At 57.4% G+C, this 57342-nt stretch carries 49 protein-coding genes and 8 pseudogenes (1 of these 57 only partly in view); 23 read left to right on the forward strand and 34 right to left on the reverse strand.

The window, feature by feature from the left end; all coding sequences use genetic code 11:
* On the reverse strand, positions 1-410 hold a 410-nt coding region (locus ACYQ0R_RS15685; protein WP_459825836.1), incomplete at its 3' end, for a hypothetical protein.
* Positions 407-1288 carry an SDR family NAD(P)-dependent oxidoreductase gene (locus tag ACYQ0R_RS15690; RefSeq protein WP_459825838.1) on the reverse strand — a complete coding sequence of 294 codons (882 nt, stop codon included), beginning with the start codon at positions 1286-1288 and terminating at the stop codon, positions 407-409. The genes ACYQ0R_RS15690 and ACYQ0R_RS15685, both read right to left, overlap by 4 nt.
* Before the next feature lie 784 nt (positions 1289-2072).
* Here ACYQ0R_RS15690 and tnpC (ACYQ0R_RS15695) point away from each other — a divergent pair.
* The 4 genes from tnpC (ACYQ0R_RS15695) (at position 2073) to ACYQ0R_RS15710 (ending at position 5810) form a co-directional block, all read left to right on the forward strand.
* Positions 2073-3527, forward strand: coding sequence for an IS66 family transposase (tnpC, locus tag ACYQ0R_RS15695; RefSeq protein WP_459820405.1), 1455 nt, complete (start codon positions 2073-2075; stop codon positions 3525-3527).
* Positions 3528-3732: 205 nt separating this feature from the next.
* The gene (locus ACYQ0R_RS15700) at positions 3733-4206 is read left to right on the forward strand and encodes a helix-turn-helix domain-containing protein (RefSeq protein ID WP_459821791.1); all 474 of its coding nucleotides are present in this window, start codon (positions 3733-3735) and stop codon (positions 4204-4206) included.
* Position 4207: 1 nt separating this feature from the next.
* A complete protein-coding gene (locus tag ACYQ0R_RS15705) occupies positions 4208-4861 on the forward strand; it encodes an IS630 family transposase (protein WP_459825720.1) in 654 nt (217 codons plus the stop codon).
* Between the two features lie 109 nt (positions 4862-4970).
* Positions 4971-5810 carry a polysaccharide deacetylase family protein gene (locus ACYQ0R_RS15710; protein ID WP_459825840.1) on the forward strand — a complete coding sequence of 280 codons (840 nt, stop codon included), beginning with the start codon at positions 4971-4973 and terminating at the stop codon, positions 5808-5810.
* 1 nt (position 5811) lies between these two features.
* Here ACYQ0R_RS15710 and ACYQ0R_RS15715 read toward each other — a convergent pair.
* Positions 5812-6018: pseudogene (locus ACYQ0R_RS15715) on the reverse strand (IS701 family transposase); the annotation flags it as partial.
* Between the two features lie 60 nt (positions 6019-6078).
* Between ACYQ0R_RS15715 and ACYQ0R_RS15720 the strand changes: the two are divergent.
* A pseudogene (locus tag ACYQ0R_RS15720) lies at positions 6079-6411 on the forward strand (PadR family transcriptional regulator); the annotation flags it as partial.
* Positions 6412-6444: 33 nt separating this feature from the next.
* Here ACYQ0R_RS15720 and ACYQ0R_RS15725 read toward each other — a convergent pair.
* Positions 6445-7365: a helix-turn-helix transcriptional regulator gene (locus ACYQ0R_RS15725; protein ID WP_459825842.1), complete on the reverse strand. Its 921-nt coding sequence runs from the start codon at positions 7363-7365 to the stop codon at positions 6445-6447.
* Between the two features lie 138 nt (positions 7366-7503).
* Between ACYQ0R_RS15725 and ACYQ0R_RS15730 the strand changes: the two genes are divergently transcribed.
* Positions 7504-7827 (forward strand): DUF6788 family protein, encoded by a 324-nt coding sequence (locus ACYQ0R_RS15730; RefSeq protein WP_059059016.1) that lies wholly within the window; start codon positions 7504-7506, stop codon positions 7825-7827.
* Between the two features lie 560 nt (positions 7828-8387).
* Here the strand turns inward: ACYQ0R_RS15730 and ACYQ0R_RS15735 are convergent.
* From ACYQ0R_RS15735 to tnpC (ACYQ0R_RS15750), 4 genes and pseudogenes are all read right to left on the reverse strand, one after another.
* A complete protein-coding gene (locus tag ACYQ0R_RS15735) occupies positions 8388-9656 on the reverse strand; it encodes an orc1/cdc6 family replication initiation protein (RefSeq protein ID WP_459825845.1) in 1269 nt (422 codons plus the stop codon).
* Positions 9657-9829: 173 nt separating this feature from the next.
* Positions 9830-10864: pseudogene (locus ACYQ0R_RS15740) on the reverse strand (DNA polymerase domain-containing protein); the annotation flags it as partial.
* Positions 10865-11070: 206 nt separating this feature from the next.
* Positions 11071-12216, reverse strand: a complete 1146-nt coding sequence (locus tag ACYQ0R_RS15745; protein WP_459825847.1) for an ISH3 family transposase — start codon at positions 12214-12216, stop codon at positions 11071-11073.
* 360 nt (positions 12217-12576) lie between these two features.
* Entirely contained in the window at positions 12577-14031 is a 1455-nt protein-coding gene (tnpC, locus tag ACYQ0R_RS15750; RefSeq protein WP_459820641.1) for an IS66 family transposase, read from the reverse strand.
* Between the two features lie 253 nt (positions 14032-14284).
* Here tnpC (ACYQ0R_RS15750) and ACYQ0R_RS15755 point away from each other — a divergent pair, with 253 nt between their 5' ends.
* The 3 genes from ACYQ0R_RS15755 (at position 14285) to ACYQ0R_RS15765 (ending at position 16189) form a co-directional block, all read left to right on the forward strand.
* A complete protein-coding gene (locus ACYQ0R_RS15755) occupies positions 14285-14632 on the forward strand; it encodes a DUF7964 domain-containing protein (protein WP_459825849.1) in 348 nt (115 codons plus the stop codon).
* A gap of 41 nt (positions 14633-14673) precedes the next feature.
* Positions 14674-15093: a hypothetical protein gene (locus tag ACYQ0R_RS15760; protein WP_459825851.1), complete on the forward strand. Its 420-nt coding sequence runs from the start codon at positions 14674-14676 to the stop codon at positions 15091-15093.
* A gap of 100 nt (positions 15094-15193) precedes the next feature.
* A complete protein-coding gene (locus tag ACYQ0R_RS15765) occupies positions 15194-16189 on the forward strand; it encodes a tyrosine-type recombinase/integrase (RefSeq protein WP_459825853.1) in 996 nt (331 codons plus the stop codon).
* A 554-nt stretch (positions 16190-16743) separates the two neighbouring features.
* Here the strand turns inward: ACYQ0R_RS15765 and ACYQ0R_RS15770 are convergent.
* The 3 genes from ACYQ0R_RS15770 to ACYQ0R_RS15780 all read right to left on the reverse strand — a co-directional run bounded on the left by ACYQ0R_RS15770 (position 16744) and on the right by ACYQ0R_RS15780 (position 20878).
* Positions 16744-18147 carry an aspartate aminotransferase family protein gene (locus ACYQ0R_RS15770; RefSeq protein ID WP_459825855.1) on the reverse strand — a complete coding sequence of 468 codons (1404 nt, stop codon included), beginning with the start codon at positions 18145-18147 and terminating at the stop codon, positions 16744-16746.
* A 109-nt stretch (positions 18148-18256) separates the two neighbouring features.
* Positions 18257-19735, reverse strand: a complete 1479-nt coding sequence (tnpC, locus tag ACYQ0R_RS15775) for an IS66 family transposase (protein WP_459825920.1) — start codon at positions 19733-19735, stop codon at positions 18257-18259.
* A 327-nt stretch (positions 19736-20062) separates the two neighbouring features.
* Entirely contained in the window at positions 20063-20878 is an 816-nt protein-coding gene (locus ACYQ0R_RS15780) for an IS5 family transposase (RefSeq protein ID WP_459820819.1), read from the reverse strand.
* 187 nt (positions 20879-21065) lie between these two features.
* Here ACYQ0R_RS15780 and ACYQ0R_RS15785 point away from each other — a divergent pair, with 187 nt between their 5' ends.
* Genes ACYQ0R_RS15785 through ACYQ0R_RS15795 form a run of 3 tightly spaced genes read left to right on the forward strand, consistent with a single transcriptional unit; the run spans position 21066 to position 24689 of the window.
* Positions 21066-22124, forward strand: coding sequence for a helicase-related protein (locus ACYQ0R_RS15785; RefSeq protein WP_459825857.1), 1059 nt, complete (start codon positions 21066-21068; stop codon positions 22122-22124).
* Positions 22121-23833 carry a hypothetical protein gene (locus ACYQ0R_RS15790; protein ID WP_459825859.1) on the forward strand — a complete coding sequence of 571 codons (1713 nt, stop codon included), beginning with the start codon at positions 22121-22123 and terminating at the stop codon, positions 23831-23833. Before ACYQ0R_RS15785 ends, ACYQ0R_RS15790 begins: the two co-directional genes overlap by 4 nt.
* On the forward strand, positions 23823-24689 hold the full coding sequence (locus ACYQ0R_RS15795; RefSeq protein ID WP_459825861.1) for a phospholipase D-like domain-containing protein: 867 nt from the start codon (positions 23823-23825) through the stop codon (positions 24687-24689). The genes ACYQ0R_RS15790 and ACYQ0R_RS15795 overlap by 11 nt, the downstream gene beginning before the upstream one ends.
* Positions 24690-24740: 51 nt before the next feature.
* Here ACYQ0R_RS15795 and ACYQ0R_RS15800 read toward each other — a convergent pair whose 3' ends face one another.
* The 3 genes from ACYQ0R_RS15800 to ACYQ0R_RS15810 form a co-directional block, all read right to left on the reverse strand.
* Complete coding sequence (locus tag ACYQ0R_RS15800; RefSeq protein ID WP_134671660.1) at positions 24741-25982, reverse strand: ATP-binding protein; 1242 nt, start codon at positions 25980-25982, stop codon at positions 24741-24743.
* The gene (locus ACYQ0R_RS15805; RefSeq protein WP_459825863.1) at positions 25979-27046 is read right to left on the reverse strand and encodes a hypothetical protein; all 1068 of its coding nucleotides are present in this window, start codon (positions 27044-27046) and stop codon (positions 25979-25981) included. The genes ACYQ0R_RS15800 and ACYQ0R_RS15805 overlap by 4 nt, the downstream gene beginning before the upstream one ends.
* Before the next feature lie 369 nt (positions 27047-27415).
* Positions 27416-28054, reverse strand: coding sequence for a helix-turn-helix domain-containing protein (locus ACYQ0R_RS15810; protein ID WP_459825865.1), 639 nt, complete (start codon positions 28052-28054; stop codon positions 27416-27418).
* A gap of 494 nt (positions 28055-28548) precedes the next feature.
* On the opposite strand from ACYQ0R_RS15810, the gene ACYQ0R_RS15815 reads away from it, so the two are divergent.
* The 5 genes from ACYQ0R_RS15815 (at position 28549) to ACYQ0R_RS15835 (ending at position 32605) form a co-directional block, all read left to right on the forward strand.
* Positions 28549-29421, forward strand: a complete 873-nt coding sequence (locus tag ACYQ0R_RS15815; RefSeq protein ID WP_459825866.1) for a ParA family protein — start codon at positions 28549-28551, stop codon at positions 29419-29421.
* The gene (locus ACYQ0R_RS15820) at positions 29414-29899 is read left to right on the forward strand and encodes a DUF7970 domain-containing protein (protein WP_121513335.1); all 486 of its coding nucleotides are present in this window, start codon (positions 29414-29416) and stop codon (positions 29897-29899) included. The genes ACYQ0R_RS15815 and ACYQ0R_RS15820 overlap by 8 nt, the downstream gene beginning before the upstream one ends.
* A gap of 427 nt (positions 29900-30326) precedes the next feature.
* The gene (locus ACYQ0R_RS15825; protein WP_459825869.1) at positions 30327-30908 is read left to right on the forward strand and encodes a DUF7342 family protein; all 582 of its coding nucleotides are present in this window, start codon (positions 30327-30329) and stop codon (positions 30906-30908) included.
* A 3-nt stretch (positions 30909-30911) separates the two neighbouring features.
* A complete protein-coding gene (locus ACYQ0R_RS15830) occupies positions 30912-31370 on the forward strand; it encodes a hypothetical protein (RefSeq protein ID WP_209486854.1) in 459 nt (152 codons plus the stop codon).
* Positions 31367-32605, forward strand: coding sequence for a phage integrase SAM-like domain-containing protein (locus tag ACYQ0R_RS15835; protein WP_459825871.1), 1239 nt, complete (start codon positions 31367-31369; stop codon positions 32603-32605). The genes ACYQ0R_RS15830 and ACYQ0R_RS15835 overlap by 4 nt, the downstream gene beginning before the upstream one ends.
* 128 nt (positions 32606-32733) lie before the next feature.
* On the opposite strand, the gene ACYQ0R_RS15840 is transcribed toward ACYQ0R_RS15835, so the two are convergent.
* Together ACYQ0R_RS15840 and ACYQ0R_RS15845 are read right to left on the reverse strand one after the other, a co-directional pair.
* A complete protein-coding gene (locus ACYQ0R_RS15840; protein ID WP_459825873.1) occupies positions 32734-33621 on the reverse strand; it encodes an SDR family NAD(P)-dependent oxidoreductase in 888 nt (295 codons plus the stop codon).
* Positions 33618-34007, reverse strand: a complete 390-nt coding sequence (locus ACYQ0R_RS15845; RefSeq protein ID WP_459825875.1) for a hypothetical protein — start codon at positions 34005-34007, stop codon at positions 33618-33620. The genes ACYQ0R_RS15840 and ACYQ0R_RS15845 overlap by 4 nt, the downstream gene beginning before the upstream one ends.
* Positions 34008-34311: 304 nt before the next feature.
* Between ACYQ0R_RS15845 and ACYQ0R_RS15850 the strand changes: the two genes are divergently transcribed.
* Together ACYQ0R_RS15850 and ACYQ0R_RS15855 are read left to right on the forward strand one after the other, a co-directional pair.
* Entirely contained in the window at positions 34312-35232 is a 921-nt protein-coding gene (locus tag ACYQ0R_RS15850) for an ABC transporter ATP-binding protein (protein ID WP_459825877.1), read from the forward strand.
* Positions 35229-36092, forward strand: a complete 864-nt coding sequence (locus tag ACYQ0R_RS15855) for an ABC transporter permease subunit (RefSeq protein WP_459825879.1) — start codon at positions 35229-35231, stop codon at positions 36090-36092. Before ACYQ0R_RS15850 ends, ACYQ0R_RS15855 begins: the two co-directional genes overlap by 4 nt.
* Positions 36093-36130: 38 nt before the next feature.
* Here the strand turns inward: ACYQ0R_RS15855 and ACYQ0R_RS15860 are convergent.
* The 6 genes and pseudogenes from ACYQ0R_RS15860 to ACYQ0R_RS15885 form a co-directional block, all read right to left on the reverse strand.
* Positions 36131-36624 (reverse strand): annotated as a pseudogene (locus tag ACYQ0R_RS15860) (IS1595 family transposase); the annotation flags it as partial.
* Positions 36625-36676: 52 nt separating this feature from the next.
* Complete coding sequence (gene tnpC, locus ACYQ0R_RS15865) at positions 36677-38131, reverse strand: IS66 family transposase (protein ID WP_459820641.1); 1455 nt, start codon at positions 38129-38131, stop codon at positions 36677-36679.
* Positions 38132-38203: 72 nt separating this feature from the next.
* Positions 38204-38698: pseudogene (locus ACYQ0R_RS15870) on the reverse strand (transposase); the annotation flags it as partial.
* A gap of 67 nt (positions 38699-38765) precedes the next feature.
* Entirely contained in the window at positions 38766-40202 is a 1437-nt protein-coding gene (locus ACYQ0R_RS15875) for an amidase (RefSeq protein WP_459825881.1), read from the reverse strand.
* A 44-nt stretch (positions 40203-40246) separates the two neighbouring features.
* The gene (locus tag ACYQ0R_RS15880) at positions 40247-41566 is read right to left on the reverse strand and encodes an ArgE/DapE family deacylase (protein WP_459825883.1); all 1320 of its coding nucleotides are present in this window, start codon (positions 41564-41566) and stop codon (positions 40247-40249) included.
* A 99-nt stretch (positions 41567-41665) separates the two neighbouring features.
* The gene (locus tag ACYQ0R_RS15885) at positions 41666-42670 is read right to left on the reverse strand and encodes an LLM class flavin-dependent oxidoreductase (RefSeq protein ID WP_459825885.1); all 1005 of its coding nucleotides are present in this window, start codon (positions 42668-42670) and stop codon (positions 41666-41668) included.
* A 122-nt stretch (positions 42671-42792) separates the two neighbouring features.
* Between ACYQ0R_RS15885 and ACYQ0R_RS15890 the strand changes: the two genes are divergently transcribed.
* Complete coding sequence (locus ACYQ0R_RS15890) at positions 42793-44610, forward strand: M20/M25/M40 family metallo-hydrolase (RefSeq protein WP_459825887.1); 1818 nt, start codon at positions 42793-42795, stop codon at positions 44608-44610.
* Positions 44611-44631: 21 nt separating this feature from the next.
* Here ACYQ0R_RS15890 and ACYQ0R_RS15895 read toward each other — a convergent pair whose 3' ends face one another.
* Positions 44632-45471, reverse strand: coding sequence for a polysaccharide deacetylase family protein (locus ACYQ0R_RS15895; protein ID WP_459825889.1), 840 nt, complete (start codon positions 45469-45471; stop codon positions 44632-44634).
* 92 nt (positions 45472-45563) lie between these two features.
* Here ACYQ0R_RS15895 and ACYQ0R_RS15900 point away from each other — a divergent pair.
* Positions 45564-45689: pseudogene (locus ACYQ0R_RS15900) on the forward strand (IS6 family transposase); the annotation flags it as partial.
* Positions 45690-45719: 30 nt separating this feature from the next.
* Here ACYQ0R_RS15900 and ACYQ0R_RS15905 read toward each other — a convergent pair.
* The 7 genes and pseudogenes from ACYQ0R_RS15905 to ACYQ0R_RS15935 form a co-directional block, all read right to left on the reverse strand.
* Positions 45720-46130: pseudogene (locus tag ACYQ0R_RS15905) on the reverse strand (transposase); the annotation flags it as partial.
* 6 nt (positions 46131-46136) lie between these two features.
* Positions 46137-47249, reverse strand: a complete 1113-nt coding sequence (locus tag ACYQ0R_RS15910; RefSeq protein WP_459822340.1) for an IS630 family transposase — start codon at positions 47247-47249, stop codon at positions 46137-46139.
* A 45-nt stretch (positions 47250-47294) separates the two neighbouring features.
* A pseudogene (locus ACYQ0R_RS15915) lies at positions 47295-47597 on the reverse strand (IS5/IS1182 family transposase); the annotation flags it as partial.
* Between the two features lie 40 nt (positions 47598-47637).
* The gene (locus tag ACYQ0R_RS15920; RefSeq protein WP_459825891.1) at positions 47638-48795 is read right to left on the reverse strand and encodes a hypothetical protein; all 1158 of its coding nucleotides are present in this window, start codon (positions 48793-48795) and stop codon (positions 47638-47640) included.
* A gap of 325 nt (positions 48796-49120) precedes the next feature.
* Positions 49121-49945: a homing endonuclease associated repeat-containing protein gene (locus ACYQ0R_RS15925; protein WP_459825893.1), complete on the reverse strand. Its 825-nt coding sequence runs from the start codon at positions 49943-49945 to the stop codon at positions 49121-49123.
* A gap of 441 nt (positions 49946-50386) precedes the next feature.
* On the reverse strand, positions 50387-51532 hold the full coding sequence (locus ACYQ0R_RS15930) for an ISH3 family transposase (protein WP_459820755.1): 1146 nt from the start codon (positions 51530-51532) through the stop codon (positions 50387-50389).
* Between the two features lie 70 nt (positions 51533-51602).
* On the reverse strand, positions 51603-51827 hold the full coding sequence (locus ACYQ0R_RS15935; RefSeq protein WP_459825922.1) for a type II toxin-antitoxin system RelE family toxin: 225 nt from the start codon (positions 51825-51827) through the stop codon (positions 51603-51605).
* Between the two features lie 22 nt (positions 51828-51849).
* Here ACYQ0R_RS15935 and tnpC (ACYQ0R_RS15940) point away from each other — a divergent pair, with 22 nt between their 5' ends.
* Positions 51850-53304, forward strand: a complete 1455-nt coding sequence (gene tnpC / locus ACYQ0R_RS15940; protein WP_459820641.1) for an IS66 family transposase — start codon at positions 51850-51852, stop codon at positions 53302-53304.
* A gap of 182 nt (positions 53305-53486) precedes the next feature.
* Here the strand turns inward: tnpC (ACYQ0R_RS15940) and ACYQ0R_RS15945 are convergent, their stop codons facing one another.
* A complete protein-coding gene (locus tag ACYQ0R_RS15945; protein ID WP_459825895.1) occupies positions 53487-54257 on the reverse strand; it encodes an SDR family NAD(P)-dependent oxidoreductase in 771 nt (256 codons plus the stop codon).
* 209 nt (positions 54258-54466) lie between these two features.
* On the opposite strand from ACYQ0R_RS15945, the gene ACYQ0R_RS15950 reads away from it, so the two are divergent.
* A complete protein-coding gene (locus ACYQ0R_RS15950; protein WP_459825897.1) occupies positions 54467-54937 on the forward strand; it encodes a DUF7529 family protein in 471 nt (156 codons plus the stop codon).
* A 45-nt stretch (positions 54938-54982) separates the two neighbouring features.
* Here the strand turns inward: ACYQ0R_RS15950 and ACYQ0R_RS15955 are convergent, their stop codons facing one another.
* The 3 genes in view from ACYQ0R_RS15955 to ACYQ0R_RS15965 are tightly spaced (each overlapping or abutting the next) and all read right to left on the reverse strand, a layout consistent with a single transcriptional unit that may run on beyond the window.
* Positions 54983-55348: a hypothetical protein gene (locus tag ACYQ0R_RS15955; RefSeq protein WP_459825899.1), complete on the reverse strand. Its 366-nt coding sequence runs from the start codon at positions 55346-55348 to the stop codon at positions 54983-54985.
* Complete coding sequence (locus ACYQ0R_RS15960; RefSeq protein ID WP_459825901.1) at positions 55345-56385, reverse strand: ABC transporter ATP-binding protein; 1041 nt, start codon at positions 56383-56385, stop codon at positions 55345-55347. The genes ACYQ0R_RS15955 and ACYQ0R_RS15960 overlap by 4 nt, the downstream gene beginning before the upstream one ends.
* A protein-coding gene (locus ACYQ0R_RS15965; protein ID WP_459825903.1) for an ABC transporter ATP-binding protein crosses the window boundary here: on the reverse strand, positions 56382-57342 show its 3' portion. The gene runs 161 nt beyond the window's last position; the window shows 961 of its 1122 coding nt (coding positions 162-1122); its start codon lies beyond the right edge, outside the window; it ends in the stop codon at positions 56382-56384. The genes ACYQ0R_RS15960 and ACYQ0R_RS15965 overlap by 4 nt, the downstream gene beginning before the upstream one ends.

Here is a 57342-nt window from a genome sequence, read left to right on the forward strand (position 1 = left end):
GTTCCGGCTTGATTAGACGGAAACCACGAGGAGACAACGATCGGAAGACCGTAAGTCACGGTGCTGCCGCCGAGGCTCAGCAGCGCCATGAGAAGCACCAGTGGTACAAGAGAGTCAACATATCCGCGTGCGATGGCCGAGAAACCGACTATGAGGATTCCCACGCCCATCGCCTGGTCAGCCCCGACGTACTCGACCAGCGGGGCGACGATCGGCCAAGTCACGAAGATCGTGAGCGCGACGGTTCCGAGCAACACACCAGTGTGAAACTCGGAAAGTTCTAACGTCGCGACAATGGCAGGAATGACTGCCGCGAGAGCGTTCCACGCGAAGGTGAAGGAAAAATAAAGCAGCGCACCTAGTATCGTAATCCGCCACGCCGAGGACGGGAATAGTCGGCCCACGCTCACCACGTCGTCCGGCCACCGTCGATGGGAATGACCTGACCGGTGACGAACCGGGCGCCGTCGCTCGCCAGAAACGCCACCACCGCCGCCACGTCAGATGGCTCGCCCAGCCACGGCGTCAGCGTCCGATCGCTTATTTCTTCCAGACTGATTCGCTCACTTCGTTCTGAATCTTTCCAGACGTCGGCATTCATCTCGGTTTTGATGAATCCCGGCGCCACCGCATTGACTCGGACTCCCACCGGCGAGTAGTCCACCGCCAGCTGTCGCGTCAGATTCGTCACCCCCCCTTTCGCCGCACCATAATCCGCGGAATTTGGTCGACCTTGAATGCCGCCGATGGAGCTGACAGTGACAACGCTTCCTTCACCCCTATCGGCCATCTTTGGCAAAACGCGACGGCACACGTTGTACGTACCTTCGACGTGGACGGCGAAGGTCCGTCGCCAGTCGGATCGGTCGATCTCTTCGATGCGTCCGTGGCCGGCGATACCCGCGTTGGTAACCGCGATATCGACGACGCCGTACTCTTTCGCTTCATCGAGTAGACGGTCGACGTCCGTTTGCTGGGTGACGTCGCCAACGACCAGCTCTCCCGTCGATACGACGTCGTCGAACGACGGGCCCCCGTCGTTCGGCGTCGTCGAGCGGTCGAGGCCAACCACCACCGCTCCGTTCGTTGAGAGTGCCTCCGCGATACTACGTCCGATACCCGACCGTGCTCCGGTAACGACTGCTACGCGGCCGTCGAGGCTCGGGTACTTTGCTGACATGCAAAACTTGTTTCGCTCACTACTATATAATTCCGGGGTAGAAGGGTTTCTCGCTCTTGTCCCAATTTGAGTTCGATCGATATCTCGCTCTCCCCCGTTATTTATCATTTTGTGACTATCTACAGCTTCCAGACCGGCCGCGAGATGGCACACGCCGGTGTCTTGGGGGAGGAACGATCGCACATACCGGAACCGTGATCTATACTCTCCCCACCCCGAAATGACGGATATTGACAATCACGAGGGGGTGGAGGTGTTTAGAAAGACGGCGGTATCGCGGTGTGACGTTTGCGTATCCACGAACCGGGCCAATACATTCAGAGAAGACCATACCCGCAATTATAAAATATCCATATTTAGGGAGTTACTGGATTCATGTGACTTACTAGGACCGGTGCTGTACTATTCCATTGTTGCGAATTAGCCGTCGGTCGTTCCGATTCGAGCATGCGGAATAGAATCGTTCACAGCCATCCGTAAACCTGTATCCACCTCGTGGGACTCCTGTAACGCGGAGCAGATCCATTTTCAAACGACTGGACATAGGTTAAGTAAATAATAATAACGATTACGAGTCGTTAGTTCGGGTAACCTCACACAATAATCTCAAGAAGCATACAACCAAATTATTGATAAGAAATTGTTCCCGTAATGGGAATCCAGCTATCGGTTCATATTTCCACTCTAATTACCACCAAATAGAAATTTGCAGGGGAGAAAAAAAAGAAAACTACTATCACTTCTCAAAAGGCAAGTTTCGCCCGGACACCGTCAAGAATACAACCATGTGCATGTATACAATAGTCGGAAGTTTCGATGTAGTTGGATAGCAGTTCCATGTCGAGACGATTTCGTAGCAGTCTCATAGATCGTTCACTACTGCTGAATTACTGTGTCGCTGGGGAGTCGCGGATCAACGGAATCGACAGATTCCGTGATCCGCACCGACGACAGTTCGCTACTCCGCCAGCAGCTCGTAGTCAAGAAGCTTGAGAACCAGCTGCTGCGACGCCAGATTACTGCACAACAACAGAAGATCGAACAGCTTGAGGCTCGCCTCAAGCAGTACGAAAATCCAAACACACCACCCAGTAGACAGGGTGGTGCGGCTAATTCATCAGGCGATGACGACCAAACCGAGGACGAAGACCAAGAACCTGATGAAGACGACGCTGGCGGCGACTCTGACGCCGCCAGCGACTCATCGCCTGGACGCAGCGAAGGTCACGAGGGAACAACTCGAACAGCACCTGAACCAGAAGAGACGATCCTCGTTGATCAGGGATTCTGTCCAGACTGTGAGCAAATCCTCTCTAGCCCTGATAGCTACGTTTCACGGACTATTATTGACGTACCGCTTCCTGTTCCAACCACTGTTACCGAGTACAAGCTCGGTAAACACCACTGTTCTTGTGGTAACGAGGTTGTTGCTGAGCATCCTGACTGTCCCGAAAAGGGGCGGTTTGGGCCAAATATCATGGCCCAAACCGCTCTCGGTCGGTTCCATCAACGACTGCCGAACCGGAAACAGGCCGAGCTGTTTGACTGGGACTTCGACCTTCCGATCTCTCACCGGACGATCTACAACTTGACTAAGCGGGTCGCAGCCGGTCTGCGACCCGCTTACGAGGATGTCAAAGAGAAGATTCGGGAGAGTGAGGTCGTCTACTGCGATGAAACAGGCTTTCCGGTCGATGGAGAACAACACTGGGCGTGGACGTTCGTCACTGATGACGAAGTGCTGTTTTGGGTTGATGAAAGCCGAGGAAGTGGAGTCTTAGAAGACGTCCTCGGCGAGGAATTCGCCGAGGACTCGACGCTCAGTTGTGACGGCTGGTCGGCGTATTCGAGTTATCACACGAAACTGCAGCGGTGCTGGGCGCACCTGTTGCGGGAGGCTGAGTACGTCGCTGAACGGTACGAGGAAGCAGAGCGGCTGTCTGAAGAGTTGCACGCACTCCACGACGATCTAACGACGTTCGTCGAAGGAGATCCGTCCGCTTCCGCCCGCGAGCAGAAGCGGGCGGAAGCATCCTTACACTTGGAGGGCCTGGTGAGGGAAGGTTACGAGGCCCAAGAGGTTCAGCAGCTGATCAAGAAGATCAGCAATGGCTTGGGTCACTGGCTGACGTTCGTGACCGAACGGGGTGTTGATTCAACGAATAATCGCGCAGAGCGGGCTCTGCGCGAGCAAGTAGTCCTTCGGAAGATGTTTCGGACCCTGCGTTCGGCAGAAGGGGTCCAGATTCACGAGACAATAACAACGATGTTGGCGACGTGGAAACGACGAGGACTTGATCCACCTGAACAGCTCCAGTCAATTCTGGGTGGGAGAGAACTTCGGTAAGGACGAGAGGCATCACTGTGCGGTGTATCTTTGTCTTGCTATCCAACTACCCAATTTACAGAGGGGATTATGAGAAGCACATGGTTGGTGAAATTCAAATAGGAACCTCGCATTCGGGTGGCGCTACCGCATCACTCTAACCAGCTCAGTGTAGCTTCAGACTTAGACTGTCTAGTTTAAGCTCTCTGGGAGCGTATCTACAGGAATGAGCCGGAAACAGCACGTTGTTGATCTCTCTGATGAGGAGCGAAGGACGCTCGAGTGGTTCATTTCGACCGGTGAGCACAAAGCTGAGGACATTACGCGGGCACGGATTCTCCTGAAAGCAGACGAAGGGCTCACAGATTCGAAGATCTGTGAGCACCTCGATTGCTCAATCGCTACTCCATATCGGGCACGGAAGAACTACTGTGAGCGAGGGCTCGCGGCGATTCATCGCCGCAAGCCCGACCGCGAGTATGAAATCAAACTCGATGGCGATGCTGAAGCGCGACTGATCAAACTCGCCTGCAGCGAGCCACCAGAGGGACACTCCCGCTGGACGCTCCATCTCCTCGCTGATGAACTCGTGATGCTCGACGAGATCGACTTCGAGTCGATCTCTCACGAAACCGTCCGAGACCGTCTAAAAAAACGCCCTGAAACCGCATCTCTCCAGCTACTGGGAAATACCGCCTGAACTGGACGCTGAGTTCGTCTACTACATGGAAGACGTGCTTGCTCTTTACCACGAACCGTACAACGAAACTCGTCCAGTCATCTGTTTTGACGAGTCAAGCAAGGCACTTCGTGGCCATGAACGCGATCCGCTCCCGGCCGAACCGGGAGCGGTCGCTCGTGTCGATCATCGCTACGAACGTAACGGGAAACAGCGGCTACACATCACTACTGAACCGTTGACCGGCTGGGTGGCTGTCGAAGTGACAGACCGACGGCGAACGACCGAATGGATCGACCGGATGGTTGAGCTGGCAGATGTTCACTACCCGGATGCTGATCGCATCCGGGTTGTGATGGATCAGCTCAATACGCACAAACCGGCTGCCTTCTACGAGTTCTTCCCACCGGAGCAAGCGAAAGCGTATCTTGATCGATTCGAGTTCCACTACACGCCGAAGCGAGGAAGTTGGCTGAACATGGCCGAAATCAAGATTGGTGTGCTCAAACGGCAGTGTCTTGACTGGCGTATCTATGACGCAGCGACGCTCCGAGCGGAGGTCGCTGCGTGGGAAGAGCGACACAATGCGTTTGATCGACCTATCGACTGGCAATTTACCACCGGTGACGCTCGTATCAAGCTACGGCAGCTGTATCCAGTTGAGCCGAGGAACTAGTCAGAACACATCTGAACCTACACTCAGCTTCTACAGCGCCAGCACTACCTGACTAATAACTAACTTCCGGAGAGCGTACAATTATATACCATTCACTTATGGATAATGTATGGACGAAACAAACACATCCGATGCCTGGCCGGACGGGTATCGGTCGGCGGCGGTCTTTACGTTCGACCTTGATGCGACCGAAACCTGGGATCTTCGTGCTGAAAGCGATTCAGCGTGGGACAAGCCACCAGTAAGAACGAGGGGCGAATTCGGTCCGAACGTTGCGGTGCCGCGGATCCTCGAGCTGTTCGAGCGCTACGACCGACGGTGCACGTTCTTTATCCCCGGTAAAATCGCCGAAGACTGGCCCGAAACCGTTCAGGCCATCCACGACGCCGGCCATGAAATCGGTCTCCATGGCTATCGCCACATTAATCCGGCCCGACTCTCGCCGGAAGAAGAAGAAAACGAATTGATTCGATCGATTGAAGTGTTCGAAGACCTCATCGGCGAACGCCCAATCGGATATCGGAGTCCGGCCGGGGATTTCAGCGACAACTCGTTTGATATTCTCGCCCGAAATGAAATAATCTACGATAGCAGTCTCAAAGATGATGATCTACCGTACCCGCTTGACCATGAAGGCCGGATCGTTGAGTTGCCCGATACGTGGTACCTCGATGACTGGCCGTACTTCGGTTTTCATATGTACCCGCAGCTCCCCTATCAAAGCGGGATCAGCCCTACGGAGCCCGTGTTTGACACATGGCGCCGCGAATTTTTTGGTCTTTACAAGCGTGGCCGTCTTTTCAATCTCATAATGCACCCGCAAATTATTGGTCGCGCTGGTCGGATGGACGCTCTTGAAGAGTTACTCCAAGATGTGGTCCAAACAGGCGATACGTGGATTACATCCGTCGGGGACATTGCAGAGTACTGGCAAGAGGTACACATGTAACTCAGCTTTGCACGTTAGCGTCGCATTTTGAATGAACGAAGAGGTGATCGATCTCTATCATGAGGTCATCGAGGCCCCGGCCATCGTTGTCCTGAACCCACGAGAGAAGCTTGTGGACGGCTTCTTTCAGAAGATGTTCAGGATTCGCTCGAAGCGATGACGCCTTCGAACGAACCGTTCCCAACGCGCTCGACTCAGGAGTGCGGCGCGTCCTGAGCTGACGCGGTTGCGGTGAACGTGATTCGGTGAACACGATGTCCACGACATTGTGATCAACAACATCCTCCAGCACCCCGAACAGCTCCCCTCGATGTACGAGCTCGAGGAGCTCAACCCCAGCGTGAGCGAGGCCACCGTCTACAAGCACATTCAGAAGCTCATCGACGCCGGTATTGTCAAGGAGGTCGCTCTAGACGATGACCAGCGCCGGCAGGGATATCCCTGGAAGTTCTACGGCCTCACAGAGGAGGGCCGGACCTTCCTCGACGAACACAATCTCCTCGCCGCGGAGGAAACCCTCCAACAGATCTACGAGACCATCTCTGACAAGCCCGAGAAGATGGTCAAGTACGAGAATTCCCCTCGCCCGGACGACGCCTAACCCTTAGAGAATTAGCTTCGTCTCAGTACTCGATCACCGTTCGATTTCGTACTCACCCGCCAGCTTCTGGAACTCCGACCACGCGAGAAGCCGGTCGTCCTCGACCTCGCCCTGCGTCTCGAGGTACTGGAGCAGCGCGTCGGTCACGTCTTCGAGGCCATACTTCGCCGCCTGCGCTCGGAGGTCTTCCTCGCCGACGTCGACGTGGCTGAGCAGGAGGAGACAGTACGACCGGTGGCGGCTGCCGTCGTCGATCAGCAGCGTGTGACAGCAGAGCTCCGCCGGCGAGACTGCGTCGATATCCTCGGAGTAGACGTAGTAGCGATGGCCCGTGAGCAGGAACTGGAGGTCAAAGGCTGCGAACCGAGCGAGGCCGGTTTCGTGGAACTCCTCCGCATCGATCTCCGTCTCGGCCTGAGCAAGGAATTCGTCGTAGTCTTCCCAGAGAATCGTGCCCTTCGGGGCGATGGCTTCGAGGCGCTGGCGATGTAGATGGTGTGCGAGTTCACGGGCGAACTCGTGGAGGCGGTCGAAGTCGGCGTTGAAGTCATAGCGGCCGTCGGCCGTCCCGACGAGACCCCGGTCGCGAAACCGCTTGAGGACCCGGTTGACCGTGTTGCGGTAGTTGTCGCTCCGGTTGGCAATCTCGGAGACGGTTCGCGGCTGGTTGAGGTAGTACAGCACCTCGAGTGCCTTGCCGGTCAGCAGTTCGGGGAAGTCGATGTGGGAGTGCTGGCGGACGAGGTCCTGATAGAGTTCGACGGCCCGAGCATCCGACGGGACAACTCGTTTTCGCCGGCCGTCGCGTTCCGTGTAGACGAGCCCCTTTTCGACGAGGTCGGCGACGGCACGAGAGAGGTAGCTCTCGCTGTGGTCGAGCTTCGCCGCGAGTTCGGAGATCGTGTCGCCACGGTCGACCGTGGCGAGGACCTCGAGTTCGATACGCCGGAGCACGGTGTAACATAGTACGAAACTTGTATATAAAGAAGTTTCGAGTAGTGTTACAGTCAGCAGGCACGAGAGTCGTCTCCATCGTCTTAACCAACAAAACTATGGATTCGTGGGTCGTGTTGGTTAACACGAGAGTAGCCGATGTCCAACGAACCCCCGACCCCACCGGCGAACCTCCCGACTGAGATCGTCAACACGCTCAATGAAGCAACACCGGAGCATCTTCGGGACGTTGCCAGCTACGCCGAGGCGTTGGCCGAACACAAAGAACGGGAAGCTCGTCTCGAGGAGGAGGTGGACGACGCCGATGTGAAGGAGCGCCCCGATGACCTCCCAGACGACGTACCGGCGAAGGCGACGATCACGATCAAGGAGATCAACGACAACCGCTACTACTACTGGCAGTGGCGGGAAGGCGATTCGGTGACGTCGAAGTACAAAGGGCCGGTGAATCCCGACGAGTAGACGAGATGGAACTGTAGCCTGATGTTCGTTTCAACGTGATTCGTAGCGTAGCAGATGACACCCCCCAGAGTGTGAATGGGATCGGTTTACCCGACACCCCTCGGTGTGAATGGGCTACCAACGGGTACTCTCTGACGGGACTTCACGTCGATAGAAGACAGAGCAACACGCGGATAGATTACGCCTCGTTTACCCCCACACCCCTCAGTGTGAATGGTCTACCACCCAGGGTACCGCGATTAAGAAGTCCTTAACAGCAGAAGTCCTCACGCCGTAGGGAGGGTTCTCGCCTCAGTGGCGAACCTTCGGCTTCGGCACAAGGCCTCGCCTTCCAGAATACGCCTACTCGGAGGGCTGTTTAGACTGTAGTATAATAAAGATAACTACAGCTGCGGTGCGGTGCAGTAGCGGGTCGGGTCAGCTACCGTGGCAGAACGTGTAAGCCGCTCTCCGTGCCGTACTAGGTTCTTCAGACGAACGAGCCTGCTTCCTCGACTCCTGCTCTATCTCTACAACCGTCGTATCCTATGGGGGACCATTCACACCGAGGGGTGGGGGTGTCACCATCCCATCAACGTCTGGAGTTCCGGCGTCGAGTTGATCAGTCCAGTTCGTGTACTCTCGACGTCTCCTTGGAGCGAATACGACCTGAACTTCCCCTGATCTCCGCCTTCCTTCTTTTTTGATTCGAGAACTCCTGTCGTCACGTGCTTGTTCAGAAGCTCAAGCGCACGATTGTACCCCTTGGGCTCTACTTCGACGTCCCGTGCTACTGTTTGGTAAACCTCGTGAATCTCTGACGTCCGGAACCATTCTTTCTCCGGGTTATTTCGGTCAAGACGTGTGAGAGCAAACAGGAGTAATTTCCCGGACAACGGAGTCCCTTTCACCATCTCCATAAAGAGCTCAACTTCGACGAGTTCGTCAGCTTCGAGAACGTGATTCGCGGTTACGATCTCGTCGCCTTCTTCGTCAGCGATCTCGCCCGCATTCCGGAACAATCGGACTGCGCGTCGAGCGTCACCGTGTTCTTCAGCTGCGAGTTCAGCTGTGGTTGGAATCACCTCGTCATCGAGGACACCGTCGTAAAATGCGTCCCGCCGATTTTCGAGGATTGCAATGAGCTGGTCTTCTTCGTACGGCGTGAACGTTCGGTGTTCTGGCTGGAGAGTCGATTGAACCCGTGACTCGATTTCTCCTTTGAATTCGATGTCGTTCGAAATTCCGATTGTAACGACTGGGAAGTCAACGTCGTCTTTTGATTGTGTCCGTGATAGCGTGTAGAGAACCTCATTGACTTCTCCGTGCTTGTCGATTTCATCGATGATGACGACAAGACCGCCAGAGAACTCCCTCTGAACAACGGGCCACAATTTCTGGTCGCGATAATGCTCAGCTGAGAGGCCCTGATAGGGGACATCGAGCGGGTTCTCTGCTTTCGCGTTCACCTGCTCTGCGATCTTTCGGAAGGTGGAGGTATACGTAGAGATGGGGTCCGGGTTAATGTAGGCAGTAACGATCGGGGAGTCTGTTCCTGCAGTTGCTGCTTCGAGCCGCTCACAGACGTGTCTTGCAACTAGTGTCTTCCCCGTCCCGGTTTCGCCCCACTCCAGGACGTTATCCGGGACGCTGTTTGTCCGCATCTTCCGGAGATTCTTGGCCAAGAACGTGATATGGTCATCTCGTCCGACGATTCGATTGGCGTCAGGGACGTTATCGATCTCGAGTAACCATGGCTTCTCAAATATATCCGACACGTCTTCGCTATCTCCCTCGTCGACATTTAATATCTCGTCGACGGTTGTTTGCGTGGAATCGTTGTTTGGCATGGGCGGACCAATTCGCCCCATTCACATATAGGTTGCCCACCCTCGGTGTGATTGATTCCCCTCCATTCACACTCCGGGGGGTGTTCCATAGAGCAAGGCCCCCCAGAGTGTGAATGGAATCAACCTCGTCGCCCACTTGTGGTTTGCTCGCCGCAAGTGACATCTGAGACTACTCATCCGTTCCGGGCTGCTGTAAACTCCGTCAGCTCTACCTCTCGTGTCTCCGCGAGTCTCCGTCGAATATCTGTACGATCCCACCCCAGCGGCAACAGCACGCTCTCAATCGCTCGAACCAGCTGCGTCTCGTAGTACGAGGCGTCGTAGGTCTCGACCGCTTCGTGGGCGAGGGCGACCCGGTCTCGCGAGGATTTCTCGTCGTCGACGACTACGTACTCGATATCCTGGCCCGGGTGGACTGCCAGTTCCTGCTCGCGAGCTCGTTTCAAGGCCGCCACATTCTGGGTATTCTGCGAGTACCCTTCCAAGGGCTTGGAGACACGATTCCGCTCGACGAGCTGCTCCACTGCTACGTTGCCCGCCTGCAGCTCGTCGATTGCTCGTTCGAGACGCCCGAGCACCGCGTCCGGTGACCGCGTGGCATCGAGCCGGTCGATACAGTCCCGCTGGATGTCCTCGATGAACGGCGGGGTTGAGCGCTGCCGGGCTTCGATGCCTCTGATCTTGAACTCGTCGTCGCCGGCGACCTTCCCGAAGTACTTCGTCAGCGCGCCGGCGTCGCTCTCGCGCTGCGGCACGAACGCCACCCAGTCGTAGTGCGCCTCGTGTTCGAGCCGAATCTCGACGCAGTCGGTGATCTCCGTTGCGAGCGTCTGGAGGTCCTCGCGGTCCTCGTCGTCGACGTCGGGATCCGGGGTCACCCAGATGGAGTCGACGATGCCGTGGACGACCCGCCAGCCGCCGGCTTCCAGCCGCTGTTTCGCCGTCAGGAGAATCTCGCGAGCGAACGCGTTGATTGCCTCGTGGCACTCGATGCGACCAAACTTCGCGTTGCTGAACCCTTGATAGCCGAAGCAGGCGACGAGGATCCACTTCAGCGCTCCCGACCGTCCCTCGAGTTCCGCCAGCCGGTCCTCGTCGGGGTCGTCCCGTTCCTTCTCGCGACGGATGGCCGCCTTGATCTCGTCGCGAGCGTCGATGATCGGCTGTAGCACGTCGACGAGGTAGCCCCGGTCGTCGCAGATCGAGTATCAGTCGATCACATCAGAAGGCCCACGACTCCGTCCAGTAGCCGCTAAATCGTTGTCCTCGGCCCCTCGATAGTCTTCGGAAGGATGGAGCGGCTGAATTCTGGCGTTGCTCGGCTGTCGAGGCGTTAGTCAGTCGCTGTCGGCGGCAGATCGCCGCCGACGCGACAGCGTCGCCACTCACGACCGCTGTCCGGATTGGTGGACAGCTACCGGAAGAACCGGTCGTCGAGTGGTTGATTCGCTGGGACAGCCCTGCGGACACCTAGAGCTGTCCAAGCGGCCCGCAGTACCATTTCACAGAACTCCGTGAACGACCAGTCCCAGAGGCGTCGCCCCCCTCGGCGGGGCGACGCCACGTACTTCCAGTGGAGATACCGCCAACTGTTCTGGAACAGCAGGCTCACCACAAACATCACCAGCCGCAGGCCAGCGTCTTGAGAACTGGTGAACGCGAGGCTCTGTTTGGCTAACCGATAGCTCGATTCGATGCCGAAACGCTTGCTGTAGTGTTCTCGGGCATCGCGTGGCGTGTCGATGAACGGCGCGTCAGCGGCGTAGCCGTGACGCGCCACTCCGTGTTCATCGTACCGCCCCTGCTGGTACACACAATCGATGAACACGGGAAACGTTACCTTGCCAGCGAGATCGTGTTCGATCTCGCGGCTCCAACCTCTGCTGAGTTCGTCTTGAATCGTCTCGCCCCACTTGACGATCGGCATAACGTAGGCGTAGTTGTGCGCGTACAGCAGCCCGAGACAGGTGCTGTTGTAGAAGCCGCGATCAAGGTAGACGGCCTTGACGCCGAGGTCAAGGCCGTCGAGCAGTTCGAGAAACTCAGCGAGGACATCGCTGGTGGTATCGCCAGCGACCAGCTGGCGAACCGCCAGCGTGTAGCGCTTGTTACGTACCCGCGCGTACAGTGTCGCATAGGCGTGAAACGCAGTTCTTCCTCGTTTCGCTTGCGAGAAGTACAGCGCCTCTGTCTCGTCCTCGTCACCGTAGTAGGGATCAAGGTGGAGGTCTACGCAGACCTCCACCGGTCGATCCGGCAGTGTCGCAAGCGCATCTCGTTGTAGGAGCGTGTCTCCAACCGCCTCAACCGAGTCAAGCTCAAACTGCTCAGTGAGATGTCCCCGGACGGTGTTGGCGTGTGGCGAGCCGTCGGTCGTTTCGCAGACGTGGTTGATCGAGGTCCCGCCGGCGCTGGCGCCGGCGAGGACCTCGTACAGTTTCTCTGTCGTGACCTCGACGTCCTCACCGAGATCTATCGCAAGCTCTTCGTCAAGGCTGTTGACGACAAAATTAAGCAGGTGCTCTTCTTCTATCTCGTTGTCTGCTTGTGTTGGTTGCACACCTTCTCTAAGCAGACACTTTCACTCAAACCCGATGTGATCAACTGAGCATGGCTTTCGAATAGAGACACAACCCGTTCTTCCTCACTCGTGGCAGGCTCCGAGTCGAATTTGAAGAACGAGGGTGGAAGATACACCGACGACACGTTCTCGATGAGTGATTGTGTTGCGACAGAAGTAACGATGTCTCCCCAGGTACTTCGACAACTCGTTACCCACTCTGATAGCTGGTCTACCGAACCCAGTCCTGTAACAGCAAAGTCATTACTGCACATCATTGAGTCGAACTCATGAATCACGAAGGCCAGCCGTAGTTGGATAGCAAGACAAAGATACACCGCACAGTGATGCCTCTCGTCCTTACCGAAGTTCTCTCCCACCCAGAATTGACTGGAGCTGTTCAGGTGGATCAAGTCCTCGTCGTTTCCACGTCGCCAACATCGTTGTTATTGTCTCGTGAATCTGGACCCCTTCTGCCGAACGCAGGGTCCGAAACATCTTCCGAAGGACTACTTGCTCGCGCAGAGCCCGCTCTGCGCGATTATTCGTTGAATCAACACCCCGTTCGGTCACGAACGTCAGCCAGTGACCCAAGCCATTGCTGATCTTCTTGATCAGCTGCTGAACCTCTTGGGCCTCGTAACCTTCCCTCACCAGGCCCTCCAGGTGTAAGGATGCTTCCGCCCGCTTCTGCTCGCGGGCGGAAGCGGACGGATCTCCTTCGACGAACGTCGTTAGATCGTCGTGGAGTGCGTGCAACTCTTCAGACAGCCGCTCTGCTTCCTCGTACCGTTCAGCGACGTACTCAGCCTCCCGCAACAGGTGCGCCCAGCACCGCTGCAGTTTCGTGTGATAACTCGAATACGCCGACCAGCCGTCACAACTGAGCGTCGAGTCCTCGGCGAATTCCTCGCCGAGGACGTCTTCTAAGACTCCACTTCCTCGGCTTTCATCAACCCAAAACAGCACTTCGTCATCAGTGACGAACGTCCACGCCCAGTGTTGTTCTCCATCGACCGGAAAGCCTGTTTCATCGCAGTAGACGACCTCACTCTCCCGAATCTTCTCTTTGACATCCTCGTAAGCGGGTCGCAGACCGGCTGCGACCCGCTTAGTCAAGTTGTAGATCGTCCGGTGAGAGATCGGAAGGTCGAAGTCCCAGTCAAACAGCTCGGCCTGTTTCCGGTTCGGCAGTCGTTGATGGAACCGACCGAGAGCGGTTTGGGCCATGATATTTGGCCCAAACCGCCCCTTTTCGGGACAGTCAGGATGCTCAGCAACAACCTCGTTACCACAAGAACAGTGGTGTTTGCCGAGCTTGTACTCGGTAACAGTGGTTGGAACAGGAAGCGGTACGTCAATAATAGTCCGTGAAACGTAGCTATCAGGGCTAGAGAGGATTTGCTCACAGTCTGGACAGAATCCCTGATCAACGAGGATCGTCTCTTCTGGTTCAGGTGCTGTTCGAGTTGTTCCCTCGTGACCTTCGCTGCGTCCAGGCGATGAGTCGCTGGCGGCGTCAGAGTCGCCGCCAGCGTCGTCTTCATCAGGTTCTTGGTCTTCGTCCTCGGTTTGGTCGTCATCGCCTGGTGAATTAGCCGCACCACCCTGTCTACTGGGTGGTGTGTTTGGATTTTCGTACTGCTTGAGGCGAGCCTCAAGCTGTTCGATCTTCTGTTGTTGTGCAGTAATCTGGCGTCGCAGCAGCCGGTTCTCAAGCTTCTTGACTACGAGCTGCTGGCGGAGTAGCGAACTGTCGTCGGTGCGGATCACGGAATCTGTCGATTCCGTTGATCCGCGACTCCCCAGCGACACAGTAATTCAGCAGTAGTGAACGATCTATGAGACTGCTACGAAATCGTCTCGACATGGAACTGCTATCCAACTACTTGGCGTGGATGACGATCGCCCCCGCCAAGGCGGGGGCATCGTCATCAACTGCAGGAGTGATGTTAGATGCCATTAACAGTCAGTCCAGATACTAAAACCGAAGGAGAGGCTCCCCATTAGGGTACCTCATTTGGACCTACGCCGAACGGTTATTTACGCGCCAAGAGCTACTTGGTGTATGGCTCAAGATGGATCCCTTGTTGAATCGCTTCCAGACCGCCCACTCAAAGATACTGAGCGTGACTCACTCGAACGACACGAGAGCATCCAGTCAATAATGCCTCAGACGACGAAATTTGATCCGGAACACGGGATGGTTATGGACACCGCGATGTTCATTGGCTACGACTGGGTGACAGCCGTGACCTACGAAGCAGGTCACGGCTGGAGGGTTGTCTACGAGAGCGGTATGGAAGATAATATCCTCTCAGATGGGTTTCTGCGAAGCGAAGAACTCTACGAAGAGCATCCGATTCAGCAAGGAATGGACGCCATGAGCGCTGTTGCCTCGGAAAACGAAGAATAGTTTCTTTTTTCAAACAGCTTCTCTGAGGACGATCGTAACGGGTGTCAGCTGTATGGTGGTTTGTAGAATTTGAGATCCCGAAGTTGTGGGCGGTAGAGGGAGGGATTTTGTATAGCGATATAAAATATACAAATGCCGAAATAGGCAGTATAAGTCTCGAGACGGTCACGAACACACGTTTCAGGGCTTCAGCCAACTACTTGGCTAAATACCAGTTTGACCAAGTAAATTTACCAGGGTCGACGCCCTACCCCACAGTGACAATCATGGTCGGCGGAAATTCAACCCGAGTAGGGGGTCCAGACGACGAATCCGCGATTCTGATGATCTCCACAGCTATAGAGGTCCAACCGGAGCAAATCGATGAGTTCGTCTCAGCATACGCTGCACCCGGTGATCACATCACAATTTTCGACACTGACTACAATATCGAGGGGACCTACACCTACGATGGCGACTGAACACACTACACAAGGTCAACCTGGCGAAGACTACCCTGTCCAGGTTGCTGTCGATCGCTACCTCGAGTATGGCCTCGAGTCCGGTGGTAGTCGTGCAACCATGAAGCCCGTTCTCGAGCAGTTTGCCACATTCTGCGAACGTGAGGGTGTTGAGGACGTCGGCGACCTCGAGTCGAACGACCTACGAGAGTACGGGCTGTTCCTCCGTGAGAAGAACATCGACAACGAGATCGCCGGCTCGACTGCGAACACCTACTTCGCGTACGTGCGAGCGTTCCTCTCGTTTTGCGTTCGAGACGAGCTACTCTCGACGAACCCGGCGGACACCGAGCGTGCCGAGGAGTTCCTCCCCGAAGACAAACCGACTCGAGAGACACAGTTCTGGACGCCCGACCAGCGAAAACGACTCGTCGCCTACGCAACCGAACGCGTCGAACTCGCACTCGAGGGGAAGATCGACACATCGCGGGAACGGGCCTACCGCAACCGGACTATCGTTGTTTTACTTGCAGAACTCGGCCTTCGCGGAGCCGAACTCTTTCGTGACAGAAACGACGACGACCGGAACGGCCTTCGGTGGGGTGACGTCGACCTCGAGCGTGGCCGGCTGCAGGTCTACGGAAAGTCTCGGGAGTACGAAGCCGTCGGACTCACGGAAATGGCACACGACGCCCTGTCGCGTCTCAAGCGTGTTCAAGGGCCGCCAATCGACAACTGGCCGGTGTTCCCGACTGAACATGCTGCGAGTAAGTACGACGCCGTGGAGAGTGCAACTGGCAACCGACCGGATCCGGGGAGCGACATTGATACAATTCTCCGAGACCGAGAGATCGCGCCGCCGTCGATCACCAAGGAAGCTGGCCGCCAGATTCTGAAGCAGTTGACGAAGGAAGCCCAAATCGAACTCGAGGGCGAGGCGTCGTATCTACAGCCCCACGGCGCACGACGGGCACTTGGTGCCGAGCTGTACGAGAAAGGCCACTCCGAATTGGCACAGTCGGCGCTGCGACACAAGTCGATCGAAACTACACACGAGGCATATAGCGATATCCAAGCAGAGGACGTCGCACAGTCGATCGACAAAATCCGGGAGTAAGCGCTTAGCGAGCGGCAAACGCATGCTATAGTAGCCATTGAAACTCAGTGCGCACCTGATCGCATGGCGACTGTGCGATCGGTGTGCAAACAGCATCAGCTGCCACTATAGATGAAAGTCAGTCGGGTAGCAAAACAGTACGAGATGTCTCTATTCGAATAAGACGATTGCAGTTGGGCCCACAGTGGTTCTGGTCAACGCAGGCAGAAGTCTCTGAGCGGACGGTGTAACTCGGAGGCATGACGAATGAGCAGGGAGTGCAGCCCTGCTCAACACACCACAGGGTGTGAGTGGGGTATGGTTAGGCGTCGATCTCGACGTTGGTGCAGGTGACGACGAGATCATATAAACATGTTTGCTGTTGCCATATAACTCTGATGGTTAGTGACACGGTCTGAAGATCTCCCAGAGCCAATTGATACCAATTTGAATTACAATTTATCAACATTTACTAGTGACCACCTGTGTCGACGTGCTCTCAGATGAAACTGGAGGTGCTACGTTTCCTTCCGCAGCGAGCGAATAGAAATGCCGCATAAAATTAAGCTTGAGACCTAGTCTCGAGTAGCTCGTCGTACAGCCGCGCAGATCACGTTCATACCAGCGTGGGCCTGCTCTTCTGTGAGTACAAGCGGTGGGATAAGTCGAAGTATGTTCTTGTCCCGACCAGCATACCATACCAACACACCGTTCCGGTAGCATTCAAGCTGGATCTCTTCAACAAGATCAACTGCTGGTTCGCCACCTTCGCGGAATTCAACTCCAATGAACATTCCTTTGCCACGGACATCAACGATCTCGTCGACGTCTTCAGCCAGTTCGCGGAATCGGTCGCGAATTTGGCTTCCAACCGTGCGGGCATGAGCCAGTAGATTGTGCTCTTCGACGTATTCGATCGCTCGGATCCCCCCTACGAATGCTGGAACGTTTCCACGGAATGTACCGACGTGACCGCCGGGACCCCAGGTGTCGAACTTTTCGTGATAAAGCATAGCACCGATTGGAAGGCCAGAGCCGCTAATCGCTTTAGCCATCGTCATCGCGTCTGGCGTCACGTCCCAATGCTCAGCAGCAAACCATTCACCTGTTCTGCCGAAGCCAGTCTGAATCTCGTCGAAAATCAGCAAGGCGTCGTTATCGTCGGCAATATCGCGTAATCCCTGGAGAAATCCTTTTGGTGGGACGACGACTCCACCTTCGCCTTGGATCGGTTCGACCCAAATCGCAGCGGGTGACTCGTGTCCCCCATATGGGGACTCAAACTTTCGTTTGACGGCGTCAAGTGCTCGAGCACAAACATCCTTGCCACAGCAGTTATCAGCTGGACAAAAAGATTTTACACCATCTGAAAAAGCAGAATCAGCCGGATCTGGGAACGGTACATGAACAGCATCGGCTAGCAGAGGGCTATACCCCTCTTTGTAACTCTTACCAGCGGTGAGACTAAGCGCGCCCGCCGTCGTCCCATGGTACGCCCCTTCGAAGGCAAGGAGCCCATGACGATTGGTGTTATGTTTCGCCAGCTTGATCGATCCCTCGATCGCATCACTCCCGCTTGGACCGCCAAAGATGACTTTGCTATTGCCGCTTAGCCCGCTAGGTGCGATCTTATCGAGTTTCTCGATGAACTCAACACGAGCCTCGGTTGGAAAGTCAACTGTATGAGTTACCTGATCGAGTTGGTCATGAACTGCATCAAGAACGTAGGGATTGGCGTGACCGACGTTTAAAACCCCAATGCCCGCGAAGAAGTCGAGGAAGACGTTTCCGTCAACGTCGCGGATTGTCGCACCACGTGCGTCATCAATTGCCAGCGGGAGCCGACGAGGATAGGCAATTGCATTGCTGTCCACTTCGCGCTGGCGCTCGAGCAGTTGTTGTGCAGTTGGTCCCGGCGGATCATCGACATCTGGCTCAGTTGTAAAGTGTAGGTCGTGAATTTGTGGTCCAGTTCCCATGAGTGATGTTATTTATCACGATGACTTAGATTTTGCTGTCTGTTGGAGTTTGGAGATTATAGTTGAAAATCCGGTTTAAAAGGATCGGTAATAAATTGATGGTATGTGTTTACCCCGAGGACGCAACAGCGGGCACAGCCTGAGCTCGTGAAATCATCTCGTTGTTTCGAGCGATTCGCTTGAACTCTTCGTAAGGATTGCGTCCCTGCTGGCGGCAGGTCGCCAGCAGGGACAGCAGAGTCTCGTGAACGAACATACCGCGGTCGTTCCGGAGCGTTCCGATGAGCTTCCGGAGAACTACCGGCTCACGAAGCGCATTTTCGGCGGCGTTGTTCGTCGGGGAGACCGCTGGCTCACCGACGAAGGTGAGCCAGTGGTCGAGACCTCCTTCGATCTTTCCGAGTAGTGTTGCCACTGGTCCGTCGGGCACTGACCGCTCAATCAACGATTCAAGCTCTCTCCGCGCCACACGTTGTAGTTCTGCTCGCTCACGGACTGTCAAGTCGCTCTCCAGCCGAGTCTGGAGAGCGACGTACAGCTGTTTGAGAGCACGGTAGATCGGTTCGCCTTCCGCCTGCTTCTCGGCGGCGTCTTCAGCCTCCCGTAAAATATGCGCCCAACACCGCTGGAGGTTGCTGCTGAAGGCCGGATACGCCGTCCAGCCATCACAGATGACCGTTCCCGCGAAGTCCTCGCCGAGGACTTCTGCGGGAACATCACTTCCTCGACTCTCCCTGAGCGCGTACAACGTGTGGTTCTCGGTGGTGAACGTCCAGATCCACGCCTGTTCGCCGTCTCGTTTGATTCCAGTCTCGTCAACGTGGACAACGTCGGCTTGTTGGATCTGGTGGCGGATCTGCTCGTATTCACAGCGACCGGCGCGCGCAGCGCGCTCGGTCGCGTGCCATGCGGACGCGCCCGACAGCACCAGTCCGTGGAGTTGCTCAAAGCGGTCGCCGATCTTCCGGTAGGGAAGGCGGTGGTCGTACCGAGAGAGCGCCGCCTGTGCGATGACGTTCACCCCGAACTGCCCCTCATCGGGGCAGTCGGGGTGTGAGGCAACAGTCTCAGTTCCACAGGAGTGACACTCGTAGTGGTGCCGGTTGTACTGTGTGACTTCCGGTGGCTGTGGGTCAGGGAGTTCCTCGACGAGTCGGGGGCTGACGCCCGCCGACTCGTCGAACGCTTCACCGCACTCTGGACAGCAGTCACAGGTAACCTCGATTTCTTGATCTGCATCGGGAGCCTCGCGCCATTCTGGGTCGTGTCCGGATTTTCGGCCAGGCGTGCCACCGTCAGTACGTGGCTGTTCGTCGTCCTCGTCCCCGCCGGACGAGGACGACTCCTCCTCGTCCGGTTGGTCCTTGCTCGGTGGTGTGTGCGGTCCCTCGTACCACCGGAGCTTTGCTCTGAGGCGCTTGTTCTCCTGTCGCAGCTGTTTGTTCTCTTCTCGAAGCTCTTGGTTTTCTTCGCGGAGCTGTTCGACCTCTTCCTCAAGCGAAGTAAGGCGTGCGAGGATTTCCTCTTTGGTAGGGTCGGAAGAAGTCATGAGCAGGCAAGACGGGATGGTCTCCAGTCCGGAGACCATCCCTCGAAGGTGCATTCGTTTGCCTGCTGCATCGATCTACGGCACCAGTTGGGTGGCTCCTACGAGAGACTATCGAAATCAGTCTGGGGCTAAACACGTACAATTGATGTATTCTTGTCCTGTTGATCGCAAGACGGCATAGGGGCGGGGTCAGTAATTCGGCGAGCCATGGCGTTAGAAGCGGTATTCTGGATACAGAAGATGCAGTAGCGGTGGCTAAAGGTGGCTGTCGAAGAGTCAGAACTATGGTAGCTAGCGATCTTGTTCTGATGACGACGGCGATACCTCTCCCGGATACGTCCGGAGAAGGGGAGCAGGCGGCGAGCCCTAACTCGCCGCCTGCGTGAGGTTATGCACGATGCACTTCCGCGTGAGCTCCCGGAACTGGCCGTGCCAAGTCCGGGAGCGTAGTTTCTCGCCGTCGTCTTCCTTCAACTGCGAGAAGCCCGTTTCACTCATCCACCGCTGGTTGTAGTCCTCGTTCATCCGGGCGTTGTGAGCCTTCTGAAGCGGTGTCTGCTCTCTGTGTTTGATCAACGGTCGCGTCGAGTTGGAGCGACACTCCTCGCGGAGCTCACCCCACGAGTAGTTCGCATCAGCGGACAGGACCCGCAGGTCTTCCGCGTTCCGGCGGAAGACCTGCATCCCGATATGGCCGTCCCACGCCTTCTGCGTGGTGAAATGAACGTCTTTGATCGCTAGTGAGTTCACGTCGATCAAGATCGTCGTCTTCATCGACTGGAACGAGTAGTTCGCGCGGTCGCGGTAGTGGTAGCTGGTCTGATCGCGTTGGAAGCCACTGGCGTCGATTGCAGCTTCACCGCTCCAGCCCGCCTGCTCCGCCGAAGCGCGGAGCAGGCGGCGGAGTTCACGCATCTGGTACTCTTTCTCCCAGCGACAGAGGGTCGTATGGTCTGGCGAGGCTTCGAGATTCAGTTCCTCACGGATGGCGAGAGAATCGTTAAACCACGCTTCGGTCTCGCGGAAGCTTTTGTCGAGTTCAGCGTGCATGAGAATCAAGGCGATCTGAACCCACTCGGCGAACCCGCTGTCGCCGTCCGGCGCAGCGGGTTCGTCTGGGTTATCAGCGTGCTGTTTAGCAAGGTGCTTACACTTCTTCACCAGCGGTCGTTTCGACCTCATACCGCAAGACAGCGTCCAATTCCTCCGTCAATTTCACGAAATCACTCGCAGACCGACTGCACAGTCCGCTGATCGGACCCGCAACAAGGCAAACAAACTGGAACACATCCGCAAACTGCTCCGGGCCGAGGAAGACGAAGTCGTCGCCATCCCGGAGGAGGACAACCACGGAGAGTACTTCGAGCCGATGGAAGACCGGGTGCGGTACCGGGTCTTAGGGATCAAACCGGTTGCTTCATCCAACCGTGAGTCGTTCCGCCAGAGCATCGTCCGGACCTACGACGACATCCACAATCCTGCCGACCAGACCTATCGACGGGACCTGGAGCAGGAGATTGACCGCACCCCGGTCCCGGCCGACCCATCGGACTACGAGCTCATCCTGGGCTATCTCTACAGGAAAAGTGAGGGCCGGGCACTCCAGAACTCGATCCGTGACCTCGCCGATGACATCAGTGACGGCCGGCTTGACCCACCGTTCCTCTCTGGTGACTCAAGCAAGGAAGCGATGCGTCGGCACATCGGAATGGGCGAGTTCGACGCCGAACCCGTCGTGTTGGCGAATCTCGTGATCTCCCTGGGGATCGATATCCCTGAGCTGAACAATCTCATCCTGTATGGTGCGCCACGATCGATGTCCGAACAGATGCAGACCATCGGACGGACAGGACGGGACGCAGCAGCAGGCCACGCCACGATCCACCTGTTCCCGACGAACCCTCGAGACCTCCACATCCACGAGCAGTTCCACACCCTGCTGTCCGACATCACGGACTACTATGAGCGGGCGGCGATCCAGCCGACGAATCCCTACCTGGCGGATGAACTGTTCGACTGTATCCTCGGCCCGTTCCTCACCATCGAACTGGCCATCGAGGAGGAACCACACGATATCGGGTCACTCGCCGACATCATGGAATACACCGACGAACCCCGCTCAAATCCGCATATTACGCGGGTGCTTGATGACCTGCTTACCATTTTCGTGCCGGACTCAATCGATCTCGATGAGAACCTGCAACACGAGATCGAGGACAACGTGACTGAACGACTTATGACCTACATCGGCTACGAGACCCAGGAAGGTATCTGGCGGCGACAAGCCTACGACGACGCCGACCAGAACGTCAACACCTGGCTACGCAACCGGGCAGACGGCCTCAATCTCCGCGGCTCGGACGCCGGCCACGTCAGTGAACGAATCGAGTGGGGTACTGAGACCCTGACCGGAGGTGACCAAGCATGACAGGACCGACCCCGTACCAGACCCTGCTGAGCTGTTACCCCAGCCGGCTCCGGTACGCCGGCCAACACCGGATGCGGTGTATCGACATCGACAACTGCGACCCGATCACCAACCTCGAACAGCTCCAGGACGATATCGCTGACCAGATCACCGACCTTGACACCGCGCGGTACCAGTACTTCGAGCAAGCACGTCACCAACAACAAGTCAATGCTGCAGGCGACGACCACGACGGTGACGGCAACGGCGATCAGCAGGCCGACGCTGATGGGTCAAGGGCATCATCCGCCTTAGACCGGTTCCAACAAAACGGCCAGGACACACAGCACGGCGACGATGACGGGCAGCCGGACCCGGGCCAGACAGCAGATTATGATCGGGACGACATCGAGTTGATGGAGATCACCCGGGATTCAGAGCTGGTCATGGCCCCGTACCCACGGAGCTTCCACTGTGTGGACTGTGGCCACTTCGAACTCTTAGACGGTGCGACGATCAACAGCGACACACCACCGACGTGCCAGTGCGACCAACACGGTGGGGGGAGGATGGAGAATTTCCCGTACGTCTTTGTCTGTCCCCGGTGTGCGCGGATGGAACATCCCAGCCCCGAACTCCACCTAGACGACGACCATCCAGGCCGGGTACGATGCCCGGAAAACGACTGCAATGGGCATCTCCACGTCCAGACAGCCGACAGCCTCTGGGACGTCCGCTTCCACTGCTCAGACTGTTCCTACAGCCGACGTCTCGAATCCAACTGTCCGGACTGTCACCGCCCCGCCACCGACGCCGAGCCGGAAGTCCAGTCAGAGTTCCGCCCCATCGTTGCGGACGCGACTCTCACACGGCCGCTCATCCTCAGCAACCTGTACAGCAGCCGCGGTATCCGGTTCGACGATATGCAGGCAGCGAGCCGCGGTGACCAAGCCGACGACCCGTATCACTGGACCTTGGACATCCTTGCCGAACCGAGCCAAGCAACGGTTCGTGACCTCTTCGGCATCGAGGAAGTGTTCACGGTCCAAGACGTCGACAGTGCGACCGCGGTCTACGGGTACGAAGCGACGGTCACCTCGATCAACACCGATCTCGGTGAGGCCGGCCGGTTGGCACGGACGTTCGCGGGGCACAACAGAGCCCGCCGCGCCTTCATGACCTATGAATCCGGTCGCTGCCTCGTGTTCAAATTCGACGAGGACCGCCTCCTCACAGCAGCCACCGGCGAGGAGGATCCGGACGTTACCTATGAGGAGCTTGCGGAGGCCGAGCTCGCCGATCTTGATGAGGCAGACTCCCGCGACCTCATCGGTGATACGACTTACCGGTTAGTCCCTGTCCTCCACGCCCTCCAACATGCCCTGTACAAAGCTGCCATCGAGGAAGCCGGGCTCGAGGACTTCCTGGGAGCGAAGCTATTGGTCCGGGATGGCGCGGTCGTCCTCGTCGAACGCGACGACGTCGGGGCCGGCGGGCTCACCCAGCTCACCATCAACTCCGACGGCGGCATCCTGCTCTCGTACTTCCACCGCGTGGCCGACATGCTCGAAGAATGCACCCGGGACTGCGATGACAGCTGCCCCGCCTGCGTCTACCTGGATGACGCACAGTGCCACCCGTTCATCACCGATGAGGTCCAGGGCTACACACCTCCGAACTCCTTGCTGGACAGACAGAGCGCAGCCGAGGTGATGTCCTATGAGGAGTGAAGACGTCTACATCTGGATCCTCAACCAGCTCCTCGAAAACGGCCAGGTTACCGTGACGGAGCTGGAAGCGGAGTTCGGCGAGGGGACGGACGAAGTCCTGTTCGGGCAGGACTACCTCCGACGACAAGCCAGCAACGATGTCCTTGACCGGGACGCCGGGACGTACCATTTGCTTGATCGGGCGGAGCTTGCCGCCCAGTACCGGGAGATGACGGAGGAAACGCCACCGCAGCCACTGGATTTCGATATGGCTGCTGTCATCAGTATCCCTTCCTCGCTCCGTTCAGACTGGGATAACGACGACATCTCGGCCGATTTCCCGGTGTTCTCCCTCAAGCAAGCGTTACAGCGTACGATCACGGAAGCAAATAATGACCTCTACCTTGCTGTTCCGTTTTTCGAACTTGATGGGTTCAATATCTTAGAAGACGAATTTCTGGAAGCAGCGGACAACGGGGTTCACCTCCACGTCCTCACTCGGGAAGTCTTTAACCCTCGGAATGAGGACAGTATCTTCCACAGCAAGAAGCTGAAAGCTCTTCGCGAACTCGTCGAACGCTACCAGAGCCGTGCACCGAACGGTGATTTCATCGAGGTACGAAATTTCTATCACCAGATCGGACCAGGCAATTCAGCCCTGGATATGAGTATCCATTCCAAAATGGTGGTTGCCGACCACTCCCTCGCTTACATCGGCAGCGGCGAGGTTCGGGACAGTTCTATGAACCTCAATGGTGAAGCAGGCTATCTCATCACCCGCGAAGACGACGTCGCTTTCTGGGATCAGTTCTTCCATTTCTTTTGGACTAAAGCTGATCCAGTCTCCCGGGGCTACCTCGACGAGCAAATACAGTAATTGGAATTGGTCCGCTGAAAAGTCGGGATATGAACTAAGAGTGATACTGATTTACGATTCAGGGAGAAATTCTTCCAGTTTGGCGGATTCGCCGGCGTGCCAGCTTTTGCGGGGGCGGACTTTGACCGGGACGATGGTTTCGGCGTCGTCGTTCATAGCGTAAGCGTAGCCCGGCTCTTTCGGAATCTGTTGCATATAGTGGCTGATGGTTTGGGCGTCGTGGAGTTCAGAGATCTTGTCCCCGACAGCATCTGAGTCTTGACCAGCAGTAAGACGGTGGATGATGAGGGTGTCACACTGGGAGAGGATCCTGTTGTCGAGTGCGCCGGGTTGCTGAGTGGCCATGACCAGGGAGAGCCCGGGTCGACGGCCCTGCCGCACCCATTCAACGAGTGGATCCGTGCTGGGCTCGGTATGTCCCGACGGCGCGAACAAGTGTGCTTCGTCAAGGAACAGCCAGACCAACGGGAAGCTGACCTCGGTGTGTTCGCCTTTGATTTTCTTGACCTCTTCCCGGCTGCGGTCAAAGCTCCGCTTGTTGTACATCTTTTTGACGAGGATGCCGGTGAGCATAGTACGGACGTTCCACGGCAGAGCACCGGCACCGGAGAGGTCGAGGACGACGAATTCCCCGCCCTCGACAATTTCCTCGATCTTCGAGCCGGAGGAGCTGAAGATACCCCAGTTTTTGGCCTTCTCCAGACGGCGGTGAAGGGCGTCTTTGATGTTGGCAGATTCGGGCGAGGCTTCGACCTTATCGAGGAGATCCATGATGCTGTAGTACTGGCCGAAGTCTTCCTCTGCCTGTTCGATGACCTGGGAGAGCAACCCGGCCTGTGCCTGGGTTTCATCGATATCAAGCAGGTACAGCCAGTCCTCGACAGAGAGTTCCGAGGGGTACAGCTCGAAGCCTTCGTGGAAGTACTGCTGGATTTCTTCGTACTGCTCTTCTAGGCCGGCAGGATAGTAGACTTTGACCGGGTACTCTCTGGGAGAGATATCCCAGCCATCAAGGAGATCCGTGTCTGGTGTCTGGACCTGGAGACTCCAATAAATCCCCATCGCGTCGATGACCAAGCCATTCAGGTTCTGTCGAGCCTGGGCGGGCAGGGTCATCAGTTCCTCCATCATCACACCCAGGGTATGGGACTTCCCGGAGCCGCGTTTCCCACAGACGGTGACCATATGGGGTTCGTTGAGGTCAAGGCGGACCTGTTCACCGAGCTCATCGGTACTGTCGAACTTGCGGCCAAGATAGGCTGATAGCTCTTCTTTGTCCCCGCCAATAATCATGATTCGTCACCGGTGAGTTCAGCTTTCACACGTATCTTTAGCAGGGACTGCTTTAGTTCCTCGGCAGCCGTTGTCGACCCGCGTAATCCGTCGATCACCTGCTGGAACTCATCATCATCCAGTTCGGTGAACCTGTCCGAGAGGCCGTCCTCGGTAGCGTCTTCGACCACGTCTATCTCGATATCGGGATCGTATTTCCGGACGGTTTCTTCGAACTCGTCTTCACCGAATGCCTCTTTTTCTAGGTTGGTGCGGGCTGTCTCCCACTGCTCCCAGTAGTCCCCGTACTGGTCGTGGTCGAACTGGGTAGGTGAACTCTCCAATTCGGTCTCGCAGTTGTCCAGATAGGTTTGGCCGCGTCGCAGCCAGCTGGACTCACCGGGGATCCGGTCGCGGTACTCTGCTAACTCGTCTTTTGCTGCGGACACCGTCTCCTGTTCCTCCTCGATGGCGTCGGTCAGCTCGCCTTTGACGTACTCCAAGTCATCATCCAGAGCGTCTTTGTCGTCTTCAGCGTCGTAGGTGTCGACCTGGGGGACGATGCTTTTTCGCCTGCTTTGGAGCATATCGAACAACCGAGAGAGTTGGATATCGCCGTCGAGATATCCGTCAAGGTCATCGCCGACTGCTGCATCTTCGATGTTCCGTTCAACCTGGTGGGTCTCCCAGAACTCCTCGATCGTGGTGATGCACTCGATGTCCAGGTCCTCAGACTGGAGATCGGGATCGATACCAAACCAGTCCAGCTTCGTGGTGAGGTGTTCTAGATCCTCTTGCTTTTCCAGCACTGTCGCTGCTTTTTTGACCTGGGTGACGACGTGGTCGAGGTCGTCAAGGATCAGGTAGCGGAGCTCGGGGTCGATTGATCCGAGTGGTCGGACCGTGTTCGCATACGTCGCCACCTCCGTATCAGCAAACACATCGTTCGCAACGATCTCACGGAGTGACTCATCAACGGTCTGGAAGTCGAAATCCCAGTTAGCGTCGACCTCACCTTGGAGTTCATCCAGCTCCGCCGCATCGGCATCCTCCACGCTGTCGTACTTGTCTTTGAGCGCTTCCACCGGATCGCTGTCAGGGGTGTCCTGTTTCGCCTGGTCCAGGATCTCAATCTCGATGGCCCGGCCGATCTTGCGCCGCGTCTGGTCACGTTGTGTTTCGATCCGGACATCAGCGGGATGACTGGGAAAATATGAATGACCCCTGTCCGGAGTGTGGAGGGCTTGAGTTCAACCATTTTTCAGCATCTGGCGGACATTACGGCTCACGTGATACTGCTGTCGTGATGCGTTCTGATTTTTGGGATGCTGACCGATCCCTATATACACGTTGCCGTGACTGCCGCGAGATACTCTACAAGCATCCTGCATTCGATCTTCTCTTTCTTTCGGATGATAGTGAGGAAATCCCTTTAGACTTCTAACCTCTCCTCACTAGAGCTTGAGGTCCTCGTACATCCGGTCAAGGATCGCCAGCGCCGACTGAAACTGGGCGTAGTTTTCGCGCATATACTCGACCGTCTCTGCTCTCGGGATAACCGGGTACCCCTCGACGTGCTCGATGTCGAGAGACGGCCCTGGCTCGAGGACGATCTGTAGCGGTCCGTCCAGCTCGTGTCGGGGCTGTCGTTCGAATGCGGTCGGGAGGTCGAACGATTCGAAAAATGTCTCCCAGGCGTCGACGTCCTGCTCACGAACAGTGAGGAACAGTGGATAGTCGTCGGGCTCGCGACCGACCTGGTAGCCGCCCTGAGTCCACACATAGACGGCGTCGATCCGTGTGAACGCGAACGGCCAGTCACTAAACTGTGGGATGACGTATGTTTCCTCGATGGATGGTAGACTGACGCCGGCGCTGGCAGCGACGAGCTCGAGTGCTGCGTCGCGTACGCGCTCGTCGACGACAGTGAGGCCGTCGTCATAGGAAACGTAGCCTGCGTCTTCCAGCCGATTGACGGCCTGTCTCACCGTCTCGTACGGTGTGTGGAGGTGTTGGGCGACACGGCGGATGGAGTCACCACTCTCGATAGCGAGGATGACCTGCGCCGCGGTGTCGTCGAGAACCTCGTACATCTGGTAGTTACCAATAACTCGGTAACGGTTAAAAGTCTTACTAGAGGACGGGGTAGGACGGCTCTGTCTGAGTTCTATTACTCAGGACTCTCCTATTGAATGACTGAAGAATGTAGATCTCATAGCCAATCCGCATAATGTGGATAATGTAGATAATGCAAATTGGGCTTCTTCAATTGGTTCGTGTGGGTGGCAAAGATTGCGATGAATACGTATGAAATGCTGATAATCTAAATTATGTAGATTGCGTAGAGTCGACGGTGACTATGACAATTGAGATTGTGCCAACAATCTACATAATGTACAAAATGTAGGTTGTGTGGATGGCGTCCGCAATCTGTCTGACACAGAATTAAGGTGGACGAACTTCATTGACCGCGTATGACCAGTACGAAACTTACATTATCGACAAAACTCGCACAACCTTCAACATCTACCCAATGTACATTACCTACAAAATGTACAAAATCCGCTGCTTACGGGGGTGCTGAGCTATGAGTGCTGACGAGTTTGAAGGGCTCCCCGGAGCAGCTGTCTCGTTGCTCAAGGGAGGGGTAGGGAAATCCACGATCGCGCTCAACATCGCTGATCGACTCGCTGCTCGTGGCCATGAGACGGTACTATTGGATCTGGATAAGGACGGGCATATGACGACCCAGTTGGGATACGACGATGCGTACGACCGAGATGCGAACCTCGGTGACGCCCTTATCGATGGTGGGGACCCTGAAGACCTGCTTATCGAGACGGACTTCGGCGTTCACCTACTCCCGTCGAGTAACGAGCTCGAGAACGTCGAGACGAGGCTGAAGGACGAACGGTTCGCAGACGTGAAGCTTCGACGGAACGTTGTCGATCCGCTCATTCAAAACGGATACGACTACGTGATAATTGATGCCGCAGGCGGCCGTGGGAAACTCTCCGACAACGCCCTCATCGCCGTCCAGCGCGTCATAATCCCGCTAATCCCGCGTGCTGGCTCGATCAACGGCCTCAATAAGATGATTGAACGCCAGATTTCCCCAATCCGGCAGAATATCGGGTTGGATATCCTCGCAGTCACTCCGAATATGATTCGCGAAACAATGGGACAACGCAACGAGCATCGGACTCTCGTTGAAAATCTCAACCGGGAGTTCGGTTCATTCGTCCCCGAGTACGCTCGTGTGGACCCGGAGATCTTCGATGCCCTCGATGATTCGGAACGCACCATCGATAGTATTCCGAAGCCAGGGATTCGCGAACGGACCGCGATTTCTCGCGCGTTCAAGCAAGGAATGCCGGTCTCGGAGTTCGACGAAGATTGCGACCAGATCCCGAATTTCGATCACTTAGCGGACCTCGTGGAGGAACACAGCCATGCCTAATGAGGACGACCGTTTCGGGGACGTCGCTGAACAGCTCAAACAAACGGAGGAAGGAGCCGAATCGGATGACGACGAACGTACTGACGCCCAGGATGAACCGCAACCGGATGAAGAGATAACTACTGAGGACACAGAGTCGGAGACTGAGTCCATTCCTGAGCAGGATGAGGAGGATGTGGACGAATCTACCGGTGGACCGGCCTTCTCCTTTGATGAGACCGATATGCACGGCTTCTATGTCCGGGAGGACACGTGGGATGGCGTCACCCGGATGCGATCATCGGTAACTGCTGCGTGTTCTATGTTTGATGTTCCCGAGTTTGAGGGAAGAGAGTTTCAAGATGCGTGTCTCCGGGTAATTGCGGACCACGGTGATGAGGTTGCCCTCCAGATCCTCCGGGAGCGTGGTATCGAAGCCGATGAGGAACGTGTTCAGGAAGTTGTTGAGATGCTGAGCGAGCAAGCTACGAACGACTAACATTGGATTTGGCTGATTTTCCTCACCATTCAAATTTCGTGCGCATTGTACATTATGCAGATTGTGTAGCAAGCTATCTGCTTGCAGTCCCGCGATTATTCTCAGAACCGGGTCCGAACGGCGGTCGCGGTTTTAGTATAGCGGTATATGATTTATACCGTTGGCCAAATCCGAATTTCAGGGGATAGAACCCTTCTATCATCGGAAAAATGGTTATGATATTTCTGAACTCGATGGTCCTGATTACGCCGGTAATCACGACCAAATTGAAGTACCCCGACGCCGTCGGTGAAGCACGAATGCTGCAACCGCCTCACAACGGCGCTTCCCCCGGGGTAGAGCCGCCAAGTCCGGGTTCCGAGTTTGCTCTGACTACCCTCAGCTGAGATCGGGGCGATGGCGAAGAAATCAATTCTATATAGAACTAATGACCTCAACCTATATTAAGACAAAGCCCGAACGATATTGTATGACCGAAGATGAATCGAACTCCGCGGGCCTGATGGAACGCCAGACCACGGGTGAAGACCGCGTACGGATGGTTGCTCGACAGCTGTCGGAGCCACAGACGGCCAACTGGATCGCTTCTGAAGCGGGCTGGTCACACAAACCTACTAAGCGCGTCCTCGATCGACTCGTCGACGACGGCATCCTCCACCGTGACGAAAGCGGTACTCACACGACGTACTACCCTGATTATCGCCGCCAAGCGATGCAGGAAGCAATGCGCCTTCGAGACAGCGGGCACACTGTCGAGGAACTCACGGACCGTCTCGCCGATATGAAGACGCAGATTCGCGACTGGGAGAATGAATTCGAGGTCGAGTCACCGAACCAGCTTCGCGGGACGCTCGCTGACGAGTCTCTTGACGCTGAGGAGGAAGACCATCGCCGTAAGATTGCCGGCGAGTGGGAGCACCTTCAGCGGCGTATCCAGATCGTTGGCTTCGCCATCCGCGAATGGGACTTCCTCGCTCCGACGACAGAGCCCGCTGAGGCCAGTAGCTAACGAATGTCGGTCCCGCATCCAGGTGGTGATCCGAACGCGAACCTCTACGCCCAGCTGAAGCGAGACGTCCTCGACCGTGTTCCCCAGATCACGGCCGTCGAGTACGTTCCTGACGATATCGAGGCCAAGCAGCTGCGGGCGATTTTCGATCCGGCCCGTCTGGATCCCCCGACAGGCCCTGATTCGCCGGAATTGACCGTCAAGTGGTATCGGCAGGACCCTCGCGATTGGTTCCGTATCAACTACACCGACCCGAACACGGGCTTTCACGCCGGTTGGCACCAGGATGAGGACCATCCCGATCTCGGACGGGCGCATTTCCAGTACTCAGTCGCCGATACGGAGGACCGCTGGGGGATTACATTCGAACACGAGACCCCTTCCCTGGTTCTCTGGGAAATCGTCGAAGAGCTCCTCGAGGACGTCCGTCCGACCTACCAGTACGCGAACGAGGAACCATGACACCCCGAGAACGCGCCGATCAGTCACTCACGAATTCCTTCGAGCGCTACCTCCAGGATAAGGGGAAAGGCCGCGGTGGCGATGGTGGGAACTACCGACGCAACGCTGCCCGCGAGCTCGAGCGGTTCGCCGAATGGGTTGCCGGCGACCGCGGCGACGACGACTGGACCGGGATCGTCCCCGACGACGTCGACCGCGACCCCACCTTCGAGGACCTTGAGGAGCGTGTCTTCCGCGAGTACGCCCGGCATCTCGCTGGTGACCGTGGCCTCAAACAGAACACGGTACAAACCTATTACCGCTATATCTCTGCGTGGTGTGGCTGGTGCGTCAACGAGGGATATCTCGAAGCGCATTACGCGCAGCGAGCGAGTGCGATGGCGCCGTTGCCGGAGGACGACGGCCGCAAGCCCGGCGACCAACAGGCCTGGACGTCCGACCAGCGCCACGCCCTCACCCGGCACGTCGGCGAACAGGCCCGAGACGCCGTCGAGGCATACACGACACTCCCGGAGGATACTGACTCCCTCGACAAGCAGCGAGCACGCTACGGCGCGCTGAAGGAGGCTCGTGACCGGGCGCTCGTGTTCGTTCTCGCGTACACCGCCGTCCGCGTTGGCGAACTCCTCCGAGATCCAAACGACCCGCGCCGGCGCGGTGTTCGCTGGGAGGACCTCTCCCTCGACGACGGGAGTATGGACGTCTACCGGAAGAAACAGCAGTGGGACGCCGCGAGTCTCCCCGACCCGGTGATCTCGCCCCTGCGGAGCTACCGCCAGCTAATGGACCCGCCCACAGAACGGTGGCCGGTGTTTCCGACGTTCGACCAACGGACGCTCGCAGAGTTTGTCCAAGAAGAGCTAGCCGAACGAGGGGAACGCCCAGAAGCAATCGCTGAACGCCGTTCGGAGTACGCTCGCGATCTGCTGCTGGCGCTTGATGCGGATATTCGACCGCCGTCGATCACGACGGACGGCGCACGGTCGATTCTCCAGCGACTCTCAGAGGCCGCGGAGATCGACATCGACCATCCGAAACACGATTATCTCGCTCCCCACGGTGGTCGCCGCGGGATGGGTGAGGTTCTCGTCCGGGCCTTTGGATACACCGTTGCAGCCCGATATCTCGACAATTCTGAGGAGATGGTTCGCGAACGGTACTCACATATTGAGGCGGGTGAGCTCGGTGACGTCGCGACTGAGGCTCTTGAGGAAATCGACAGCCTCTCGCGCTAGATTCATCGAAATCGGACGGGTGCTTTCATCGCATGGATTTCGCAGAGCCATTCGGTGTTGTCGCTGAGGAATTGGATCTTGAGCGGTACGGATACGTCTGAGGCAGATGAGTACCATGCTGCCCGTTTCTAGTCGGTGGTCGGCGTCGGCCAGTCGGGTGTAATGTCAACTAGGTCAGCGCTCACCCGCCAGAGCCGGCGACGAACCGCTCGATCCGTTGCTTCCGGGGCGGGCTCAGTGGGGCCGTCACCGCCGACGTAGTGGCCACTTATTGAACCGTATCTGCGATCCACCAGAAGCCTCTGGAGGCGGTCGGCGGCCGCCTGCTCCGAGGTGGCGACACCGGGCACCAGCCCGGCGATCCGAACCAGCAGCCGCGTTCGGAGTGATGCCTCCCGGAACAGATCCGTCGACGGAACGAACCCCGGATGAACGCAGTTGACTGTGACCGCAGAATCGTCCGGAAGTCGGTCGTCCAGTTCAACCGTGAACGCGATGTTCGCCAGTTTCGAACGTGCGTACGCTTCGAGTGAGTTGTACCGGTCCGTGAGCTGCAGATCGCCGAAATCGAGCGTTGCCCGCCGATGGATGTCCGAGGCGGTGACGACGACACGCGGATCGGGTGAGCCACGGAGATAGTCGAGTAGCTCGAACGTCAGGAGGTACGGAGTTAAGTGATTCACCGCGAGTGTCAGCTCGATTCCGTCCGGGCTCTCGCGTCGCGATCCGGCCGAGAGTCCGGCGTTGTGGGCGAGTACGTCGATCCGGTCGTACTCGCGTTTCACGCTTTCCGCGAGGGATCGGACGACGGATTGGGAGGCGAGGTCAGCCTGATGGAACGCGATCGTTCCAGTAAAATCACCCGACCGCTCTACGAGGGCAGCTCCCTTCGACTCGTCGCGTCCGACAACTGCAACCGTCGCACCTCGTTTCGCGAGGTCGACTGCTGTCACACGTCCGAACCCGCTCGTGCCGCCGGTAAGAAGGATCGTCCGGTCGGAGAGATCGTCGGTCACGACTCCGTCCGCCGTCGATTTAAAAGCGCGAGCAGTACGTATACAACTCCGATTACGCGAATTCCATCACTGAGGTGGTCGTGCCACTCCACTGATTCCGGGTCCTCATATACGAGCGGCCCCGCAATCCGCTCGTACAGGTCGGGAACAAGTACTAGGACAGCTCCGAAGAGTCCGGTGAGATTCATCAGCCACGCGTAGAGGCGGCCGTCACGGAGAGCCGCAAGCACGATCACTACTCCTTCCACCCGAATTAGATGATTGAACCACGAATGGACTGCAATCTCATCCGGATTTTTGACCGCGATCGCCTCAAAGAGATCCACGATTCGGTCCGGAACGAGCGCTGTGACGAGGCCAAGCACGCCAAGAAGGGGTCGTATCATACGCGACCGTTCGGTCCAGAACAGGTTAAGCTTCGGTGCCGGGGACCGTTAACTCGTGATGTCTCCAGTAGCTCATACAACTTGAATCGATGCTCACAGCAACGAACTGAGTCCGATTCGATCACGTCTCGGTCACTTGCCGTACAAACGGGTGAGGGGACCACGCGACCGGATATGTCACCTCGTAGGTGGACTTATCCCTGTTCGCGGAGTCACTCGTCTTTATGCACAGTTCTGTACGCATCGACGCCGATGTACGCACTGGCGACTACCTGGATGACGCGTTCGGGCACTGCGGGCGGCGATGACGGCTATCGACATCGACGGTCTCACGAAACACTACGGTGATGTCGTCGCGGTGAACGATCTCGACCTGCAGATCCAGGAGGGGGAGATATTCGGGTTCCTCGGGCCGAACGGCGCGGGGAAGTCGACGACGATCGACATCCTCCTCGACTTCATCCGGCCGACGAGCGGCTCCGTGACGGTGCTCGGATACGACGCCCAGTCCGAGGGTCGGGCGGTTCGCCAGCGTACCGGCGTACTTCCGGACGGTTACCACGTGTACGACCGGCTCACGGGGCGACAACATCTGGAGTTCGTCGTGGAGTTGAAGCAGGTGGGGGACGACCCGATGGAACTACTCGAACGGGTGCACATTGCCGACGCCGCCGACCGGAAGGCCGGGGGCTACTCGAAAGGGATGCGACAGCGACTCGCCCTCGCAATGGCGCTCGCTGGGAACCCCGACCTTCTGGTGCTTGACGAGCCGTCCACTGGACTCGACCCGAACGGCGCCCGGGAGATGCGCGAGCTGATCCGCGAGGAGAACGACCGCGGCACGACCGTGTTCTTCTCCAGCCACATCATGGAGCAGGTGGAGGCGGTGTGTGACCGCGTGGCGATCATCAACCGTGGAGAGCTCGTCGCGGTCGACACTATCGACGGTCTCCGTGACGCCTCCGAGACGGGTGAGGTCCTGTACGTGGATGTCGACGACGGCTCGGAGGCCGTCGTCGACCGAGTGGCGGGACTGGAGTCGGTGGCCGACGCCTCGATGCAGGACGATCAGCTTCGGGTCGTCGTCGCCGACGCCACCAAGTTCGCCGTATTGCAGGCGATCGACGCGGGCGTGACGCCGGTGCGGGACTTCTCTGTCGTCGAGTCCTCGCTCGAGGACCTGTTCGTCCGCTACACGAACGACGACCAGGAGGTGCGGGTATGACGTGGACGGTCGTCGCGAAAAAGGATTTCCGGGACGCGATCCAGTCCCGCGCGCTGTGGGCGCTCGTGAGTGTTTTCGTTCTGCTGTCGGTACTCTCGTCGTACGCCTACGTCGAGGTGCCACAGCTGTTCGGCGAACCGGGCGGCGCGACGTTCGGGGGACTTGTGTTCTTTACGGTCGGACTCACGAGCCTGTTCGTGCCACTGGCCGCCATCGTGGTCTGTTACAAATCGCTCGCCGGCGAGCGCGAACTCGGCAGCATCAAACTCCTGTTGTCGCTGCCCACGACTCGTCTGCACGTCTACGCCGGAAAGACGGTCGGTCGAGCGGCGGTTCTCGCGTTCGGGCTCGGCGTCGGACTCCTCGTCGGGCTCGGCTTCGGCGCTGTGCTTCTCGGTGCCGTGGCCGTCGTTCCGATAGTGTTGTTTCTGATAGCAACCCTCGGATTCGCGGTCGCCTACGCGAGCATCATGGTCGGGCTCTCCGCGATGACGGGATCGACGACGCGTGCGACGACGCTCGCACTCGGGTTCTTCGTCGTCTTCGAGTTGTTCTGGGACGTAGTTCCGGTAGCCATACTGTACGTGGTCAACGGGTTCGCGCTGCCGACGTCGATGCCGGACTGGATATTCCCTGTGATGCAGGTGTCGCCGTCGTCGTCGTACTTCTCGACAGTCGTCACGCTGCTGCCGGATCTTGCTGGGAGTGTAGGAGCGAGTGGACAGGGGGGTGCCGCCATGTCGCCCGCCGAGGTGGAACCCTTCTACACCACCCCCGAAATCGGGATTGTCGTACTCGCGCTCTGGACGCTCGTTGCGTTCCTCATCGGCTACACACGGTTCGAATCCGCGGACTTCTGACCTTCGGTTGTCATTTATGGCTCTCTTGAAATTCTCGCTCATCCCGATACATTGTAACATAACAGTTTCTCGAACCAATTTTCACGTGAGTTGAGTTTCAGTGCAAGGAAGTTGAGATACTTCTGAAGGTGATGTTTCGAGACGCCTCTGAACTTCGCCAGCCACTGGCGAAGGAAGCTGTGGCGGTTCTCGCAGGTGTTTGTGTGGGCGTCGCCGATGACGTAGGTGTCGGAGTGGGTGACGGCCAGATGGCCGTCCACCCCCTCCTTCTCCTCAATGTCCTCGTAGATCGAATAGCCATCCGTACAGAGAATGACACTACCGTCGCCGTACTCCGCGATGTCTTCGTCAGCGTCTTCCAAATCCTTGCAGACGAGAAATCGAACTCGTCCGTCGCTCCGACGGACGAGTGTCAGCACTGGTGGTTTGTCTCCCTCGAAGTCTCCACGTCCCTTTTTTTGAGTCCGCGCTCGCGCGGACTCGAATCCTCGTCTTCACGTCCTTTCTCACCAGCAGTCACGTAGATCTCGTCGGGTAGTTGGATAGCAAGACAAAGATACACCGCACAGTGATGCCTCTCGTCCTTACCGAAGTTCTCTCCCACCCAGAATTGACTGGAGCTGTTCAGGTGGATCAAGTCCTCGTCGTTTCCACGTCGCCAACATCGTTGTTATTGTCTCGTGAATCTGGACCCCTTCTGCCGAACGCAGGGTCCGAAACATCTTCCGAAGGACTACTTGCTCGCGCAGAGCCCGCTCTGCGCGATTATTCGTTGAATCAACACCCCGTTCGGTCACGAACGTCAGCCAGTGACCCAAGCCATTGCTGATCTTCTTGATCAGCTGCTGAACCTCTTGGGCCTCGTAACCTTCCCTCACCAGGCCCTCCAGGTGTAAGGATGCTTCCGCCCGCTTCTGCTCGCGGGCGGAAGCGGACGGATCTCCTTCGACGAACGTCGTTAGATCGTCGTGGAGTGCGTGCAACTCTTCAGACAGCCGCTCTGCTTCCTCGTACCGTTCAGCGACGTACTCAGCCTCCCGCAACAGGTGCGCCCAGCACCGCTGCAGTTTCGTGTGATAACTCGAATACGCCGACCAGCCGTCACAACTGAGCGTCGAGTCCTCGGCGAATTCCTCGCCGAGGACGTCTTCTAAGACTCCACTTCCTCGGCTTTCATCAACCCAAAACAGCACTTCGTCATCAGTGACGAACGTCCACGCCCAGTGTTGTTCTCCATCGACCGGAAAGCCTGTTTCATCGCAGTAGACGACCTCACTCTCCCGAATCTTCTCTTTGACATCCTCGTAAGCGGGTCGCAGACCGGCTGCGACCCGCTTAGTCAAGTTGTAGATCGTCCGGTGAGAGATCGGAAGGTCGAAGTCCCAGTCAAACAGCTCGGCCTGTTTCCGGTTCGGCAGTCGTTGATGGAACCGACCGAGAGCGGTTTGGGCCATGATATTTGGCCCAAACCGCCCCTTTTCGGGACAGTCAGGATGCTCAGCAACAACCTCGTTACCACAAGAACAGTGGTGTTTGCCGAGCTTGTACTCGGTAACAGTGGTTGGAACAGGAAGCGGTACGTCAATAATAGTCCGTGAAACGTAGCTATCAGGGCTAGAGAGGATTTGCTCACAGTCTGGACAGAATCCCTGATCAACGAGGATCGTCTCTTCTGGTTCAGGTGCTGTTCGAGTTGTTCCCTCGTGACCTTCGCTGCGTCCAGGCGATGAGTCGCTGGCGGCGTCAGAGTCGCCGCCAGCGTCGTCTTCATCAGGTTCTTGGTCTTCGTCCTCGGTTTGGTCGTCATCGCCTGGTGAATTAGCCGCACCACCCTGTCTACTGGGTGGTGTGTTTGGATTTTCGTACTGCTTGAGGCGAGCCTCAAGCTGTTCGATCTTCTGTTGTTGTGCAGTAATCTGGCGTCGCAGCAGCCGGTTCTCAAGCTTCTTGACTACGAGCTGCTGGCGGAGTAGCGAACTGTCGTCGGTGCGGATCACGGAATCTGTCGATTCCGTTGATCCGCGACTCCCCAGCGACACAGTAATTCAGCAGTAGTGAACGATCTATGAGACTGCTACGAAATCGTCTCGACATGGAACTGCTATCCAACTACTATCGTGTTTTCGTGTCGTCGTCACGTGTAAATCAAGGACTGCGTTCACTTTGGAATCGACTAGCAGTGTTACCTTGAGTTGCTGAATCGTGAGTTTGGCTCGTTTCGTGTAGTGTTTTGAGGCGTGACTGCGGTCGAATCCCGAAGCATCAATCCCCGCAACGCCGTTGGTCGGGAGCAGTGAAACAGAGAGATTGAGCAGCACTCGCCAGACGGCCATATCGAGTCTATCGAACGCTTTGCACAGTGTTGATGGGGCAGGCAGTTCAGTGAGATTGATCGCGTTCCGAATACGGGGCATCTCGATGAGTTCGTCGAGGAGTGTACGATAGGTCGTATTCTTCCGAACCTTGAGACACAGGAGAACGATGTGCTGATGGAGCGTGTACCGTTGCTTCGAGAACTTCGAGGAGTATCGAGCTACGGCACGTTGCGCTAACTGAAATGCTTCCTCGACAAACCGAAGCAACCGAGACTTTGGGAGGGACTGCATCTGCTCAAACTACCGGCTGAACCTGTAACTCACTAAGGATTTCAACAGAGCCGAAGTCCTCTATTCGCTATTGTGGGTAAGAATCGGCCCAGGGTCGGGTGCGTTCAAATGCCGCACTCGCCGCGAGGACGTCGGCGTCGGCGTGGCGTTGTCCTGCAATCTGCATCCCGACGGGGAGTCCGTCGACGAAACCAGCCGGGATCGACGCCGCTGGCTGGCCAGTGAGGTTGTACGGCTGGGTCAACAGCCAGCCGCGAAGCTGCTCGATCCCGACGCCATCGACCGACTCGGGCGCTTCACCGTGAGGAAACGGCGGGACCGCCGTCGTCGCGGTAACGAAGAGGTCGTGCGATTCGAAGATATCCTGGATGTAGTCAAGGAGTTGGGTCCGGACCGTATCCGCTCGCTTGTACTCGCGAGTCGAAGGCTCCTCGGCATCCATGATCAGGTCGATCAAATATGGTCGCAGCTGTGACCGGTCCTCACCCCACGGATCGAAGCCGGCCTCTTCGAGGTTGTCGAACAGCGACTGCCACCTGACCGTCGCGAACGTGTAGTAAGCGTCCATGACTTCCTTTTGAGTGAGGTCGCTGTTGAGGTCTACCGTTTCGACCGTTGCTCCGGCGGATTCGAAGGCGGAAACGGAGTCGTCCAGAACCTCCCTAACTGCCGGCTCAATCGGGTAGAGTCCCATATCGGGACTGTACGCGATCGAGAGGTCGTCGATCGGCCGGTCAATCGCGGCCGTGTAGTCCGCCGTGGCCGGAATCGAGAACGGATCGCGAGGGTGTGGTCCGGCCATTACGTCAAGCATGATTGCTGCGTCCTCGACGGTTCTTGCCATCGGTCCCAGATGCGAGAAGGGGGTATGACACGCGAATGCGTTCGGTCTGTCAAACTTGGGGATCAACCCGAAGGTCGGCTTGAGGCCGTATACGCCGCAGAACGCCGCCGGGACCCGAATGGAACCACCTGCGTCGGAGCCTTGTGCGATCGGCACGAGGGAGTCGCCGAGGGCCGCTGCGGCGCCACCGGAGGAGCCGCCCGATACCCGATTCGGGTCAAACGGCGTCCCGGTCGACCCCGCGACACGGTTGTCCGTCGTCGTTCCGAGTCCGAACTCGGGGGTGTTTGTTTTTCCGACGATGATCGCACCGGCGTCTCGAAGCCGTTTGACGAAGGGATCATCCCGCTCCGCGATTCGATCTTCGAACAACAGCGATCCCGATGTCGTCCGTATGCCGGCGACGTTATCGAGGTCTTTGATAGCGACCGGGACGCCGTGGAGCGGACCGAGTGGTTCACCGTTTTCGGACGCTTCGTCTGCTTCGGCGGCCATCTCCCGGGCGAGATCGTCGGTGATGGTGACGAACGCGTTCGTCCGATCGTTTCGATCTCGGATGCGTTCGAGGTGGTGTTCGGTGACCGTTGTTGCCGACAGCTCGCCGTCACGTACGCGGCGTGTGATCCCGGCTGCAGTGAGGTCGACCAAGGATTCTACCATGCTGGACACCACACAGTCGTCCATTATAAACGGGCAGGATCGAGCTAGTCGCTGACGGTACCGCACCAGTCAAGCATGAGCATCGCGTGAATATGAGCAGTTTCCACAAGCGAGTCGATCTCAACGTACTCATCAGAACTGTGACCATTTCCGCCACGAGGGCCGACACTCGGACAAGGAATATTATAGTAGCGGTTGTAGAAGCGCTCGTCGTTGCCGCCGAGACCTCCACGATAGGAGACGCTCTCTCCAGTCACCATCTCGACTTCCTCACAGACAAGTTGGAAGAACTCGCTGTCGAAGTCGACCTCGTGAGGATCGGTACTCCAGCCGAACCACTCGATCTCGGGTGGGTTCTGCGCGAGCCACTCGTCGGCTTCGGCGACATCGTGGATCGTTTCTTCCACCTCCTTTTTTACGTCTTCGCGGGATTGGTTCGCGCTCGGCGGCCAGCCGATACGAAACTCCATTATCGCTTCACCGGGAACCGTTGAGGTCCAGGAGCCGGGGACGTAGATATCCGTCAGACTTAGGTTCGTCGTGCTTCCCTCGGCCTCGGCGTACTGATTGATCGCTGGCTGGTAATCCTCGATCAGTTCGTTTCGACGTTCGTGGAGCGCTTCGAGGGCACGGTAGAGCTTGAATGCTTGTCCGACCGCATCGACCCCGAGGAACTTGTGCGCGGTATGGGCTGCACGCCCGGGAACGCGAACCCGGAAGTACATCACGCCGGCACTCGCGACGCCCACAGTCGGTACCGCCGAAGGTTCCGGGATGACCGCCGCGTCCGGCCGATAGCCGCGCTCGAGTGCAGAGAGTACACCTCCGATGCCGCCGGCTTCCTCCTCAAGCGTCGTCTGGAGGGTGACGTCGCCAGCAAGTTCGATCCCGAGCTCCTGTAGCGCTTCGAACGCGATGACGAAGGCAGCAATCCCCCCTTTCATATCGAACGTGCCGCGCCCGTAAAGGCGCCCGTCCTCCTCGTGGGCATCCCACGGTTCGTGTTCCCAGTCAGAAAGGGGATCCGGCGGGACAACGTCGACGTGACCGCTGAACGTGATCGACGGGCCGTCACCGCCCCCTTCTTTCGTGGCCGCGACGTTGTGTCGGTCCTCGTACCCGTGCTCTTGGTACGGAGTCGTTTCGAAGAACGCCGGATGAGATCGAAGCGACTCGGCATCCGGTTCCCACGTATCGACGTCGAGGCCAAGGGACTCGAATCGCTCTATCATGAGTCGCTGTGCGGGCTGTTCTTTCCCAGGGAGCGATTTTGCGGAGACAAGTTCCGAGAGAAATGCGACCAGATCCTCTCGCTTTTCGTCGATGTGTTCTCGCACGGCTTGCTGTGTCCGTTCCGAGGCCATGATAGGTGGTATTCGGAGTCACAGTTTATAGTTTCCTAAGACGGGCGGTATTTCGGTCGTCTGGAAAAAATACAACCACCCGTCAGCAGTTCAGCTCGGTTACGCCTCAACGAGCGGGACGACTTCCTCGCCAAAGAGGCGCATCGACTCCCGAATCGCATCTGCGGAAACGCCGGGCAGTGTCATCCGAGCGACGGCGCGGTAGTCGTCTCCGAATGCGTCACGGCGGCGGCGGAGCATCTCTGCGACTTCCTCCGGCGTTCCCATCAGACACTCCTCGCGGAGGTCCCCAGCCATCGACTCCGGAAGTTCTTCTGGCTGCGGCTCTCCCGTGGCCCATTCGATGTACTGTCGTTTGATGTACCACGCACCCTGCTTCGCGCGCTCCCAGGCGTCCCCATCTTCGGAGACGAACGCGTAGCGCCACTCCGCGATTTCGAACGGCTCGTCCTCCTCGATGCCGTGATCGCGGCGTGTCTCTATCGCGAGATCGCGGCGACGGACGAGTTCGTCGAGAGGTGTTGGCGTGGCGAAGTAGCCGTCGCCCAGACGAGCAGCTCGCTCGACGGCGGCATCGACAGTCCCGCCGAGCCAGATCGGGATGTCGCTTTCGGGTTTCGGGTTGACGTCAACCTCATCGTACTCGTAGACGGACCCGTGGTAGGAGAAGGTGCCGTCTGTCCAGGCGTGCTCGACGATCTCGATCAGCTCTTCGGTGTACGGGACGCGACGGGCCTTCGGGACGTCGAACACGTCGAACTCCTCATCGGTCCAACCGATCGCGAAGCCGGCCTCGAACCGTCCGTCGGTGACGAGATCGATTGTCGCCGCGTCCTCCGCGAACCGGATCGGGTTGTAGAAAGGAGCGAGCGCGATGCCGGTACCGATCGTGAGCTCCTTCGTTCGGGCGCCGAGTGCAGCACAAAAGGACAATACCGAGGGGAGATACCCGTCGTCAACGAAGTGGTGTTCACTGATCCACGCTTTGTCGAATCCGCACGCCTCCGCGTGTGATCCGAGCTCGAGCATCTCGTTGTACCGTTTCGAGTGAGGCTGGCTGTCGTTCGGCGTCTGACAGGTGAATAAACCGATGTCGTAATTCATTAGCTATCAGGTGATTCTTTCGAACCCAATTAAAGATTCCGTGCTGCTCCGCTATGACTAGCACGGCTCCCGGGTCGCCGGTGGCGAAAAGACTTTGACTCGGCTTTGAGATGTATGTTTATATGTCAGCAGACCAGTTCCAGCTGTATGACCGAGACGAGCCGGTGCTTTCGGAGTTTGAGCGAACACTCTTTGATTCGGTCTCGCGGTCGAAACCGTGGGACCTCGTCGAGCGATTCGCGGATCTCCACCGGGAACCCGGAACCGATGACGAACGGGCGGCGGCCCACTACCTGGAGCGACGGTTCGAGGAGTACGGGATCCCCTTCGAACGCTATGAGCCGGAATTCTGGATCGGTGAGCCACGTTCTGCGGCCCTGCGTGTGGTATCGCCCCACCGAGAAGATCTCGACACGGAGACGGATCGTCCCGCGATCAAGGCGCAGTCCTTTTCGGGCAGCGCCAGCGTTCAGGGAGAGTTTTGCCAGCTCGAGCTTCCGGAGGCTGCGAGCGTTCAAGAACTCAGAGGCGCCTCGTTAGAGGACCTCGGCGAGGCGGACCGCGAGTTCGAGGGGAAGGTCGTAGTCGTGGATCAACCGATCCTCTCGCGAACGCTCATCATGGAGCTTGAGGCGCGAAATGCGGCCGCGTACGTGCTGGTCCATCCACACCCCGAAGAGCCCCACTACGGCGTTTCGATGCCTGTCTGGGGGGCGATTCCTCGTCCCGAACAACGAGAGATGATCCCCGAGATTCCCATTCTCAACGTGGCACGCGACGTCGGTGATCGCCTCAGCGCACTCGCCGCAGGCGACGAGCTGCTGGCCCTCGAGGTCGAAACCGACGTGCCCCGCAGGTGGGTCGAATGTCCGCTGGTGGTGGCCGAAGTCCCCGGCGAGGCCGATCCCCGGTCCGACGACTTCGTCCTCCTCCACGGGCACTACGACTCGTACGATGCGGGTGTGACGGACAACGCGACGGGGAACGCGGGCATGGTCGAGTGCGCACGCGTGCTCAACGACCATCGTGACCGCCTTCGCCGGGACCTCCGCATCGCCTTCTGGCCCGCCCACGAAGGCGGCCGCTACGGCGGCAGCACCTGGTTTGTCGACCAGTTCGCCCACGAACTCTACGATCACTGCGTCGCCCACGTCAACTTCGACAGCCCAGGCGTCAAAGACGCCACCGAATTCGAGGAGATGACGGTCTGGATGGCTGAGGCGGATCCGTTGTGTCGAGGAGCGATCGACGACGTCGCCGGCAAGGACTCGACCGAAAACCGACCGCGTCGATCCGGGGACTACTCGTTTTACAATCTTGGCGTGACCGGGATGCTCGCACTCTCCTCGAGCATCCCACGAGAGGTGCGAGATGCGCGGGGCTACCACCCCGTAAGCGGTAGCGGCGGGGACTCGGAGGCTTGGCATCTCTCGACCAATACCCTCGACAAAGCCGACCCGGATGTCCTCGTTCGAGATATCCGCGTTTACCTCGTCGTGCTGGCGCGACTGTTGAGCGCCCCCGTGGTCCCGCTCGATTACCGTCGGACCGTTGCCAACCACCTTACGACGATTCAGGAATATCACGAAGCGGCCGGCGATCATTTCGATCTTTCGCCTGTTCTCGAGGAGCTACGTGGTCTCAAGGACGAACTTGAGACGTTCTACGCGATCGTCGACGCCGGAGCAGTCTCCGAGAAGCGGGCGAACAAGACACTCCGACGCCTCTCACGGATCCTCGTGCCGCTCGACTTTACCGAAAACGGCCGCTTCGAGCAGGATCCTGCAATGTATCGGCCACCTTACCCGTCGCTCGCGGATGTCCGAGAACTAGAGAACCTCGAGGGGGACGAATATCGATTCCGAACGAAAACGCTCGTTCGCGACCGAAACGAAGTCGTCCATCAACTCCGGACAGCCCGCCGCGAGCTACAAGCGTGAGGTAAATCCGCTGGGCCCCGCTCACTCGTTTGTCTCGAACCAGTAGTTCGCAATCTTTTCGCCGGTTGTCACCCATGAGTCGCCGGTGGCGATGACACGCTGGAGGAGGTCCTCGAGTGCGTCCATTCGGCCTGCACGACCGATGATCTGTGGGTGCATTGTCAGCATGAAACACCGGCCTCGCTTGTGGAGAGCGTCGAACTCTCGTTCCCAGGAATCGAACACCGGTCCGGTAGAACTGATTCCGCTCTGGTAGGGAAGCTGTGGGAACATGTGAAAGCCGAAGTACGGCCAGTCGTCGAGTGACCACTCGAACGGGATCTCAAGGAGCCGACCATGCTCGGTTTTGTGGAAATAGGGATGATCGTCGTCGATGAAACTCGATTCGTACTTGACACCCTGCTCGGCGAGGAGTTCGAGCGAGTCGTTACTTAAATCCGCCGCCGGACTCCGGTAGCCGATGGGTTGTTCGCCAATGAGGTCCTCAAACACCTCGATGGATCGTAGGAGATCCGCTTTTTCCTCCTCGCGAGAGACCGCGTCGGGGTTAGTGTGGCGGTAGCCATGGAGACCGATTTCGTGGCCGGCGTCGTGGATGGCCTGAACGGTTTCGGGCCAGTCTTCGGCGACTTTACCGGGGATGAAGAACGTGCATTGGCGATCGTACCGCTCGAACAGCTCGAGGATCCGCGGCACCGCAACATTCGGACCGAATTCGCCGCGTGTCTTCACCGGTGGTTTGTCCCACGCTGAATCGCGTTCGATGCGAAGATCCCACGTTTCGGTCGCATCAAGGTCGAACGTAAAGACCGCCGCCGACCGATATCCGTCTGGCCAGTCGTCCGCAGTATTAGTAGCCATACCCGAAGGATTGAATCGAACATAATAATCTCTAGTGATGCGGCAAAGGTCGCGTTAAATTTGAGGATGAGGCGCTCGACTTCAGAGTGTCTATGGCCGAAACTGAGCGCCTCAGCGAATGTATCGCGTGGATCGACTTGTCGTTTGTGGAGCGAGATCGAACGCCGCGATGGGCGATTGAAGTAGCGATTCGCTGTCACTTGGCCGGTATGTCACTACGTGGGGTAGAGGGTGTCATAGAACTCTTGTCACACCGTGATAATCGTGCTTCCCGGATTGTCTCCGCGTTCGTAGTTGGTGATTGCAACGACGAGACGAAGGCACAGCGCGAGAAACACTTGCGCTCGTGCATGGACGCGGCCTCGGGCGAACGCACGCCCGAGGCCGCAGTCCTTGACTGCATCGTTGGTTCGTTCGACCCCAGTTCGGCGGTTGTACGTCTCGTCTAGCGTTGATTGCTTCAACTGAACGTCTTCACTGTGTTCCTCGATGCGGTCTTCGACCCTGTACTCGATGTCTTTCGGATCGTCGGTGTTTCGTGGGTTGTATGGGGCGACTGGCACGACCCCTGCGGCCAGCAGGTGGTCGTGCCAGTCGAGTGTATCGTACGCGCTGTCACCGAGCATCTACATCGGTTTCTCGACGGCGAGCGCGTCACGTAGTAGTTAGCGAATCTTATTGAGGAATCCACTGAGGTGGTTGTCGATCCACGATGCAGCGAAACTCAGTTTCTCGGTCAGTTGATCGAACAGGTGGTCAAGGCGTTTCCGGTACTCGTCTTCGCCGTTGACGATCAGCGGCGAAGACTCCCACTTGAGACTCTTCCAGACAGGTTCGATTGGGTTGAGATCCGGGGAGCCAACCGGCAAGAACACCAGATCAATCCCAAGTTCGTGAGCACGCTTGCGCGTGTACTTACAGACGTGTGAGGAGAAGTTGTCCAAGACGAGCAGAATCCGCTTGCCGGGATTCTGCTCGCGGATCTCCTCGAAACAGCCGCAGATCTGTTCTTTCTTCTGGTTCGGTGGGAACGACAGCACGCTCTCTCCGTTGAGCGCATAGAACCCGGCCGCTGGTGTATCGATTTTCACCAGCGGCCGGGTGATATGTGGATCATCGACCGTGTACAGTCGCTGAGAATTGTCCCAGGGTTGTGGATGCGAGATATCGAAAAACCCCACCACAGTCCCGCCATCAGTGCAGATATCTTCATCGGAGCTCCACTCCTCTTCATCGTCATCATCGTCACTCTCGCGCTTGTTGTGTGGTTGGTCATGAGCATCCTCGTCGAACGCGTACTCAACGCGTTCGTCGAGGATTTCTTCGGCGTTATCGGGTCGATCAGGCCGTTTTGTCCGAGGAATGGCGTAGGAAAGGCCGAGATTGTCTAGAAATTCCGGAAGGTAGTGTGGGTGATATTCGACATCGAACTCATCGTCGAGAAGGTGCTGGATCTCCTGTTTTTTCCACGGTTGACCTTCACGCAGGAGGTCAATGAGTTCGTCTTGTTGGTCTTCGTCGAGCTTCGGGGGCCGACCGCCCCCGAAGTTCGGAGTAAGTTTACCGAGGCCTCCTTCGTTCCAGCGAGTGACCCAGTTCGTGGCGGTGCCCTCAGATCTCCCGACGTCATCAGCGGCTTCCTTCAGCGTGGCACCTTTGTACAGCCGTTTGAGAAAGACGAGGCGTTCGAATTCCTTCTGATCGTCCGCCTCACCGAGGAGCCGATCCAGATCCTCTTCACTCAGGTGCCGCACGATTTTCTTCTCTCGTCCAGTCACTACACGAAAGAGATTCTTCTCCTCAATAACTTTGCCGAATCACTAGGTGACGCGCATCGCCGTCTCTTCTGGTGCTTGTTTGCTCTCAGTGAATTCCGCTGCAATCGGAATCTTTGATCCAGTCGAAACGATCGTGCAGCCGTAGCCGTAATAGTACTCTTCAGCCGTTGGATCGTAGCATTTTGATGCGTCTGGATCGGCAGGCATCGCTCTGATGTCTGTCGAATCAATCGAGTAGGTCAAGTCGAGCAGGCCCCGCAAGGCGGCCTGCTTGACGAGGTGGTCGAAAATCTCGTCAACAACGTGTTCGAGGTCGGTAAGAAAGCGATCGACCGCGTCTCTCGAGGGCGATAAAGACAGAACAGACGACTACGTCACCGACGCGGCGTCAGGCCATCGCCTCTTGGAACCGCTCACGCAGCGCGTCCTCACGTTCTTCGAACTGCTCGACTTTCTCCTGCAGGTCGTCGCTGACGCGCTCGATGCTCGCAAGCGCCCGCTCGCCGGCGAGCGACGCCTGCGACCCGTCGTCACCGTCCGCCTCCAGCTGCTCCTCGTAGGCTCGCTCGACACGCTCGATGGTGCCTTCCGGGTTGAACAGGATGTCGTTGGCCGTACGAACGTAGCCGTCCAGCGACGCACCCTCCTTGCCCTGGAAGAAGTGAGTGAGCGCGTACGTCGCGCCGGAATGCAGCGTCCACATATCGATCTCGACGGGAGAGGCCGCGTTGGCCTCCGCATCACTCGCGGCGCGCTCGGCTAGGTAGTCCGGGAAACCCAAGAGACTGTAGAACTCCGTGACGGTGAACGGCAGCTCGGAGAAGTCGAGGTCGATGTCCTGGGCGTCCCGGATGAACTCGAAGAGATCGTCGGCGACGAGCTCGACTTGTGCGAGGATCTCCTCCCACCAGGTCCGGAAGTTTCGCACGTCGCCGACGTGCTTGATGACCTCCTTGTCGGTGAGCGAGCGCATCGTGTTCGAACAGTAGCCGTCTTGGGCGAAGCCCTCCACGTAGACCGCATGCTCGCCGAAGAAGTCGTACCCCGACGTGACGCCCATCGTGATCGGCTCCGACCGGCCGGGGAGGCGCACCTCAAGGCCGTCGAACATAATGTCCATATGGACCTCGCCGCCGCCCCGGTAGCGCCGAATCTCGCCGAACATCACATCGCCCAGCGGTGTCCCGTCGATGGTTTCCTCGCGGAGGACCTCCTCCAGCGGGCCGTAGACGTCGACCGGATTGATGATCGCGTATGAGTCAGTCGGGATGTGAAATAGCGACTCGACATCGGTGTCTCCATCCGCTTCTGCTTGCAATCGCGACGGCTCGACGATTGCGTTGAATCGCTCCGTTTCGACCCATTCGTCGTCGTACGGGTTGCGATACGCGACTGCTGTGTCGACTGCCTGTGGGAGGTTTCGAATCGCCTCACTGAAACTGATTAGTTCGGGATCTCCGTGTTGCTCGGCGTACCACTCGGGTAGTTCCGTCTCGGTTCGCCCATCGAGGCCTGCGAAGATCGTAGCTTCCTCTGGGTCTTTCATAACATCCTCCGAAGGCGCGAAGCGTTCTGATCTGCGCCTCCACCCATTGAGGCGCAAAAAACGACGCTACGACTGTCGACACTCGTGAGCTTGGATTCGCTCTGGTAGCCCGACTTTCCCACAGATCGGGCACTCAACGAGTGGTGTCGGCGGGAGCTTCCGATACTCCACAAGTGCTCCTCGAAGGTGGGCTTTCGTTTCCGGTGACTCAGCGCTTGCGAGGGCACTGGTGAGGTGCCAGCGAAGTCGTTCTTTCTTCGTGAGGTCGTCTGCGTTTGGCGTCGGGATGGACTCGTCTGTCTCTTGCATTTGGACCACTGGGGGCTTACCCCTCACCCCCTCGTGGGGGGAGACCACCACACTCTCCCCCGACTATCTCTTGCCACTGTGTGCTGTCGACAATCGTATCCAGTCGCTGTGGGGCGACGGCTTCCCAGATGAGATGATGCTTCGAACAGACCGTCACGAGATTCGAGACTCGATTCGCCTGTTCGTGGTCAAACTGCCCGTCGGGCCCGACGAAGAATTTCCGTGGAATCAGATGGTGAACAGAAATGTCCTTCCCAACCTGCTGTTGATGATCCGCCTGAGTCATCTCACACCACGGAGTTTGACACTCGTAGTCATCGCGTTCCAACGCTCGTTGCCGCCGTTCTGGCCAGTTTGGGCCGTACGGGATCGCCGAGCGCTCCTGATAGGACTGTGGTTGTGAGAAGCCAGCTTCAGTGAGTGCTTCTTCCCATCCACCAAACCGTTCGAGATATGTACACTTGTGAAATTTCCCGATTCGGTTCATCTCCCCGCTTGATGGTGGGCGACCGAACTCCTCCGCAAGACGCTCAATTTCATTCAGCAAGTCCTGATCTGTGAGTCGGTATTTTCGATTCGGAGTGAAGCCAGCCTCACGAAGCGCCTCGTTCCAACTCCCGAATTTGTTCTGACAGACGCGCTGGGAGTACTCTCCGTGGTCGGCCATTTCCTTTGCAGTCGGCGGTTTCCCCAATTCGCTCGCAACGTGCCGAATATCGTCGAGAATCACGTCTACGTCAGTTTCCAGCTCGTCGCGGCGGTGGACACCAGTTACGTGTCCGGCCAGTTCGTGACAAGTCGCAAACGATTCGCCACAGTGATCGCAGATATGCTCGGTCACGGTTCTGTCACCTCCCTCCGCGGTACCCCCGTAATAGGTTATAAAATCTCGACCTCGTACTCAGTCCCTGTTCTCGGTAGAGTTCGTAGAGAAGCGCTTCGTCTCGCCACGGAATATCTGAATCGGTCATAACTCGGTAGCGGGGCGAGGTCCCCCCGCACCTCTTTCGGGGGCAATAAACACTACCGACTCAGCATCGTATTTGAACGTTAGACCGGCAGGTCCACATCTAGTCTCAGTCGATCACATCAGAAGGCCCACGACTCCGTCCAGTAGCCGCTAAATCGTTGTCCTCGGCCCCTCGATAGTCTTCGGAAGGATGGAGCGGCTGAATTCTGGCGTTGCTCGGCTGTCGAGGCGTTAGTCAGTCGCTGTCGGCGGCAGATCGCCGCCGACGCGACAGCGTCGCCACTCACGACCGCTGTCCGGATTGGTGGACAGCTACCGGAAGAACCGGTCGTCGAGTGGTTGATTCGCTGGGACAGCCCTGCGGACACCTAGAGCTGTCCAAGCGGCCCGCAGTACCATTTCACAGAACTCCGTGAACGACCAGTCCCAGAGGCGTCGCCCCCCTCGGCGGGGCGACGCCACGTACTTCCAGTGGAGATACCGCCAACTGTTCTGGAACAGCAGGCTCACCACAAACATCACCAGCCGCAGGCCAGCGTCTTGAGAACTGGTGAACGCGAGGCTCTGTTTGGCTAACCGATAGCTCGATTCGATGCCGAAACGCTTGCTGTAGTGTTCTCGGGCATCGCGTGGCGTGTCGATGAACGGCGCGTCAGCGGCGTAGCCGTGACGCGCCACTCCGTGTTCATCGTACCGCCCCTGCTGGTACACACAATCGATGAACACGGGAAACGTTACCTTGCCAGCGAGATCGTGTTCGATCTCGCGGCTCCAACCTCTGCTGAGTTCGTCTTGAATCGTCTCGCCCCACTTGACGATCGGCATAACGTAGGCGTAGTTGTGCGCGTACAGCAGCCCGAGACAGGTGCTGTTGTAGAAGCCGCGATCAAGGTAGACGGCCTTGACGCCGAGGTCAAGGCCGTCGAGCAGTTCGAGAAACTCAGCGAGGACATCGCTGGTGGTATCGCCAGCGACCAGCTGGCGAACCGCCAGCGTGTAGCGCTTGTTACGTACCCGCGCGTACAGTGTCGCATAGGCGTGAAACGCAGTTGTTCCTCGTTTCGCTTGCGAGAAGTACAGCGCCTCCGTCTCGTCCTCGTCACCGTAGTAGGGATCAAGGTGGAGGTCTACGCAGACCTCCACCGGTCGATCCGGGAGTGTCTCGAGGGCATCTCGTTGTAGGAGCGTGTCTCCAACCGCCTCAACCGAGTCAAGCTCAAACTGCTCAGTGAGATGTCCCCGGACGGTGTTGGCGTGTGGCGAGTCGTCGGTCGTTTCGCAGACGTGGTTGATCGAGGTCCCGCCGGCGCTGGCGCCGGCGAGGACCTCGTACAACGTCTCTGTCGTGACCTCGATGTCCTCACCGAGATCTATCGCAAGCTCTTCGTCAAGGCTGTTGACGACAAAATTAAGCAGGTGCTCTTCCTCTATCTCGCTGTCTGCTTCGGTAGGTTTCACACTTTTGCCAAGCAGACACTTTCACTCAAATCCGATGTGATCGACTGAGTCTGGTTGGAAAATAGCGGGACTACGGAGGAAGGTGCCTGTCGTAAATATTCCGCCGATGTCCGACCGCTTCGACAATCAGGACATCGTCGTCTCGGTCCCACGTGATGATCGCACGATAGTCGCCAGCGCGAAGTTTGTAGTACGGATACCCGCTGAGTTTTTCGAGGCGATGGGAGGTCCAGTCCTTCGCCTGTAGTTGGATAGCAGTTCCATGTCGAGACGATTTCGTAGCAGTCTCATAGATCGTTCACTACTGCTGAATTACTGTGTCGCTGGGGAGTCGCGGATCAACGGAATCGACAGATTCCGTGATCCGCACCGACGACAGTTCGCTACTCCGCCAGCAGCTCGTAGTCAAGAAGCTTGAGAACCGGCTGCTGCGACGCCAGATTACTGCACAACAACAGAAGATCGAACAGCTTGAGGCTCGCCTCAAGCAGTACGAAAATCCAAACACACCACCCAGTAGACAGGGTGGTGCGGCTAATTCACCAGGCGATGACGACCAAACCGAGGACGAAGACCAAGAACCTGATGAAGACGACGCTGGCGGCGACTCTGACGCCGCCAGCGACTCATCGCCTGGACGCAGCGAAGGTCACGAGGGAACAACTCGAACAGCACCTGAACCAGAAGAGACGATCCTCGTTGATCAGGGATTCTGTCCAGACTGTGAGCAAATCCTCTCTAGCCCTGATAGCTACGTTTCACGGACTATTATTGACGTACCGCTTCCTGTTCCAACCACTGTTACCGAGTACAAGCTCGGTAAACACCACTGTTCTTGTGGTAACGAGGTTGTTGCTGAGCATCCTGACTGTCCCGAAAAGGGGCGGTTTGGGCCAAATATCATGGCCCAAACCGCTCTCGGTCGGTTCCATCAACGACTGCCGAACCGGAAACAGGCCGAGCTGTTTGACTGGGACTTCGACCTTCCGATCTCTCACCGGACGATCTACAACTTGACTAAGCGGGTCGCAGCCGGTCTGCGACCCGCTTACGAGGATGTCAAAGAGAAGATTCGGGAGAGTGAGGTCGTCTACTGCGATGAAACAGGCTTTCCGGTCGATGGAGAACAACACTGGGCGTGGACGTTCGTCACTGATGACGAAGTGCTGTTTTGGGTTGATGAAAGCCGAGGAAGTGGAGTCTTAGAAGACGTCCTCGGCGAGGAATTCGCCGAGGACTCGACGCTCAGTTGTGACGGCTGGTCGGCGTATTCGAGTTATCACACGAAACTGCAGCGGTGCTGGGCGCACCTGTTGCGGGAGGCTGAGTACGTCGCTGAACGGTACGAGGAAGCAGAGCGGCTGTCTGAAGAGTTGCACGCACTCCACGACGATCTAACGACGTTCGTCGAAGGAGATCCGTCCGCTTCCGCCCGCGAGCAGAAGCGGGCGGAAGCATCCTTACACTTGGAGGGCCTGGTGAGGGAAGGTTACGAGGCCCAAGAGGTTCAGCAGCTGATCAAGAAGATCAGCAATGGCTTGGGTCACTGGCTGACGTTCGTGACCGAACGGGGTGTTGATTCAACGAATAATCGCGCAGAGCGGGCTCTGCGCGAGCAAGTAGTCCTTCGGAAGATGTTTCGGACCCTGCGTTCGGCAGAAGGGGTCCAGATTCACGAGACAATAACAACGATGTTGGCGACGTGGAAACGACGAGGACTTGATCCACCTGAACAGCTCCAGTCAATTCTGGGTGGGAGAGAACTTCGGTAAGGACGAGAGGCATCACTGTGCGGTGTATCTTTGTCTTGCTATCCAACTACGTCCAGTGTAATATTTTTTTGGTTGCAAATCAGATGTCTGAGCAACTATTGTAGTGACTGATTCGCGCTGTGTATTCAGCAGAACTGCTGAAACCTATCATCGATTGAGGGTTTCAACAAGGCCAGGACTTCTTATACCGTCCAGCCACCGTCGATTACGAGAACCTCGCCGGTGATGTAGCTAGCGGCGTCGCTCCCTAGAAAGAGAACGGCGTCAGCCACCTCTTCGGGCCGGCCGACACGGCCCAAGATCGTTTGTTCACGCTTCGCTGCGGCTCGCTCCGGATCCTTGAGTTCGTCGGTACCCATCCCCGCGTCGATGATTCCCGGCGCAACGGCGTTAGCCCGGACACCGTCCGGCCCGTAATCGACGGCTATCTGCTTCGTGTGGTTGATTACGGCGGCCTTCGATGGAGCGTAGGTCGCATACTCCGTTGAGCCTTTGAGTCCAGCGATACTGGCGACATTAACGATCCGGCCGACCGTGGTTCGCAGGCTCTCGATGCTGTGTTTCGTAGCCAGTACCGTCCCTCGAACGTTGATCTCCTGAACGGCGTTCCAGTCCTCAAGCGTAATCTCCTCCACGTTCCCGAGCCGATTAATGCCGGCGTTGTTAACGAGTACGTCAATCGGAGCTCCGTCCGTCAGCTCCGCGAACGTCTCCGCCACTGCCGCTGGATCGCGGAGGTCACAGTGATAGAACGATGCGTTGACACCGTTTTCGCGGAGTTTCCGGTGGGTCGGTTGTCGATCGTTCCGCGGATTCGGTTCACGGTCGACGATCGAGACGTCAGCACCGACCTTTCCAAATTCGATTGCGATTCGTCGACCGATGCCCGCGCCGCCACCGGTCACGACGACGTGTTCACCCTTGAAGTCGATTCCATCACGCAGAATTGTCATACGCATTTATCACAGCCATCTATGATAAGGGTTGATACTTCTGGCAACGTTCGGCGAATCATGTTCAACTACAGTGAACCTAAATATCAGTAATTCAACCAATTTCGGCAAAAGGAGAGGCTGAGATTGTAGAACGCGAACAGACGGTTTAGCCAACGTAGTCTTCGATCCGGGCGGTTATTTACCGCTCGAGTCGGAACAACACTACCATGGAGCGAAATTTCGGGCAGACAACCGACGGTTCGACGTGGCGGACACTCCTTGAGGAGGTGACCACCATCGCGGAGGAACTAGACGACACAGGGTGGCGAACGGTCCGGATTCGGCCCGGACAGGTGACGACGTCGATGGATTCGGAGACGTTCGGCGTCCGGCTAGTCATTCCCAGCAACGACTTCGAAGAGTTGGCCGACGCGGTCGAGGCGGCCGCTGGTTTCGAACGTTTCGAAATTTACAAGCGGACGACCGGTGGTCGCGTCTACGCGGTCGTCGTCGAACGCGACCCGTCGTCAAAGGTCGCCGTCCTGTACCCGCTGTATTACTCCCTCGCCGAACGTGACGAGTTGGTCGAAAAAGCGACCCAGAAAAAAACGATTCCTACGTACCTCAGTACTCTGCAGGGAGAACGAGTCGTCTTCACCCACGAACCGAACGAGTTCTTCCGTTACGAGTCGAGCTAAAGGAGCGAAGATCGAATACGACCACCGAGCGCTACGAGGCGCCCCTCAGGACGTCCGTGTGTCCGCCCCTTCCGTAGCCGGTTCCGGTTCGAGAAGTTCGATGAACGTGTTTGGTCGATGGAGATCGGTCTCGCGAACCTGAACCGCCTCCTGAATCGTTAGTCGTTCGATGCCGGCTTCAACGTGGTGAAATGCCTGATCCCGACCAACCTGGGACAGAAGGTCCAGTTCGTGTACGGCGACGCTGGCGCAGATTTCGCCGTCCTCGCAGGGCCCGTCACACCGAGCACACATCGTCGATCGCTCCTTCAGCGACGGTGGATCCGCGGCCAGTCGTTCGATAGCCCGCTGGTTCCACGTTGGGGGAGCGTGTTCGAGTGCATCTCGAAGTCGTTCCTCATCGATCGTCATTGGAGAGTCTGATCGTACTGATCGTCGTGGAGGAGACACCGCGAGCAGTGCCCGTTTTCATGCTCATACATACCGGGTTCCTGCTCGGCGCAGGCTTCGAACGCCTCCGGACACCGAGACCGGAACGAACAGCCGGCCGGTTTCTGTCTGGGATCCGGCACCTCGCCTTCGAGAATCGTCATCGGGGGAAGCAACGCTTTGTCCTCCTCCGTAATGGCGGGGATAGCCGACAGCAGCGCTCGGGTGTAGGGGTGCTGTGGATTCGTGAAGATCTCCTCGGTTCTGCCCACCTCAACGAGTTGACCGAGGTACATCACCCCGATGTAGTCGGCGACGTTTCGAAGCAGCGAAAGATTGTGCGTGATAAACAGATACGCGATACCCAGCTCTTCCTGTAACTCTTCGAGGATCGAAACGATGCGTGCCTGTACGCTTACGTCAAGCGCGCTCGTCGGTTCGTCCAGAACGACGAAGTCTGGATTGGTTGCGACCGCACGACAGATACCGATACGCTGTTTTTGACCGCCCGATAGCGATGCCGGCGTTTTGTTCATGAACTCATCGGGCGGGAGATCGACGAGATCGAGGAGTTCGCGGACGCGTTCGGTTCGCTCTTCTTTCGTTCCGATGTCGTGTATCTCCAGGGGAGTTTCGATGATCTTTCTAATCTGTTTACGGGGATTGAGACTCGAAGCCGGGTCCTGAAAGACGATCTGCACCCGCTTTCGGAACTTCCGGAGTTCCTCGTCCGACAGCGATCGTACGTCCCGTCCGCAGATCTCGATCGACCCCGCGGTCGGTTCGATCACGCGGATTGCTGCGCGGCCGGTCGTCGTCTTCCCCGAACCGGACTCCCCCACTAGGCCAAACGTCTCGTTCGCACCGATCGAGAAGTCGACGCCGTCGACGGCCCGAACGATTTCGGTCGGCCGGCCGAACAGGTCCGTCTTCGAGACGAAGTGTTTCTTCAAGCCTTCGACCCGAACGGCGGGGTCGTCTCCGGCCCGGTACTCCCGTTGTCGTTGCTGTGCGGTCATTGTTGTTCACCACCGGCTTGTGTGAGTCGATCCCCATCTGGAGACGAAGCGGCCAGCTCCACGTTCGTCGATTGGGCGAGTGATACGTGTTTGTCTTGTACCGGGGGTCCGTCGTACAAGTGGCAGGCAACGGCGCGCCCGTCCTCAAGCGAACGCTTATAGGGGAAGACTTCCCGGCACCCCTCCTCCGCAAACGGACACCGGTCGGCGAACCGACACGCCTTCGGCGGGTTCGTATAACTCGGTAACTGACCTTCGATTCCGTCGCCCATCCCCACGGATACCTTCGGAACGCTCTCGAGCAATCCCTTGGTGTACGGGTGTTTCGGGTCGTTGAAGAGCTGTTCGGTCGTGCCTTGTTCGACAATCTCTCCGGCGTACATTACGTTCACATGGTCGCTGACTTCACGCGCAACACCGAGGTCGTGCGTGATGTACAGTACCGTCGCGTTGGTTTCCTCGACCAGATCTTCGAGTAGCTTGAGAATTTTCGCCTCTAGCGTGACGTCGAGTGCCGTCCCCGGTTCGTCGGCGATTAACAGGTCGGGTTCGGACAGCAGCGCCATCGCAATCAACACGCGTTGACGCATTCCGCCGGAGAGTTCGGTTGGATAGCTGTCAAAGACTCTCTCTGCGGCGGCTATCTCGACGCGTTCTAACGCCTCGAGCGCCTGTATCCGATACTCCTCGTTGGAGCGGCGACTGAACTTCCCCTTGGCCCACTCCAGAACGCCGAGACGCTGTTTCCCCTGGTGTTTGAGGAGATCCAGCATCTGCTCGCCGATCGTAAAGACCGGATTCAGCGCGCTCATCGGGTTCTGCATGATCATACTGATCTCCTTTCCGCGGCAAGCGTGACGCTCGCTCTCGGACATCTGTAGCAGATCCTCACCCTTGTAGTAGATCTCACCCTCGGGAATCCGGGCTTCCGGGAGGAGTCCCAGAATGGTTTTGATA

This window comes from Halorubrum luteum, assembly GCF_054652935.1.

Excerpts from the sequence above, each read along its gene's own strand:
- ACYQ0R_RS15690 (WP_459825838.1), bottom strand. The coding sequence starts at position 1,288 with ATGATAAATAACGGGGGAGAGCGAGATATCGATCGAACTCAAATTGGG.
- ACYQ0R_RS15700 (WP_459821791.1), top strand. The coding sequence starts at position 3,733 with ATGAGCCGGAAACAGCACGTTGTTGATCTCTCTGATGAGGAGCGAAGG.
- ACYQ0R_RS15710 (WP_459825840.1), top strand. The coding sequence starts at position 4,971 with ATGGACGAAACAAACACATCCGATGCCTGGCCGGACGGGTATCGGTCG.
- ACYQ0R_RS15730 (WP_059059016.1), top strand. The coding sequence starts at position 7,504 with ATGTCCAACGAACCCCCGACCCCACCGGCGAACCTCCCGACTGAGATC.
- ACYQ0R_RS15735 (WP_459825845.1), bottom strand. The coding sequence starts at position 9,656 with ATGCCAAACAACGATTCCACGCAAACAACCGTCGACGAGATATTAAAT.
- ACYQ0R_RS15755 (WP_459825849.1), top strand. The coding sequence starts at position 14,285 with ATGGCTCAAGATGGATCCCTTGTTGAATCGCTTCCAGACCGCCCACTC.
- ACYQ0R_RS15765 (WP_459825853.1), top strand. The coding sequence starts at position 15,194 with ATGAAGCCCGTTCTCGAGCAGTTTGCCACATTCTGCGAACGTGAGGGT.
- ACYQ0R_RS15770 (WP_459825855.1), bottom strand. The coding sequence starts at position 18,147 with ATGGGAACTGGACCACAAATTCACGACCTACACTTTACAACTGAGCCA.
- tnpC (WP_459825920.1), bottom strand. The coding sequence starts at position 19,735 with ATGGTCTCCGGACTGGAGACCATCCCGTCTTGCCTGCTCATGACTTCT.
- ACYQ0R_RS15780 (WP_459820819.1), bottom strand. The coding sequence starts at position 20,878 with ATGAGGTCGAAACGACCGCTGGTGAAGAAGTGTAAGCACCTTGCTAAA.
- ACYQ0R_RS15785 (WP_459825857.1), top strand. The coding sequence starts at position 21,066 with ATGGAAGACCGGGTGCGGTACCGGGTCTTAGGGATCAAACCGGTTGCT.
- ACYQ0R_RS15790 (WP_459825859.1), top strand. The coding sequence starts at position 22,121 with ATGACAGGACCGACCCCGTACCAGACCCTGCTGAGCTGTTACCCCAGC.
- ACYQ0R_RS15795 (WP_459825861.1), top strand. The coding sequence starts at position 23,823 with ATGAGGAGTGAAGACGTCTACATCTGGATCCTCAACCAGCTCCTCGAA.
- ACYQ0R_RS15800 (WP_134671660.1), bottom strand. The coding sequence starts at position 25,982 with ATGATTATTGGCGGGGACAAAGAAGAGCTATCAGCCTATCTTGGCCGC.
- ACYQ0R_RS15810 (WP_459825865.1), bottom strand. The coding sequence starts at position 28,054 with ATGTACGAGGTTCTCGACGACACCGCGGCGCAGGTCATCCTCGCTATC.
- ACYQ0R_RS15815 (WP_459825866.1), top strand. The coding sequence starts at position 28,549 with ATGAGTGCTGACGAGTTTGAAGGGCTCCCCGGAGCAGCTGTCTCGTTG.
- ACYQ0R_RS15820 (WP_121513335.1), top strand. The coding sequence starts at position 29,414 with ATGCCTAATGAGGACGACCGTTTCGGGGACGTCGCTGAACAGCTCAAA.
- ACYQ0R_RS15825 (WP_459825869.1), top strand. The coding sequence starts at position 30,327 with ATGACCTCAACCTATATTAAGACAAAGCCCGAACGATATTGTATGACC.
- ACYQ0R_RS15830 (WP_209486854.1), top strand. The coding sequence starts at position 30,912 with ATGTCGGTCCCGCATCCAGGTGGTGATCCGAACGCGAACCTCTACGCC.
- ACYQ0R_RS15835 (WP_459825871.1), top strand. The coding sequence starts at position 31,367 with ATGACACCCCGAGAACGCGCCGATCAGTCACTCACGAATTCCTTCGAG.
- ACYQ0R_RS15845 (WP_459825875.1), bottom strand. The coding sequence starts at position 34,007 with ATGATACGACCCCTTCTTGGCGTGCTTGGCCTCGTCACAGCGCTCGTT.
- ACYQ0R_RS15850 (WP_459825877.1), top strand. The coding sequence starts at position 34,312 with ATGACGGCTATCGACATCGACGGTCTCACGAAACACTACGGTGATGTC.
- ACYQ0R_RS15855 (WP_459825879.1), top strand. The coding sequence starts at position 35,229 with ATGACGTGGACGGTCGTCGCGAAAAAGGATTTCCGGGACGCGATCCAG.
- ACYQ0R_RS15875 (WP_459825881.1), bottom strand. The coding sequence starts at position 40,202 with ATGGTAGAATCCTTGGTCGACCTCACTGCAGCCGGGATCACACGCCGC.
- ACYQ0R_RS15880 (WP_459825883.1), bottom strand. The coding sequence starts at position 41,566 with ATGGCCTCGGAACGGACACAGCAAGCCGTGCGAGAACACATCGACGAA.
- ACYQ0R_RS15885 (WP_459825885.1), bottom strand. The coding sequence starts at position 42,670 with ATGAATTACGACATCGGTTTATTCACCTGTCAGACGCCGAACGACAGC.
- ACYQ0R_RS15890 (WP_459825887.1), top strand. The coding sequence starts at position 42,793 with ATGTCAGCAGACCAGTTCCAGCTGTATGACCGAGACGAGCCGGTGCTT.
- ACYQ0R_RS15895 (WP_459825889.1), bottom strand. The coding sequence starts at position 45,471 with ATGGCTACTAATACTGCGGACGACTGGCCAGACGGATATCGGTCGGCG.
- ACYQ0R_RS15920 (WP_459825891.1), bottom strand. The coding sequence starts at position 48,795 with ATGAAAGACCCAGAGGAAGCTACGATCTTCGCAGGCCTCGATGGGCGA.
- ACYQ0R_RS15945 (WP_459825895.1), bottom strand. The coding sequence starts at position 54,257 with ATGACAATTCTGCGTGATGGAATCGACTTCAAGGGTGAACACGTCGTC.
- ACYQ0R_RS15950 (WP_459825897.1), top strand. The coding sequence starts at position 54,467 with ATGGAGCGAAATTTCGGGCAGACAACCGACGGTTCGACGTGGCGGACA.
- ACYQ0R_RS15955 (WP_459825899.1), bottom strand. The coding sequence starts at position 55,348 with ATGACGATCGATGAGGAACGACTTCGAGATGCACTCGAACACGCTCCC.
- ACYQ0R_RS15960 (WP_459825901.1), bottom strand. The coding sequence starts at position 56,385 with ATGACCGCACAGCAACGACAACGGGAGTACCGGGCCGGAGACGACCCC.